The organism is Streptomyces sp. CNB091 (assembly GCF_000377965.1).
The window spans coordinates 1-55694 of record NZ_KB898995.1 but is presented as its reverse complement, the minus strand read 5'-3'; the positions used below and the strand labels follow the sequence as shown (position 1 = coordinate 55694).

The window sequence follows — 55694 nt, the reverse complement described above, 5'->3', positions numbered from 1 at the left end:
ACGACGGTGACCCGGTGGCCCAGCCGGGCCGCGGGCACGGCGAAGTTGCCGGTGCCGCCGCCGGTATCCAGAACATCCAGGGCGTCCCTGCCGGTCGCCTTGACCTGACGGTCCAGAGCGTCCTTGAGGACCTCCCAGACCACGGCGGTACGGAGGGAGGCGCGGGGGCGCGGCTGGTCCGACACAGCAGATGACTCCTCGGCAACGTGCCGCCGGGGACGGCGGAGCGTGAACAGTGCGGGTGGTGCGGTGAGCGGTCACCACCCTATTGCCTCGCCCCGGGTCACCCGCCGCCCGGACGCTCCGGGCGTGGTTGCGGGAGCACCGGCTGGAGGACCAGGAGCCGTTCCACCAGGCGCAGGAACATGGCAGCGTCGCGCAGCAGGTCGTCGGCGTCGCGCCCGCTGGCGGCTCCCGGCATACCGGCCTCCGCACGGGCCCGGCGCAGGGCTCCCGAGGCGAAGAGGGCGCTCCATTCGGTCAGTTCCGGTGCTGTCTCCGGGAGGACCTCCCAGGCGCTGCGGATGCGTTCGCGGCGGCGCTTGTTCGTCTCGGGGCGGCCTCGGGCGGCCAGCACGGCCGCCGCGGTGCGCAGGGCGGCGAGGTGCGCGGTGGCGTACCGCTCGTTCGGCTCGTGGAGCACGGCGGCCTCGTCGAGGCCGGAGCGGGCCTTGGCGAGCAGTTCGAGAGCGGCGGGCGGCGCCGTGCTGCGGCGCAGCACGGGGTGGACATCGCCGGCCGGACCGGTCAGTGAGGGGGCAGGGCTGCCTGCGCGGCGCCGCGGGGCGGCGGCTGCGGACGAGCTGGCCATGACGAACCTCCTGTCGTCGTGTGACGGCTTCGTGGCCGTCTGTGTCCATGGTGGCGGGCCCCACTGACAATCGACCTCAGTACGCCCCTGAGCTGCCGTTTTGCTTCGAGCGCGCGTTCGGACTACCTTTTTGCACTGACTGGTCAGTTCAAAAGGGGAGGGTCTGTGGAGAGCCCGCACGGCGCGGCTGTCGCCGCCGAGGACTTCGGACTGGAAGGGCCGCGCGGTTGCGTCTTCCGGAACGTGACGTTCAGTGCCGAGCCAGGAACGCTGGTGGCCATCGAGGGACCCTCGGGATCGGGCCGCACCTGCCTGCTGCTCGCCCTGACCGGCCGGATGCGCCCCACCGGGGGCCGCGCCGAGACCGGCGGGCTGCGACTGCCCGAGCAGGCCGCCGCCGTCCGCCGGATCGCCGCCCTGGGGCCGGTCCCGGGCGTCAGCGAGCTGGACCCCGCCTTCACCGTCGCCGAGCACCTGGGCGAGCGCGCCCTCCTCCAGGGCCGCTACGGCGCCTCCCTGCGCACCCTGCTGCGCCCGCGCGCCGAACGCCGGGCAGCGGCCCGGGCCCGGGTCGACGGGGCTCTTGAGGCCGCGGGGCTCGACCTCGCCACGCTGCCCAAGGCGGGGCGCACCTCCGTACGGGATCTGGAGCGTCTTGAGGCGCTGCGGCTGTCCATAGCGCTAGCGCTGATCGGCGAGCCGCGGCTGCTCGCCGTCGACGACACCGATCTCAAGCTCCCGGACGCCGAACGCGACCGGGCCTGGGAGCTGCTGCGCGCCGTGGCCGACGCCGGGACGACCGTGCTCGCCGTGTGCAGCGAGGCCCCCGGGGACGCCCAGGTCGTGCGTACCGCGCCCGTCGCCGAGGAACCCACCACCGATGAGGAGACGGCCGATGCGTAGCCCGAAGCTGGCCGCGCTCGAGTTGAAGCGGTTCGGGCGGGGGAGGCTGCCGGCCGCCGCGCTGGTGGCTCTGCTGCTCCTGCCTCTGCTCTACGGCGCCCTGTACCTGTACTCCTTCTGGGACCCGTACGGGAAGCTCGACAAGCTGCCCGTCGCCCTGGTCAACGACGACAGGGGGGCCACCAGCGACGGCAAGCGCGTCGCGGCCGGGGACGAGATCAGCGAGAAGCTGCTCGACTCCAAGGTGTTCGACTGGCACGAGGTCAGCTCCGCCGAGGCCGAGAAGGGCGTCGAGGACGGTACGTACTACCTCTCGCTGACGATGCCGTCGGACTTCAGCAGGAAGATCGCGTCCAGCGGCGGGGACTCCCCCGAGACCGGCGCGCTCCAGGTGCGGACGAACGACGCGAACAACTACATCGTCGGGCAGATCTCCAGGACGGTCTTCGGAGAGGTGCGCAACGCCGCCTCCACGAACGCCTCCCGGTCCTTCCTCGACCGCATCTTCATCAACTTCTCCGATCTGCACGACAAGACCGCCGAGGCGGCCAAGGGGGCCGACGACCTCAAGGGCGGCATCTCGAAGGCGAAGCAGGGTTCCAAGGACCTCGCGGACGGTCTCAAGGACTCCAAGGCGGGCAGCAAGAAGCTCTCCGACGGGATCGTCAAACTGAACCAGGGCTCGCGGGACCTCGCCACGGGCTCCGCCCAGGTGGCCGGCGGCACCCAGGTCCTGGCCGACAAGGTCAACGGGATCGCCGATGACGTGCGCCCCTTCTTCCGGGACAACGGGAAGTCCATCCGCGACACGGCCCGGCTGGTCGCCGACGCCTCCGGGGCCGTACGGCACAACCTGGACCTGCTGGTGAAGAGCGCGCCCACCGCCGCCGCCGGCGCCGAGGAGGCGGCCGACGAGCTGACCGGGATCCACCGCACCCGGTGCGAGGAGGCCGACGAGCCCGACGCCACGGTCTGCCCCCCGCTGGAGCGCGCGAAGGTCACGGCCGACGACGTCGCGAAGATCGCCGCCGATGTGAACACCCTGGTCACGAACCAGAACGGCGACCTGAAGAAGCTGAGCACCCAGCTGACCGCCTTCCAGAAGCAGGCCGACGACCTCGCGAAGCGCGCGCCGACGCTGGACGACGACCTGGCGTCGGCCGTGGCCAAGGTCAATGAGCTGAACACCGGTGCCCAGAAGGTCGCCAAGGGCGCGCGGGCGCTGCACACCGGACTCGGCGGCGCGCAGACCGGCTCCAGCGACCTGGACACCGGCGTCGGCAAGCTGAAGACCGGCGCGGAGAACCTGGACGGCGGACTCTTCCGGCTCGGCGACGGCTCGACCGAGCTGGCCCGGGGCCTCAACGACGGCGTCGACAAGATCCCGGACTACGACAGGAAGGACCGCGACGCGCGGACCGACGTCATGGCCGACCCCGTCCAGCTGGCCTCCAAGTCGCTGCACGAGGCACCCAATTACGGCACCGGCTTCGCCCCGTACTTCATCCCACTGTCCCTGTGGGTCGGCGCGATGGTGGCGTACATGCTGATCCAGCCGCTCAACAGGCGGGCGCTCGCCGCCGGGGCCTCCTCGTGGCGGATCGCGCTCGCCGGCTGGCTCCCGGTCGCCGCCATCGGCACGCTCCAGGTCGGCGCCCTGATGGCCGTCCTGCACTGGGGTCTCGGCCTCCAGATGACCCACGCCGCCGGAACGATCGGTTTCCTGGCTCTGGTGACCTGCTGCTTCGCCGCGATCGTGCAGTGGCTGAACGCCTGCTTCGGGGCGGCCGGGCGGATCCTGGTGCTGGTGGTGCTGATGCTCCAGCTGACCTCGGCCGGGGGCACCTACCCCGTCCAGACCAGCCCCGGCTTCTTCGGCGCGATCCACCCGTACCTCCCCATGACGTACGTCGTCGAGGGGCTGCGCAGGCTGATCACGGGCGGCCCTCTCGGCCCGGTGTGGCTGGGCTGCGCGGTGCTGGGGGCCTTCACCGTCGGCGCGCTGGCCCTGACCGCGTTCACCGCCCGCCGCAAGCAGGTGTGGAGCCTGAGCCGGCTGCACCCGGAGCTGAGCCTGTGAGTGCGGCGGGAGCAGCGCCTGCGAGCGCGGCGGGGCCTGAAAGAATCGGCGTCATGGAAAGCAGTGGCACCACGCGCCGCCAGGCCACCCGGCAGAGGCTCTACGAGGCGGCGGTGACGCTCATCGCCGAGAAGGGGTTCTCGGCGACCACCGTCGACGAGATCGCCGAGCGGGCCGGGGTCGCCAAGGGCACGGTCTATTACAACTTCAAGAGCAAGACCGAGCTGTTCGAGGAGCTGCTCCGGCACGGCGTGGGGCTGCTGACGGCCTCGCTGCGGGCCGCGGCCGAGGAGTCCGAGGAGCGCGGCGGCACCCGGGTCGAGGCGCTGGACGCGATGATCCGGGCCGGGCTCGCCTTCATCGACCGCTACCCGGCCTTCACCCAGCTGTACGTGGCCGAGCTCTGGCGCACCAACCGCGCGTGGCAGTCCACCCTGCTGGTGGTACGTCAGGAGGCCGTCGCGGTCGTCGAGGACGTGCTGCGGGAGGCCGTGGACAGCGGTGAGCTGAGCGAGGAGATCGACATCCCGCTGACGGCCGCCGCGCTGGTCGGAATGGTGCTGGTGGCGGCGCTGGACTGGCAGGCGTTCCAGCCGGAGCGCTCGATCGACGAGGTCCACTCGGCGCTGTCCCTGCTGCTGCACGGGCGGGTCAGCGGGCACTGAGGCCGGCCGGGCGCAGCGGGTCCTGGGCGTTCCGGCCGTCCGGGGCGGGTCGGGTCGGGTCGGGGGCGGGTCCGGGACGGGTCCAGGTCCGGGTCCGGGACGGGTCCAGGTCCGGGTCCGGGACGGGTCCAGGTCCGGGACGGGTCCAGGACGGGTCCGGGACGGGTCCAGGACGGGTCCGGGGCGGGAAACGTACCGGGAAAGCCGAAGACGCCGGCCGCTGACGTTCGCATCCCCCGCGAACCTCACCGGACCGGCGTCTTCCGTGCTTCCGGAAACCCGTTCCCCGTGACCCCGTGTCCCCCGTGGTCCCCGGGTCTCCGTCGTGCACCCCCGTTGCGTCGGGGGAACCGTGCCGTTCCGCCGCCCCGTGCCGGCGGTCCTGGCGCAGCGCCCCTTCCGTGGTCATCACTCTGCCGTCCCCGCAGGTGGGGGCCTATCCGCGTAGCTACTCATCTCCGTCCCTGAGTACGGGTACTCAGGGCCCCGCGCCGAACCCCACCCGGGCCCCGCGCGGGGTCGTTGTGATCGCCTGCGTGTCGGTCATCCCGGATAAAGTCACCGGCATGGCACGAATTTCGGTGATCGGCGCCGGGACGGGCGCGATGGCGGCGGCCGCCCGGCTGGCCGTGGCGGGCGAGACGGTGACGGTCTACGAGCGGTCCGCGAGTTACGGCGGCTCGGTCGGCCGCCATGAGCACGAGGGCTTCGTCTTCGACACCGGGCCCGGGCTGCTGCATCTCCCCGCCGTCCAGCGGGACCTCTTCGTGAAGACCGGCAAGGAGTCGCTGGAGCGGTCCGTGACCCTGACGCAGGTCGATCCGGCGAGCCGCCATCTCTTCGCGGACGGCACGGCCGTGTCCCTGCCCAACGCCTCCCGGGCCGGGGTGGCCACCGCCCTCGACGCCGCCCTCGGTACGGGCGCCGGGGCACGCTGGAGCGGCTTCATGGACCGGGCCCGGGACGCCTGGGACCGGTCGCGGCGGCCGCTCCTGGAGGAGCCCCTGCGGGCGGACCACCAGGTGCTGGGGCGCGATCCGTATCCGGCGGTGCGGCAGCGCCGCCTGCTGCGCGGCTCCCGGCAGGCGGCCACGGTCGCGGAGATCGGCGCGTGGGAGCTGGCGGACGCCCGGCTCGCCGCCCTGCTCGACGGGTACGCGCTGTCCCACGGCCTCGACCCGCGCACCGCCCCCGCGAGCGCCGCGCTGCTGCCGTACATGGAGCAGACCTTCGGCAGCTGGTACGTGATGGGCGGGATGCGCGAGCTGGCGCGGGCGGTGTACGAGCGGTGCGTGGCCCGCAGGGTGCGGTTCGTCTTCGGGGCCGAGGTGGTCCGGGTCGTCGAGAAGGACGGCCGGGCGGCGGGTGTGGAGCTGGCGGACGGTGAGGTGGCCGAGGCGGACCGGGTGGTGCTCGGGGTCCGGCCGCGCCCGGGTCTGGTGCCGGGTCAGCAGGTGTGGGGCGGAGGCGATGTGACGGTCCGGCCGGGCTCCGGTGCGGGCGCGGCGGGCCGGTTCACGGTGCTGCTGTCGCTGCGCGGGGCCCGGGAGGCGGACGCGGTGCACCGGACCGTGGTGCACGGCGCCGACGGGGCGGCGGAGCAGGAGGCGGTGTTCGGGGGGCGGGTCGCCGGGAGCCCCACGGTGACGGTGCTGCGCCCCGACGATCCGGCGACCCGTCCGGACGCGGAGCACGAGGCGGTGACGCTCACCGCGACGGTGGCTCCGCAGGGGCCGGTCGACTGGCGGGACGCCGGGGTGCGGCAGCGGTTCGCCGAGGTCCTGGTGGAGCGGGCGGCGGCGGCCGTTCCCGGGCTGCGGGAGCGGATCCTGCACACCGAGGTCCGCACGCCCGCGGAGACCGAGGACGGGACGGGCGCCGAGGGCGGTGCGGTGCCGCCGCCCGCGCTGGCCGGGGCCGGCGGCGCGTATCTGCACCCGGGCAACCTCACGCGGCTGCCGGGGCTGTACCTCGTCGGCGGCTGGTCGCACCCGGGCGGCGGGCTGGCGCACGCCGGGATGTCGGGGGCGCTGGTGGCCGGGCTGGTCGTGGAGGGCGACGACTTCCGCGGCTCACGCTGAGCGGGAGAGGGCTGCGCGTGTGCCGCTGCCGAGGGGCCTTCCCCCGGCAGCGGCGCGGCTTCAGTAGCGGTACTGCTCGTTCTGGCCGCTGTCGTAGCCGTTGCCGTTGGCGTACGGAGCGGGCGTCGCGGGCTGCTCCGGCGGCATCGGGGGGTACTGCTCGGTGTCGCGCTGCTGCGGGACCCAGACGCCGCCGGGCGGGGTGTCGGCGACGTAGCCCTGGACGTAGGGGTCGGGGTGGCTCTGCTGCCCGCCCTGGCTGTCGTGGCCGTCGCCGCCCTGGCCGTAGGCGTCGTGACCGCCGTAGGAGGAAGCTCCGTTGGTGGTGCCGATGTACGGGTCGGAGTAGGCGGCGTAGCTCTGCGGGCCGGTGCCGTAGTCGTAGGTTCCGGCGTAGGGGTCCTGGGCCGGGGGCTGTTCGTAGCCGGTGTACGGGTCGTACGCGGCGTACTGCGGCTGGGCCGAGGGGTCGGCCTCGTGGCCGTGTCCCTGGCGGGCGCTGCCGTTCGCGTCGTGGCCCGTGTCCCCGTACACGCCGTACTGGCCGGTGTCGTCGGGCAGGGGCTGCGGTGCGTAGACGGACTGGGCGGGCGGGCCGGCCGGGGGCTGGTCGTACCCGGGGCCTGTGACCTCCAGGTCCGAGACCTCCAGCGTGGGCTCCTTCACGGCGGCGCCCTCGCCGCCGCCCCTGCGGCGACGGCTCTCCCCCGGACTGCCGCCTATGGCCCAGCCGGTGGAGAAGCCGCGCCGGAAGGACAGCGTCACAAAGGTCTGGCCGGTGGCGAAGGCCAGCGTCCCGACGACGATGACCGGAACGGAGGCCAGCAGCACCCCGACCACCACGCCGAGGAAGCCGCCGAAGGCGAGGAGCCGCCAGCGCAGTCGTGCCTTGTACTGCAACAGCACCTCGCCGAGCAGCCACAGGGCCACCAGACCGAAAGCGATGTAGAGGACCGTCCAGCCCACGCCCGCCCCCTCCTTCGGCCGTAGCCGCGTCGGCGGCGGGTACGACCGGTCACGACTGCTTGTGCAGTCCGAGTTTTTCGTAGATTTCGAGCGTAGCCGTCGAGTTGTTGAGCGTGATGAAGTGCAGTCCGGGCACACCCTCGGACAGCAGCTTCGCGCAGAACTCCGTTGCGAACTCGATGCCAATGGAGCGTACAGCGGCTGGATCGTCCTTGGCTGCGAGGATGCGCTCTTTCAGCGACGCGGGCACGGTCGCGTTGCTGAGCTGGGAGAACTTTTCCAGTTGCTTCACGCTGGTAAGGGGCATGACCTCGGGGATCACCGGCGTTTCGCAACCCGCGGCGACCACACGGTCACGCATCCGGAGATAGTCCTCCGGACGGAAGAACATCTGGGTGATCGCATAATCCGCGCCCGCCCGGCACTTGTCCACGAAATGGCCGATGTCCGTCTCCCAGTCGGACGACCGGGGGTGCATTTCGGGAAATGCCGCCACGCCGACGCAGAAGTCGCCCGACTCCTTGATGAGACGGACCAGGTCGGCGGCGTACTTCACCCCCTGCGGGTGCTCGACCCACTCGCCCATCGGGTCGCCCGGCGGGTCGCCGCGGACCGCGAGGATGTTCCTGATGCCCGCGTCGGCGTACTGCCCGACCATGTTGCGCAGCTCGGCGACGGAGTGGTTGACCGCGGTGAGGTGGGCGACCGGGGTGAGGGTGGAGTCGGCGGCGATCTGCTGGGTGGCCCGGACCGTCCCGGCGCGGGTGGAACCGCCGGCGCCGTACGTCACGGAGACGAAGCTGGGACGGACCGCCTCGACGCGCCGGAGCGCGTTCCAGAGGTTCCGCTCGCCCTTCTCCGTCTTGGGCGCCCAGAACTCGAAGGAGTACGACGTCTTGCCGGTCGCTAGCTGGTCACGCACGGTGCGCGCGTGATCCGTCCTGGTGGAGGGTGTGCCAAGGGCCATAGGGGGAGGTTAACCAGACGGGGAACGCTCCCCCAACCGGCGCAACCGACTTTGTCTCGTTTTGCCGGACTGTTGTCCATCCCTCGGACAAGTGAGACGGGAGGTTCCGCGCCGGCGCGGAACCTCGACAGATGCGTCGGTACGCGGGCCGGCATGCGGGGGCGGCGCGCTGATCGGCGCACTGATCGGCGCACTGATCGGCGCGCAGAGAATCAGAGCGCGCGGGCCCTGACGCGTCGGGCCAGCTCGGCGGTGGCGGCGGCGGGATCGTCGGCCTCGGTGATGGCCCGGACGACGACGACACGGCGGGCTCCGGCGTCCAGCACCTGGTCCAGATTGCCCGCGTCGATCCCGCCGATCGCGAACCAGGGCCGTGACCCGCCGAGGGAGGCGGTGTAGCGCACGAGGTCGAGGCCGGGGGCGTGGCGGCCGGGCTTGGTGGGGGTGGGCCAGCAGGGGCCGGTGCAGAAGTAGTCCACACCCTCCTGGGCGAGCACCGCGTCGACCTCGGCCTCGGCGTGCGTGGAGCGGCCGATCAGGCGGTCGGCGCCGATGATCGCCCGGGCGGCGGGGACCGGGAGGTCGCCCTGGCCGAGGTGGAGCACGTCGGCGCCGATGGCGTGGGCGACGTCGGCGCGGTCGTTCACCGCGAGGAGCTTGCCGTGCCGGCGGCAGGCGTCGGCGAACACGGCGAGGTGCTCCAGCTCCTCGGCGGCCTCCATGCCCTTGTCCCGGAGCTGGACGATGTCGACGCCGGCGGCGAGCACCGCGTCCAGGAAGGCGGGGAGGTCACCCTGGCGCTTGCGGGCGTCCGTGCACAGGTAGAGCCGGGCATCGGACAGCTGCTCGCGAGGCGTGGACATGGGTGGGCTCCCCCGTGGTCGTGACGGTGCACGGGCCGCGCCGGGCGGCCCGTGCACTGCTTTCCGTTTTCCGTCGTATCGGTTCAGACGGCGAGCGCCTGGGCGCGGCGCTTCACCTCCGTACCGCGATTCTCGCTCAGCGCCTGCGCGGGGGTGCCGGGCAGGGTCGGGTCGGGAGTGAAGAGCCACTCCAGCATCTCTTCGTCGGAGTAGCCGTCGTCCCTCAGGAGGGTCAGGGTGCCGGAGAGGCCCTTGACCACCTTGTCGCCGTCGATGAAGGCGGCGGGCACCTGGAGCGCCCGGTTCTCACCACGGCGTACGGCGATGAGCTGGCCATCCCTGACCAGCTGCCGTACGCGCGTCACCTGGACATCGAGCATTTCCGCGATGTCGGGAAGGTGGAGCCAGGCGGGGACGAGAGCATCGGTCTTTGCGTCAATCTCGGTCACAGGGACAAGCGTGCCATCCCGGACTGACAGCCGGTAGCCGGGCCGACCGTACGGGGGCGGCCCGGCGGGTCACCGGTCCGTCACAGGGCGGCGGACTTCAGCGGTACGGCGGGGTCGGCCACCTTCTCCGGGTCGAGGGCGGCCCCCGACTCGATGAGCCTGCGGCCCTGGGCGAGGTCGCGCGGGCGGCCCACGGCGAGCACCGCCACCAGCGCGCCGTCGCGCAGCCAGCACACCGACCAGGCGGTGTCCGCCCCGTCTCCGCGCCACACCAGGGTGTCGGCGTCCGCGTGGTGGCCGGCGTACTGCACGAAGCGGCCGAACTGCTCGGACCAGAAGTACGGGACGGGGTCGTAGACGGGGAGCGGCTCCCCGGCCTGTACGGCCATGATCGCGGCGGCCGCGGTGCGTGGGCCCTGGAGGGCGTTGTCCCAGTGGTGGACCAGCAGGCGTGTCCCGTAGCGGGCGGAGGGGAAGGAGGCGCAGTCCCCGACCGCGTACACATCGGGCACCGAGGTGCACAGGGCGCTGTCGGCGGTGACCGAGCCGTCCGGGCCGAGCGCGACCCCGGAGCCGGCGAGCCAGCGGGTGGCGGGGCGCGCGCCGATGCCGACGACCACGGCCCCGGCGGGCAGGACCCGGCCGTCGTCGAGGACGACGGCCCCCTCCTCGACGCGGTCGACCCGGGTCCCGGTGAGGAGTTCGGCGCCGCTGTCGGCGTACCAGGCGGTCATCGGGGCGGCCACCTCGGCGGGCAGGGTGCCCGCGAGCGGGCGGGCGGCGGCCTCGACGACGGTGACGGTGCAGCCCGCGGAACGGGCGGCGGTGGCGAACTCCGCGCCGATCCAGCCCGCCCCGACGACGACCACGTCGTGCTGCCGGTCCAGGACGGGCCGCAGCCGGGCGGCGTCGTCGAGGGTGCGCAGCAGGTGGACGCCGGGCACGCCCTCGGCGCCGGGCAGGGTCATGGGCTCCGCGCCGGTCGCGAGGACCAGGGCGTCGTAGGACACCGGCCCGTCGGCGGTGTCCAGCACATGGTCGGCGGCGCGCAGGGCGGTGACGTCCAGGCCGAGGCGCAGGGTGATGTCCAAGGCCTCGAAGTCGACGTCGAAGGCGGAGTCCTCGGCCTTGCCCAGCAGGACGGCCTTGGACAACGGCGGCCGGTCGTAGGGCTGATGGGGTTCGGCGCCGATCAGGGTGACGGGCCCGGTGAAGCCCGCCTCGCGCAGGGCCACGGCGCTCTGCACGCCCGCCATGCCCGCCCCGACGACCACGACGTGCCGTGCCTGCCGCGCCGCCCGCTGTTCCGTCTGCTCGCTCACCCGTCCACCTTAATCACCTGACGGACCATCAGGTAGGGGGGTGGCGGAAAGGAACCCGGGAAGGAACCCGGGAGGGAGCTCAGGAAGGAAGCTGTTCCACCACGCTGGTGCCGCTGCCCTCCTGGGACTCCCAGGCCCACCGCTCCTCCAGCCGCACCCGGCCGTCGGCGAGGTCGACGACCGTGGAGAGGCAGTGCCCGGACGAGGTCGTTCCGTCCTGCTTGAGCTGCACGTAGCGGAAGTCCAGCGCGTCCCCGTCGCGGGTGCCGACGAGATGACCGCGGACCACGTCGCCGCCCGCGTACTCGGCCCAGATCCGGCCGTCCAGCTCGTGGTACGTGAAGCGGGTGCGGGTGCCGACCTGGCCCGGGGCCTGGTCGGCGACGGGTGACAGGACGAGTCCGTCGAGCGAACGGGCCATGGCGGGCGCTCCTCTACTGGCCGGGGGCGGCGGGGTTTAGGGTGGCCAAGGTAGAACACTCGCGGGAGCCCGGACGCACCGGGCTGAGAGGGAGGCTGGCCGGCCTCCGACCGTACGAACCTGCTCCGGGTCATGCCGGCGAAGGGAGGGGCTGGACACCCATGCGCGTCTCGGAGAGAAGCTCCGGATCCGATGCCCTCGTCAAGAGAGGCTCCGGATCCGACGTCCTCGTCATCGGGGGCGGAATCATCGGCCTGGTCACGGCGTGGCGGGCCGCCCAGCGGGGGCTGCGCGTCACGGTCGCGGACCCGGAACCGGGCGGCGGCGCCGCCCAGGTCGCGGCGGGCATGCTGGCCGCCGTCACCGAACTGCACTACGGCGAGCAGATGCTGCTCGGGCTCAACCTCGCCTCCGCCGCCCGCTATCCCTCGTTCGTCGCCGAGCTGGAGGAGGCGAGCGGCCGGGACACCGGCTTCCGGACCTGCGGCACGCTCGCCGTCGCACTGGACTCCGACGACCGGGCGCATCTGCGCGAACTGCACGCCCTCCAGGAGCGTTCGGGCCTGGAGTCGGTCTGGCTGAGCGGCCGTGAGTGCCGCCGCCTGGAGCCGATGCTGGCCCCGGGCGTCCGGGGCGGCCTCCGGGTCGACGGCGACCACCAGGTGGATCCCCGCCGCCTCGCCTCGGCGCTGCTGACCGCGTGCGAACGGGCCGGGGTCGCGTTCCGCCGGGCGACCGCCGAGCGGCTCACGGTTACCGGGGGCCGGGCCGCCGGGGCGCTGCTCGGCGACGGTTCGGAGTTCGCGGCCGATCAGGTCGTGCTCGCCGCCGGTAGTCTCAGCGGCCGGCTCGCCGGGCTCCCGCCGGAGCTCCTGCCGCCGGTCCGCCCGGTCAAGGGCCAGGTGCTCCGGCTCACCGTGCCCCGGGCGTACGCCCCCTTCCTCAGCCGCACCGTGCGCGCCGTGGTCCGGGGCGGCCACCTCTACCTCGTGCCGCGCGAGAACGGCGAGCTGGTCGTCGGCGCCACCAGCGAGGAGATGGGCTGGGACACCACGGTCACCGCCGGCGGGGTGTACGAGCTGCTGCGCGACGCCCACGAGCTGGTACCGGGCATCACCGAGCTGCCGCTCACCGAGACCCGGGCCGGTCTGCGTCCCGCTTCGCCCGACAACGCCCCGCTGCTCGGCCCGACCGCCCTGCCCGGTCTGCTGCTCGCCACCGGCCACCACCGCAACGGCGTTCTGCTGACGCCGGTCACCGGGGACGCGATGGCCGACGTCCTGACCACCGGCGAGCTGCCCGAGACGGCCCGCCCCTTCACCCCCGGCCGTTTCGAGACCGCCGCCCTCGCCGCCCCCGTACTCCAGGAGCAGCCCGTATGACCCAGCAGCACGCCGTACCGGAATCCGGCGCCACCGTCTCCGTCCCGGTGTCCGCCGCCACCGTCTCCGTCTCGGTGAACGGGGACGTCCGTGCCGTTCCCGCCGGGACGGATCTGGGCGCCCTCGTCGCCACGCTGACCCCGGCCCGCTCCGGGGTCGCCGCCGCCGTCAACGAGAGCGTCGTCCCGCGCGGCCAGTGGGCCGCGACGACGCTCGGCGAGGGCGACCGCGTCGAGGTCCTGACCGCGGTACAGGGAGGCTGAGCATGTCGGACGACGTCTTCACGCTGGGGCCCGCCACGTATGGCTCCCGGCTGATCATGGGCACCGGCGGGGCCCCGAGCCTGGAGGTGCTGGAGCGCTCGCTGATCGCGTCCGGCACCGAGCTGACCACGGTCGCGATGCGCCGGCTGGACCCGACCGTGCGGGGTTCCGTGCTCTCGGTGCTGGAGCGGCTCTCCATCCAGGTCCTGCCGAACACCGCCGGCTGCTTCACCGCGGGCGAGGCGGTGCTGACCGCCCGGCTGGCCAGGGAAGCGCTGGGCACCGACTGGGTGAAGCTGGAGGTGGTGGCCGACGAGCGGACCCTCCTGCCCGATCCGATCGAGCTGCTGGACGCGGCCGAGGTCCTGGTCGACGACGGGTTCACCGTGCTGCCCTACACCAACGACGATCCGGTCCTGGCCCGGAAGCTGGAGGACGTGGGGTGTGCGGCGATCATGCCGCTCGGCTCCCCCATCGGCTCCGGGCTGGGCATCCGCAACCCGCACAACTTCGAGCTGATCGTCGAGCGGGCCGGGGTGCCGGTGATCCTCGACGCGGGGGCCGGGACCGCCTCGGACGCGGCGCAGGCGATGGAGCTGGGGTGCGCCGCTGTGATGCTCGCCTCGGCGGTGACCCGGGCCCAGGAGCCGGAGCTGATGGCGGGGGCGATGCGTCACGCGGTGGAGGGCGGGCGGCTCGCGTACCGGGCGGGCCGGATTCCGCGCCGCCACTTCGCCGAGGCGTCCTCGCCGGTGGACGGGCGGGCGGCACTCGACCCGGAGCGCCCGGCGTTCTGAGCGACGGTACGTGGTCGGGGGCGCCGCCCCCGAACCCCCGCTCCTCAATCGCCGGAGGGGCTTGCGTTGCGGGGGTGTCGGTGGCGGCTCGTAGACTCTCGGGGTGGACACGACCCTCCAGGACCCTCTCGTCGGGCAGCTGCTCGACGGCCGGTATCGCGTTGAGGCGCGCATCGCCGTCGGCGGGATGGCCACGGTCTACCGGGCCGTGGACACCCGCCTGGACCGGGTGCTCGCCCTCAAGGTGATGCACCCGGCGCTCGCCGCCGACGTCTCGTTCGTCGAGCGCTTCATCCGGGAGGCCAAGTCGGTGGCCCGCCTGGCGCACCCCAACGTCGTCGCGGTCTTCGACCAGGGCGCCGAGGGCGCGTATGTCTACCTCGCGATGGAGTACGTGGCGGGCTGCACCCTGCGCGACGTGCTGCGCGAGCGCGGGGCCCTCCAGCCCCGGGCGGCGCTGGACATCCTGGAGCCGGTCCTCGCCGCGCTCGGCGCCGCGCACCGGGCCGGGTTCGTGCACCGCGACATGAAGCCGGAGAACGTCCTGATAGGGGACGACGGCCGGGTGAAGGTCGCCGACTTCGGCCTGGTCAGGGCGGTCGGCACGGCCACCGACACGACCGGCTCGCTGCTGGGCACGGTGTCCTACCTGGCCCCCGAGCAGATCGAGCACGGCAGCGCCGACACCCGCAGCGACGTGTACGCCTGCGGGGTCGTGCTCTACGAGATGCTGACCGGCGTCAAGCCGCACACCGGCGAGAACGCCGCCCAGGTCATCTACCGGCACCTCAACTCCGACGTCCCGGCCCCGTCCGCCGTCGTGCCGGGGCTCCCGGTCGCGCTGGACAGCCTGGTGGCGAGCGCGACCGCCCGCAATCCCGAGGTGCGCCCGCACGACGCGGTGCTGCTGCTGGCCGAGGCGCGTGAGGCCCGTGCCACGCTGACCGACGCCGAGCTGGACGCCGTACCGCCGGGGGCTCTGTCGGATGCCCATGACGGCGCGGACGACCGTACGAGCGTGATCCCGCGGGCCCTCCCGGCGGACGGCGACGGAGCCGGAGTGCACCGCACCAGCCGGCTGGTGATGCCGCCCGCGGACCCTGCCGCTCCCCGGCGCGGGACCGGCCGTCGGGGCCCGTTCGGCGGGCCGCACCGCAAGCTGATCATGGCGCTCACCGCCGTCCTGCTGACGCTGGGCATCGGGACGGGCGTCTGGTACATCAACTCCGGGCAGTTCACCCAGGTCCCCTCGCTGCTGGGCCAGACCCAGCAGACCGCCGAGAAGCGGCTCTCCGACGAGGGGCTCGGGCTCAAGGGCGTGGAGCGGGTCTTCAGCGACACCGTCGAACGGGGCTCGGTCGTGAGCAGCGACCCCGCCTCGGGTGACCGGATCCGGGGCAACGGCTCGGTGAGGCTCGTCGTCTCGCGGGGTCCGGAGATCGTGCGGGTGCCCGATGTGGTGGGCCGCTCCCTCGCGGACGCCCGGCGCTCCCTGAAGAAGGTGGGCCTGGTCCCCGGGATGGTGACCAGGGAGTTCAGCCAGGACGTGGCCCGCGGCGAGGTGATCCGCACGGATCCCCGCGCGGGCACCGACCGCACCCCGGACACGGCGGTGGCGCTCGTCGTCAGCAAGGGCGCCCCGATCGACGTCCCGGACGTCACCGGGCTCTCCGCCGAGGAGGCCACCGCCGAGCTGGCGGCCGAGGGGCTGAAGTCCGAGGTGCTGCCGGGCCGGGTCCACTCCGCCGAGGCCGAGGGCGATGTGGCCGAGCAGTCCCCCGGCGGAGGAACCGAGGCCGCGGAGGGCGACACGATCGAGCTGACCGTCTCCAAGGGCCCCCGGATGCTGGACGTCCCGGACGTCACCGGCCGGGACGTCGACGAGGCGCGGAGCACCCTGGAGGAGGCGGGCTTCGACGTGAAGGTCGACCGGCCGTTCCTCTCCTTCAGCGACACGATCGCGAGCCAGTCCGTGGACGGCGGCGAGCAGGCCCCCGAGGGGTCCACGATCACGATCAAGACCAAGGGGTTCTAGAACCAGATGCACGCTCTGCGCAATCCGGTGGGTGGACACGTCCCGGTGGCCGGCGGTCTGGCCAAGGTCGGCCTGGAGTACGCCCGGGAGCTGGCGGCGGAGACCGTGCAGGTCTTCGTGGCCAATCCGCGCGGCTGGGCCACGCCCGCCGGGAACCCGGCGCAGGACGAGCTGTTCCGGGCCGCGTGTGCGGCGGAATCGATCCCGGCGTACGTCCACGCCCCGTATCTGATCAACTTCGGCTCGCACACCGAGGCGACGGTCGAGAAGTCCGTGGAGTCCCTACGCCACTCACTGCGGCGGGCCCGCGAGATCGGCGCGCTGGGCGTGGTGGTGCACACCGGTTCGGCGACCGGCGGACGGCCGCGCGCCGATGCGCTGGCCCAGGTGCGCGAGCACATGCGCCCGCTGCTGGACGAGCTGACCCACGACGACTCCCCGGATCTGCTGCTGGAGTCGACGGCCGGCCAGGGCTTCTCGCTCTGCTCGCGGACCTGGGACTTCGGTCCGTACTTCGAGGCGCTGGACTCCCACCCGAAGCTGGGCGTCTGCCTGGACACCTGCCACATCTACGCCGCCGGGCACGATCTGGCCGGCCCCTCGGGGATGCGGCAGACGCTCGACCTGCTGGTGGACACGGTCGGCGAGGGACGGCTCAAGCTGATCCACGCCAACGACTCCAAGGACGTCGTGGGCGCCCACAAGGACCGGCACGAGAACATCGGCGCCGGTCACATCGGGGTGGAGCCCTTCCGGGAGCTGCTCGCGCATCCGGCGACCGAAGGCGTGCCGCTGGTCATCGAGACGCCCGGCGGCAAGGACGGGCACGCGGCGGACGTGGCCCGGCTGAAAGGGCTACGGGAGACGGGTCAGAGCTCGGGGCCGTCCCCGGGCTCCTCCTGATAGGAGTAGCGCTGCTCGCCCCAGGGGTCGCCGATGTTGTGGTAGCCCCGCTCCTCCCAGAATCCGCGCCGGTCCGCCGTCATGTACTCGATGCCCCGGACCCATTTGGGGCCTTTCCAGGCATACCGATGCGGGACGACGAGGCGGAGCGGGAAGCCGTGCTCGGCGGTGAGGAGTTCGCCGTCCTTGTGGGTGGCGAACAGGGTGCGTTCGGAGGCGAAGTCGTCGAGGCGCAGGTTCGATGAGAAGCCGTACTCCGCCCAGACCATCACATGGGTGGCGTCGGGGGCGGGCGGTGCCAGTTCGAGGACCGTACGGGCGGGGATCCCGCCCCATTCGGCGCCGATCATGCTGAACTTCGTCACGCAGTGCAGATCGGCGACGACCGAGGAGAACGGCAACGCCGAGAACTCCTGGTGGTTCCAGCAGTGCTTGTCACCGTCGGCGGTGGCCCCGAAGACCCGGAACTCCCAGCGGTCGGGCTTGAACTTGGGAACGGGCCCGTAGTGGGTGACCGGCCATCCGCGTTGCAGTCGCTGTCCCGGCGGAAGCTCGGACTGCTCTGCCTCGCGGTTTTCCCGGCTTTCCGGCTGACCCATGCCTCCATGGTGACAGACAGGCAGGGGTGGTCATGACCAGGGGAGTATCCCATCCGGGCAACTCGTACTAAGCGTGCACTTACTGGACGGCCGCCGGGCGCGGTGCGAGGATCTCGCCAACTCGCCAGATCGATCACCGGTTGGAAGGAGCCTTTGCCATGCAGGGCGACCCCGAGGTCCTTGAGTTTCTCAACGAGCAGCTGACCGCCGAATTGACTGCCATCAACCAGTACTTCCTGCACGCCAAGATGCAGGACAACTTCGGGTGGACGAAGCTCGCCAAATACACCCGGGCCGAGTCCTTCGACGAGATGAAGCACGCCGAGATCCTCACCGACCGGATCCTGTTCCTCGAAGGGCTGCCGAACTACCAGCGGCTCTTCCATGTGCGGGTGGGCCAGACGGTCACCGAGATGTTCCAGGCGGACCGCCAGGTCGAGGTGGAGGCGATCGACCGCCTCAAGCGCGGTATCGAGGTGATGCGCGGCAAGGGCGACATCACGTCCGCGAACATCTTCGAGTCGATCCTGGCGGACGAGGAGCACCACATCGACTATCTCGACACCCAGCTGGAGCTGGTCGAGAAGCTCGGTGAGCCGCTCTACATCGCCCAGCTGATCGAGCAGCCGGACAGCTGACCGGGGCCGCACCCGGGCGGAGACTGTTCACGGGGCGCGCGGGGCGCGCGGGGCGGTCAGGCGGCGTCGGAGAGCGTCACGTCGCGGATCGCGCCGATGGCGGCTGCCGCGGCGGCCGATGCCGCGACGGTCGCGGCGACCGGGTGCGCGAGGGAGCCGGTCGCGGGTTCCTGCCGCTGGTCGAGCAGCTCACGACGGGGGCAGTCGCCCCGGCCCAGCAGCGCCTGGATGCGGCGTACACATCCACCGCAGTCCGTCCCGGCCTTGCAGGCCGAGGCGATCTGCCGGGGTGTGCAGGCTCCGGCGTCCGCATGCTTCTTGACCTGTGCTTCCGTGATGCCGAAGCAGGAACAGACGTACATGCGGTTCACCTCCCTGCGGGTCGGTCACGGGCGCCGCTCCGATTTCCACGGTGAGGCTAACCTAACCTTACCCGCCGCTCAACCGGCGTAAAAGCCCGGATACGACTGTGGGGCACGGATCACATGGATCCGTGCCCCACAGGTGCGACTGCCGGGAACCCTCCCGGCCCGCCGGGCTACTGGTCGCGGTACATCTCGGCGACGAGGAAGGCCAGGTCGAGGGATTGGCTGCGGTTGAGCCGGGGGTCGCAGGCCGTCTCGTAGCGCTGGTGCAGGTCGTCCACGAAGATCTCGTGGCCGCCGCCCACGCACTCGGTGACGTCGTCGCCGGTCAGCTCCACGTGGATGCCGCCCGGGTGGGTGCCGAGGCCCTTGTGGACCTCGAAGAAGCCCTTGACCTCGTCCAGGACGTCGTCGAAGCGGCGCGTCTTGTGGCCGGAGGCGGCCTCGAAGGTGTTGCCGTGCATCGGGTCGGTCACCCAGGCGACGGTCGCGCCGGAGGCGGTGACCTTCTCGACCAGCTCGGGGAGCTTGTCGCGGACCTTGTCGGCGCCCATCCGGACGACGAAGGTCAGCCGGCCCGGCTCGCGCTCGGGGTCGAGGCGGTCGACGTAGCCGAGCGCCTCGTCGACCGTGGTCGTCGGGCCGAGCTTGATGCCGATCGGGTTGCGGATCCGGGCGGCGAACTCGATGTGCGCGCCGTCCATCTGGCGGGTGCGCTCACCGATCCAGACCATGTGGCCGGAGGTGTCGTACAGCTCGCCGGTGCGCGAGTCCGTACGGGTCAGCGCCGACTCGTAGTCCAGCAGCAGCGCCTCGTGCGAGGCGTAGAACTCGACCGCCTTGAACTCGGCCGGGTCGGTGCCGCACGCCTTCATGAAGTTCAGCGCGTTGTCGATCTCGCGGGCCAGCGCCTCGTAGCGCTGGCCGGCGGGGGACGACTTCACGAAGTCCTGGTTCCAGGCGTGGACCTGGCGCAGGTCGGCGTAACCGCCGGTGGTGAAGGCGCGCACCAGGTTCAGCGTGGAGGAGGACGCGTGGTACATCTGCTTCAGCCGCGCGGGGTCCGGGATCCGGGCCTCCTCGGTGAAGGCGAAGCCGTTCACCGAGTCGCCGCGGTAGGTCGGCAGGGTCACGCCGTCGCGGGTCTCGGTCGACTTGGAGCGCGGCTTGGAGTACTGGCCCGCGATGCGGCCGACCTTCACCACGGGCACGGAGGCCGCGTAGGTCAGGACGGCGCTCATCTGGAGCAGCGTCTTCAGCTTGGCCCTGATGTGCTCGGCGGACACGGCGTCGAAGGCCTCGGCGCAGTCGCCGCCCTGCAGCAGGAACGCCTCGCCCTTGGCGACGGCTCCCAGGCGGGCGCGCAGCTGGTCGCACTCGCCGGCGAAGACGAGCGGCGGATACGACGCGAGGTCCGCGAGTACATCGCGCAGGGCCTCGGAGTCGGGGTACTCGGGCTGCTGCGCCGCGGGAAGGTCTCGCCAGGTGTTGCCACCGGCGACGGAGGTATTGGCGTTCACGGTCACGAGCACAACATTACGGGGTCGCAAGAGGCGTCCAGCCGTGCGCTCAACAGATGAGACACGCGCTCCGATGCCCTGACCGGTCCGCTAGGGTCGGGGCATGTCGACGCGACTGATCGAGATCTCGATCCAGAACTGGTGGTGGACCGCTCATCCGGCGGCCCGCTGATTCATCGCGCTGACACTTCGCGAAGGCCGCCCGAGGGGCGGCCTTTCTGCGTTGCGGAGCCGTTCCTCCCCTGTGAATCCCGTACGGAACGCCGTACGGGCCGTCCGGAAGGAACCTGCTCCCATGTCGCAGACCGCATCCCGCTCCGCCTCCGGTCTCGTCCGCCGGCTGCTGGCGGAGGACGCCCCGCCGTTCGCCCTGCTGCGCCGGCGCACGCCAGGCCGTGACCACGATCACGTCGAACTGCTGATCGGCGGGGTGCGGGAGGCGGCCCGGCTGGCCGACCTGCCGGTGGGGGCGGCGCCCGCGCTGGCCCTGGTGCCTTTCCGGCAGATCGCCGAGCGCGGCTTCGACGTGCGCGACGACGGCACCCCGCTGAGCGTGCTGGTCGCCGACGAGACGCACGAGCTGGAGCTCGCGGAGCTGCTGGCGGCGCTGCCCGGCCATGACGTGCGGGTGGAGGACCGTGGCTTCGACGTGGAGGACGCGGAGTACGCGGAGATCGTGCGGCGGGTGATCCGGGACGAGATCGGGCAGGGCGAGGGCGCGAACTTCGTGATCCGGCGGACGTTCCGGGGCGAGATCCCCGGGTTCGGGCGGGCGGACGCGCTGGCGCTGTTCCGGCGGCTGCTGGCGGGCGAACGGGGCGCGTACTGGACGTTCGTGGTGCATACCGGGGACAGGACGCTGGTGGGGGCGAGTCCGGAGGTGCAGGTACGGATGTCCGGCGGGACGGTCGTGATGAACCCGATCAGCGGGACGTACCGCTACCCGGCCGATGGGCCCACCGCCGAGAGCTTGCTGGCGTTCCTGGGGGACCGCAAGGAGAGCGAGGAGCTGTCCATGGTGGTCGACGAGGAGCTGAAGATGATGTGCACGGTGGGCGACATGGGCGGGGTGGTGGTCGGGCCCCGGCTCAAGGAGATGGCGCACCTCGCGCACACCGAGTACGAGCTGCGCGGGAAGTCCTCGCTGGATGTGCGGGACGTGCTGCGCGAGACGATGTTCGCGGCGACCGTCACCGGCTCCCCGGTGCAGAACGCGTGCCGGGTCATCGAGCGGTACGAGTCCGGGGGCCGCGGCTACTACGCGGGCGCGCTGGCCCTGCTGGGCACGGACGCGAGCGGGGCGCAGACGCTGGACTCGCCGATCCTGATCCGTACCGCCGACATCGCCCCGGACGGCTCGCTGAAGGTGCCGGTCGGGGCCACCCTCGTACGCCACTCGGACCCGGAGAGCGAGGTCGCCGAGACGCATGCCAAGGCGGCCGGGGTGCTCGCCGCGCTGGGGGTGCGGCCGGGCCGGCCCGGGGCGGAGGCGGACCGCCCGCGGCTGGCGTCCGACCCCCGGGTGCAGGCGGCGCTGGACGACCGGCGCGGAGGGCTCGCGCCGTTCTGGCTGCGGATGCAGGAGCGCACCCGGGATCTTTCGGGGCACGCGCTGGTGGTGGACGGCGAGGACACGTTCACCGCGATGCTGGCCCATCTGCTGCGGGCGTCCGGTCTCGACGTCTCGGTGCGCCGCTATGACGAGCCGGGACTGCGCGAGGTGGTCCGGGCACACGAAGGGCCCGTGGTGCTGGGCCCGGGGCCGGGCGATCCGGGCGATCTCACCGATCCGAAGATGCGGCTGCTGCGGGAGATCACCGCCGAGCTGGTGCGGGACCACCGGCACGGACTGCTGGGGGTCTGCCTCGGGCACGAGCTGATCGCGGCGGAGCTGGGTCTGGAGATCGTGCGCAAGGCCGTGCCGTACCAGGGGGCGCAGACCCGGATCGAGCTGTTCGGCCGGCCGGAGACGGTGGGTTTCTACAACAGCTTCACCGGGCGGTGCGACGGCCCGGCCGCCGTCGAGCTGGCCGCGCACGGGATCGAGGTGAGCCGCGACGAGGCGAGCTGCGAGCTGCACGCGCTGCGCGGTCCCGGCTTCGCCTCCGTGCAGTTCCACCCGGAATCGGTGCTGACGGTGCGGGGCTCGGTGATCGTGACGGAGCTGCTGGCGGGGCTCCCGGTGGTGCGGAGCTGAGAGGCTGCCCGCCCCGAGGTCACCCGACGGCCTCTGAGGGGCGGCATCACGCCCTCGGCACGAGGACGTTCTCGCTGTGGCGGCGGGCCAGGTAGTCGGTGACGTTCTTGACGGTCGCGTCGATGATCTGGCCCACCGCGTCCTCGGTGTAGTACGCCTGGTGGGAGGTGACGACGACGTTGGGGAAGGTCACCAGACGGGCGAGGGTGTCATCGTCGATGCCCTCCAGGGACTTGTCGAGGAAGAACAGCCCGGCCTCCGCCTCGTACACGTCGAGTCCGACGCCGAGGAAGCGGCCCGCGCGCAACTCGGTGACCAGGGCGGCGGTGTCGACGAGGCCGCCGCGGCTGGAGTTGACGAGGATCGCGTCGTCCTTCATCGCCTTGAGGGCGGCCGCGTCCAGGATGTGGTGGGTGCTGGGCAGCAGCGGCACATGCAGGCTGATCAGGTCGGCCTCGGCGAACAGCCGGTCCTTGTCGACGTACTCCATGCCCAGCTCGACGCAGGCCGGGTTCTGGGCCACGTCCCAGCCGAGCAGCTTCATGCCGAAGCCGTGGGCGATCCGGGTGAACGCCTCGCCGATCTTCCCGGTGCCGAGCACCCCGACGGTCCGGCCGCGCATGTCCCGGCCGAGCAGCCCGTCCAGGCGGAAGTCGAAGTCCCGGGTGCGGCTCGCGGCGCGGATGATGCGCCGGTTGACGGCCATGGCGAGCGTCCAGGCGAATTCGGCGACCGAGTACGGCGAGTAGTACGAGACCCGGGCGACGCGCAGGGCGAGGCGCTCGGCGACCTCCAGGTCGATGTTGTTGAAGCCGGTGGAGCGCTGGGCGATCATCTGCGTGCCGCCCGCGGCGAGCGTCTGGAGCACCTGGGGGCCGAGGTCGGCGTTGACGCTGGTGGAGACGATCTCATGGCCGGCCGCGATGGGGGCGGTGTCCCGGTTCAGGAAGACGTCCAGGCAGCGGACCTCGTGCAGCCCCTCGAAGGCCTTCTCGATCAGGGGCTTCTCGTCGGACTGCACACCGAAGGCCAGGATTTCCACCGGTACTCCCTCTGTTTCCGCGGGCGGGCCGCACATCGCGCATGTCCGGACAGCGCGAAGGGGGCCGGACATCGCGAATATACGGCTCCGCCCCCGGCCCCGCCGGTCAGACGTCGTCGAGGCCGCGCTCGATGGCGTACCGCACGAGCTCCACCCGGTTGTGCAGCTGGAGCTTGCCGAGGGTGTTCTGCACATGGTTCTGCACGGTGCGGTGCGAGATGACCAGGCGCTCGGCGATCTGCTTGTACGAGAGCCCCTTGGCGACCAGGCGCAGCACCTCGGTCTCCCGGTCGGTGAGCTGCGGGGCCTTGGGCTCGTTCGACGCCACGGGAACGGGGTCGGAGGCGAGCCGGCGGTACTCGCCGAGGACCAGGCCCGCCAGGCCCGGGGTGAAGACCGGGTCGCCGGCCGCGGTGGAGCGGACCGCGTCGGTCAGCTCCTGGGTGGAGGCGGACTTCAGCAGATAGCCGGTGGCCCCGGACTTCACCGCCTCCAGGACGTCGGCGTGCTCACCGCTCGCGGAGAGGACCAGGACCCGCAGGCCCGGGTGGGAGCCGACGAGCTCCTTGCAGACCTGGACGCCGGGCATGCCGGGGAGGTTCAGGTCGAGGACCAGGACGTCCGGGCTCACGGCCTTGGCCCGGCGGACCGCCTGCGGGCCGTCCCCGGCGGTCGCGACGACGTCGAAGCCGGACTCGGCCAGATCGCGGGCGACCGCGTCGCGCCACATGGGGTGGTCGTCGACGACCATGACCCTGATGGGCCGGTCCCCGGCCCCCTGCTCGTCCTGCGCCGTGCTCTGTGTACTCATCGGGCCGATCCTGCCTTCCCCCGGGAAACCTTCGGTGCTTTGGGAACCTTCAACTCGACCTCGCAGCCCTGTCCGGGCACCGAGATCAGCTCTGCCGTGCCGCCCAGGTCGCGCAGCCGGCCCCGGATGGACAGCGCGACGCCGAGCCGCCCCTCCCCCTCCGCCTGGGCGAGCCGCCCCTCCGGAATGCCGGGGCCGTCGTCCCGGACGGTGACGATCACCTCGTCCGGCTCGTCCTCGACCAGGATCCACGCCTGGGCGTCCGGACCGGCGTGCACGGTCACGTTGTCCAGGGCGGCGCTGACGGCGGCGGCCAGCTCACGGGCCGACTCGGCGGGGAGCAGAACCGGGGCGCCCGGCTCCGCGAAGCTCGTGCGGGATCCCGCGTGCGGGGCGAGCAGGGCGCGCAGGTCGCACGCGGCCCCGGCGCCGGAGCCTTCGTCGTCGTCCACGTCGACCGTGCGGACGACGGCCCCCTCGGCGGCGTCCTCGGAGACCCGGGTCAGTGGGACCAGGCCGCTGGAGACCAGGGTGCGCAGGGCGACCTCCTGCTCCCCCGCCATCCGGCCCAACTCGGCCGCCTCGCCGCCGATGGCGGTGCCCCGGCGCTGGACCATGGCGAGGACCTGGAGCACGCTGTCGTGGATGTCGCGGGCGAGCCGTTCGCGTTCGCGGGTGGTGGCCTCGATCTCCAAAGCGCGGGCCAGGGTGCGTTCACTGGCCCGGGCGACCTCGACGACGTACCCGATGGCGATGGAGGCGACCCAGACCAGCAGGACGTTGTGGTAGGTGTCCCGGCTGGGCTCGCCGCGCTGGATGATGTTGGCGGCGGCGACGAACGTGGAGGCGAAGGCCGCCCACCGCCAGCCGCCCTTGATCGCGAAGGCGAGGACCGCGCCGGCCGTCCAGATCGACGGCAGCGTCGGGCCGTCGAACGACTGGGAGTCGAAGTCGGCGAGCGGGGTGAGCAGGATGCCGGTCAGCGCGACGACCAGGTCCGCGACGAGGAAGCGTTTGGTGCAGCTCGCCGCCGAGCGGACCTTCGGCAGCGTGGCGAGCGTCCAGACGAGGAGGAACGCCAGATAGGCGACGGCCACCCAGGGCCGCTCGAACCTCTGCCGGCCGAAGTCGTCCTTCCCGAAGATCGCGAGCAGCACCGCGTAGAGCATCGTCAGGACGCGGTAGCCCGTCAGCGCGCGCCAGAGCGGCAGCTCGACCGACATCCGTACGACCCGCTCACGCTTGGCCATGGCCCCCCACCCCCCGGACGGTGAACGACGCGGTTACGCGCCGGACCGTTCCGTTCCGTTCTCGTCGCTCGCGGCGGTCTGCTGCTGGGCGCGCTTGGCCTCTTCGGCCCTGGCCTTCGCCTCCTGGGCCCGCGCCTTCGCCTCGTCGGCGATCTGACGCTTGGCGGCGGTGGCGTAGACGTCCACGTACTCCTGGCCGGAGAGCTTCATGATCTCGTACATGACCTCGTCGGTCACCGAGCGCAGGATGAAGCGGTCGCCGTCCATGCCCTGGTAGCGGCTGAAGTCCAGCGGCTTGCCGATCTTGATGCCGGGGCGCATCAGCTTGGGCATCACCTGGCCGGGCGGCTGGATCTTCTCGGTGTCGATCATGGCGACCGGGATCACGGGCGCTCCGGTGGCCAGCGCGACCCGGGCCAGACCGCCGGGCTTGCCCCGGTAGAGGCGGCCGTCGGGCGAGCGGGTGCCCTCGGGGTAGATGCCGAAGAGGCCGCCGCTCTCGACGACCTGGATGCCCGCCTTGATCGCCGCCTCGCCCGCGCCGCGCGCTCCGGAGCGGTCGACGGGGAGCTGGCCGACGCCCTTGAAGAAGGCGGCGGTGAGCTTGCCCTTGACCCCGGGGGCGGTGAAGTACTCGGCCTTGGCGATGAAGGTGACCTTGCGGTCCAGCACGGCCGGGAGGAAGAACGAGTCGGAGAACGACAGGTGGTTGCTCGCGAGGATCGCCGGACCGCGCTCGGGGATGTTCTCCAGGCCCTCCACCCACGGCCGGAAGGCGAGCTTCAGGGACCCGCCGATGGAGAACTTCATTGCGCCGTAGATCAACTCTTGTGCCTCCTGTGTGCTGTGGTTGAGACCTTAGCCTGTGAGGTCCTCGCGGCCTGTGCCCGGCATGGGCGGACCGGACTGCCCGCGCGGGCCGTGCGGGGCGGCCCCAGGGGGGCGTGACGGCCCTGGTCGGTGTCGGTCCGGTCGCGTACGGTGAAGTCATCCGTCAAGCACTCCCCCAGGTGCCCGCCCGCCCCGTCCCACGAACAGGAGACCCTGGTGCCGGTCCTCCCTGGAGCCGAGCCGTTCCGCCACGAGGGCGGAGAGGTCGGCGTCCTCCTCTGTCATGGCTTCACCGGATCGCCGCAGTCGCTGCGCCCCTGGGCGGACTATCTCGCCGAGCGCGGGCTGACGGTCTCGCTGCCGCTGCTGCCGGGCCACGGCACCCGCTGGGAGGACATGGCGGTCACCGGCTGGCAGGACTGGTACGCGGAGGTGGACCGGGAGCTGCGGGTCCTCGGAGAGAAGTGCGAGCGGGTCTTCGTCTTCGGTCTGTCCATGGGCGGCGCGCTGAGCCTGCGGCTCGCGGCCAAGCACGGGGACGCGATCAGCGGTCTGGTGTTGGTCAACCCGGCCAACAAGGTGCACGGCCTCTCGGCGTACGCCCTGCCGGTGGCCCGTCATCTGGTGCGGACGACCAAGGGCCTGGCCGGCGACATCGCGCTCCCGGGCTCGCACGAGGTGGGCTACGCCAAGGTGCCGCTGCACGCCGCGCACTCGGTGCGGAAGTTCTTCCGGCTGGTCGACGGGGAGCTGCCGCAGGTGACCCAGCCCGTGGTGGTGCTGCACAGCGCGCAGGACCATGTCGTGCCGCCCGCGGACAGCGCGCGGATCCTGAGCCGGATCTCCTCGACGGACGTCTCGGAGATCCTGTTGGAACAGAGCTACCACGTGGCGACGTTGGACCATGACGCGGAGCGGATCTTCGATGAGAGCTACCGGTTCATCGGCCGTCTCGCACCGAGCGTCGGGATGAAGGGGAGCACGTCCGGTGGCTGAGCACGACGCGGAACGCACAGGCAGCGACGAGGAGCGCGAGCCGCGCCCCACGGAGCCCGCGGCCGTCCCCGAGGGGACGACGCCGGAGGGGGCGCAGGGAGCGGAGCAGGATCGGGCGATCGACGAGGACGCGGCGTGGGCCGCGATCGTCGAGGGGTACGGGGAGGAGCCGCCGGACCCGCCGGGCGCCAAGCCGTTCAAGGCTGTCGAGGACCTGGCGCTGCTGGAGGACGATCAGCGCAATGTGCTGGGGCCGAAGGACGGCTCCGCCGGTGATCAGGCGGACAAGGGGTCGGGCAAGACGCCCCCGAAGCCGCCGGAGAAGAAGCCGCTCGGCAGCTCCGTGGTCTTCGCGCCCGGTGTGGCCGGCCCCCGCGACTACGAGCTGCCCGAGTCCAAGGACGACGGCGTCGGCGAGCCGGACGACGGGGACGAGGGCCATTTCGTGCCCCCGGAGCCGCCGCCGCTGCCGGAGGCCGACGTCACGGCGAAGTTCGCCTGGCTCGCGGTGATCGGCGGGCCGGTCCTGATGCTGATCGCGGTGATGCTCCGCTGGGAGATGACGTGGTGGCTCACCACGCTCTGCGTCGGCGGTTTCCTCGGCGGCTTCGCCACCCTGGTGGCCAGGATGCCGCACGACGACGATGACGACACCTACGGCGACCCGGGGCGCGGCGCGGTGGTGTGAGGGCTTTCCCGCAGCCCTTGGCCCGCGGGAATCCTGAGGGCGGCCAGGACCGGCAGGTGGTCCGTGGCCGCCCTCAGGTCGTGTCCGCTCACCCCGTCCAGCCCGCTCGGCACACCGCAGCCGAGCACCTCGATGCCCGGGGTCGCGAAGACGGCGTCGATGCGCTTACGGGGTTCGGCGGGCGGGAACGTCAGCTCGCCGCCCCACGGAGCGACGGCCCGGCCGTCCTGGAGGGGCCCGGCCAGGTGCCGGAACGCCTTGCCGGCCGGTACGTCGTTGAGGTCGCCGCCCGCCACGGCGTGGTCCACGCCCATCGCTGCCAGCCGTTCCAGCAACAGGCCGGCCTGGGCGAGGCGTTCGTCGCGCTGGAGGCTCAGATGGCAGCTCAGCACCCCGAGCCTGGCCCCGGCGATCCGCACCACGGCGGTGGCGAAGCCCCTGCGGTGCAGGCCGGGGGTGAGCGGCAGCAGGACGTCCTCGGTGCGCTCGACGGCCACCCGGAGCGAGCACAGCAGCAGCGGCCCGGCGGCGGTGGCCCCGCCGCTCAGCACCACCAGGCCGCTGCTCTTGGCGAGCCGGGCCGCGGCCTTGCGCCAGCGGAAGAAGCGCGGGGCCTCCTGGACGAGGACCAGGTCGGGCGCGCACGCGCGGATGACGCGGGCCAGCGCGGCGGTGTCGTCGTGCATCGACCGGACGTTGTAGCTCAGCACTCTGATGACGGCTGAACCGTCCGGCTCGGTACGGGAGACGGGCAGGGGCGTCAGGACCATGCGGGTCACGATACGACGGACGCCCGCCGTGGCCCGGGAGGGCGACGACGGGCGTCCGGTGGGTCGGGTGAAGCCGTTCTCAGCCCTGGCGGGCCAGGTCGGCCGCGCCCACGAGCCCTGCCTTGCCGCCGAGTTGGGCGGCCAGCACCTGGGCGTGCGGGCGCCATTCGCCGCCGATCAGCCAGCGCCGGAACGACTTGCGGATCGGGTCGAGGACGAGCTCGCCCTCGTCCGACACACCGCCGCCGACGATGAACGCGGACGGGTCGAACAGCGAGGCGAGGTCCGCCAGTCCGGCGCCGGCCCAGCGGGCCAGCTCGCGGAACGAGTCGACGGCCACCGGGTCGCCCTGGCGGGCGGCCTCGCTGATGTGCTTGCCCTCGATGCCGTCCACCGAGCCGTCGCCGAGGCCGAGCAGCACGGCGGCGTTCTCGGGGGTGGCGTTGGCGCGCTGCTTCGCGTATCGGACGAGCGCGCGGCCGGAGGCGTACTGCTCCCAGCAGCCCTGGCTGCCGCAGCCGCAGAGCAGTCCGTCCGGGACGACCCGGATGTGGCCGAACTCGGCGGCCACACCGAAACGTCCGCGGCGCAGCTTGTTGCCGATGATGATGCCGCCGCCGAGGCCGGTGCCGAGCGTGATGCAGATGACGTCGTCGTGCCCCTGGCCGGCCCCGAAGCGATACTCGCCCCAGGCCGCGGCGTTGGCGTCGTTCTCCACGACGACGGGCAGGCCGACGCGCTGCTCGACCTTGTCCTTGAGCGGCTCGTGACGCCAGTTGATGTTCGGTGCGAAGAGCACGGTGGCGCGCTTGTCGTCGACGTAACCGGCGGCGCCGATGCCGACGGCCTCCACCTCGTGTCCCTCGCTCGCGCCGGCCACCGCCGCGCAGATCGCGTCGACGATGCCTTCGGCCGTCGGCGGGGTCGCCACCTTGAACGTCGAGAGGATCCGGCCCTCTTCGTCGACCACTCCAGCCGCGATCTTCGTGCCGCCGATATCGACGCCGATGGTGAGTCCCATGAATCCCTCAGTTTCGGTCGAGCCCCGCTAGGGGCAACCGTACCCGAGGCGTGGCCCGGCCCGGCCGGGACCGGTCGGTCCCGGCCGATGTGTCCGGTCGGTGACGGCCGGTCGTCCGGTCGGTATCAGCCGGTCGTCCGGCCGGTGGCGGCCGATGTGCCCGGTCAGTCCAGGTCGATGCGCTCGGTGCCGGAGGGGCCTTCGTCCCGGGGGTCGGACGGGTCGTCGGCGGCCTTCTTCGAGGGGTCGGCGGGGCGCGCGGCGCCCGACGCTCCCTCGGTGGTACGGGTCCAGCGGCTCTCCTGGCCCTCGACCGCGGAGCGGTAGGCGGCCAGCAGTTCGCTGCCCGCGGCGGCGAGGTGGTCGAAGAGCTGGGGGTTGCGTTCGATGACCGGTTCGACGGCGGACTTCGCCTGCCGGATGGCCTGCTGGACCGCGCCCTGGGCTGCGGCGCCCAGCAGCGGGGTCTGGAGCGAGGAGACCTTGTCGGCGACCGCGTCGACCAGCTTGCGCAGTTCCTCGGCGGCGGATCCGGGCTGGGGGCCGTACTGGGCCCGGCGGCGGGCCTTCTCGGCCGCGAGGTCCTCGGCGCAGGCGTCGGCCCACGCGTCGCCGTCGACGGGACGATCGGTGGCTTCACTCATGGCGGACTCCTGCTACGCGGGGCGGCCGACGGTCGGCCTGCGGTACACGTACTACCGACGTTACCCGAATGGCCGCAGGCCGTTCAGGAGGTGCGCGGCCACAGGGCCGGATCCGGCGTGAACCGCACGCGCAGCACCCCGTCGGCCAGGGCCGCGCCGGAGACGGTGCAGCGGCGCAGCGCGGAGGCGATCCGCACGACGCGGTGGAAGGGGCCGACGGTCAGGAGCAGTTCGTCGCCCCGGCGGACCAGGCGCAGCTGCTCCTTGGCGGCCCCGGGCAGGGGCAGGCACCAGGTGAGGGTGCGGGTCCCGTCCTCGGCCTCCGGGTCCTCCTCGATCCACCAGGGGTCCTCGGCCCGGCCGGGCGTCCGGTCGTCGGGGGCGGGTATCTCCAGCGCGGCCAGGTCGTCCGGCCCCTGCGGGTCGCGGCCCAGGTGGAGGGCCTCGTGCACGGGGAGGTCCGGGGCCACGTCCTGGTGCCAGTGGTCCAGGCACTTCTCCTGCTGGGCGGCGAGCGCGGCGAACCAGGGGTCGGGCGAGTGCCGGGGCAGCACGCGGGAGGCGACCAGCAGGTCGGCGCTCAGTCCGTGCAGGGCGAGGCCGGTCCGGGCGGCGCGCAGGGCGTCCTCGCCGGCGGGGCCCGGCTCCGCGACCAGGCGGAGCGTGGTGGCCCCGTCCTCGATCAGGGCCTGGACGGCGGCCAGCTCGGCGTCCTTGCGGGCGGCGGCCTCGTACAGCCACTGCGCGGGCATCGGGACCCCGGCGAGCTGGGCGAGGACCGGGCGCAGGGCGCGGGCGGCCTGGCGTTCGGCGGGGAGCAGCCGGCGCAGGTAGCGGCGCAGCTGTTCCGGCAGGGCGAGCAGGGCCAGGGCTTCGGCGAGCGGCGGGAGGTCGACGACGAGGGTGTCGTAGCCGGACCAGTCGCCCTCGGCGGCCCGGCGCAGGGTGTGCAGCAGGGCGAGCTGCGGAGAGCCGGGGAGCTCGGTGAGCTCCTCGCCGGCGAGCCGGCCGGCGCCGAGCAGGTCCAGGACGCCGGAGGCGCGCTTCTGGAGCTCGGTGAGTTCGGCGCGGAAGTGCTCACCGGAGTCGATGCGGGCGTGGTCGAGGCGGTCGGCGGCCCGGGTCGGTTCCGGCGCGGCCGGGAAGCCGGGGGCGGCCTCGGCGGAGACCAGGAGCGTGCGGCTGCCGCTCGCGGCGGCGGCCAGCGCGGTGGCCGCGGCGACGGTGGAGCGGCCGGCGCCGCCGGGGCCGGTGACCAGGACCGTACGCACGGCCCTCAGTTCCCCGGTGCGGACTCGACGCGCTTCTTCAGGCCGGCGAGGGCGCGGTCGATGATGACCTTCTCGGCCTTGCGCTTGATCATGCCGAGCAGCGGGATCTTGACGTCGACGGCGAGCTTGTAGGTGACCTCGGTGCGCTCGCCGCCGCCGAGCGGGGCCAGCGCGTACGTGCCGTCCAGGGAGCGCAGCATCTGGGACTTGACGAGGCTCCAGCTGACCTCGTTCGCGCCGGTCCAGGTGTAGGAGAGGACGTGGTCGTCCTTGATCGCTCCGGCGTCCAGGACGAGGCGGACCTGCTCGGCGCGGCCCTGGTCGTCGGTGGAGAGGACTTCGGCCTCCTTGACCTCGCCGGTCCACTCCGGGTAGCGGGCGAAGTCGGCGATCACGCCCATGACGTCGGCCGGTGCCGCCTCGATCGTGATGCTCGAGCTGGTGTGTTCAGCCATCGCCGTGGCCCTCCAGTGCGGTGTTACCGGTCGCGTTCGGCAGGAGCCTGCCGCTGTGCAGGCTATCGCGTGCCCGGGGCGCCCCGGTCCACGCCCCGGCCGCCCGCGGTCACCAGCTCAGCGCCCAGGGTGTTCCGGTCGAGGCGAAGTGGCCGACGTTGACGCACTCGGTGGTACCGATCCGCATCCGGCGGACCAACGGCTGGTGAACATGGCCGAAAAGCGCGTACCGGGGGCGGGTTGAGCGGATCGCCTCCAGCAGGGCGCGGCTGCCGCGTTCGAAGCGGCGGGCGACGGTGTCGTACGTCAGCTCGGGGACCTCGGGCGGGATGTGCGAGCAGAGGACGTCGACCGGGCCGAGCGCCTCGACCTTGGCGGCGTACTCCTCGTCGCTGATCTCGTACGGGGTGTTCATCGGGGTCTTCAGGCCGCCGCCGACGAAGCCGAAGACCCGGCCGCCGATCTCGACGCGTTCGCCGTCGAGGACGGTGGTGCCGGGGCGGGCGTACTCGGGCCAGAGGTCGGGGACGTCGACGTTGCCGTAGGTGGCGTACGTCGGAGCGGGGAAGGCGGCGAAGAGTTCGGCGTACTGCCTGCGGACCGCGCCGAGGATCTCGGTGTCGCGGTCGCGGCCCGCCCACAGCTCGCGGCCGAAGGCGCGGGCCTCGTCGTAGCGGCGGGCGGTGCGCAGGGCGACGATGCGGTCGGCGTTCTCCCTGCCGAACAGGTCGGGGAAGATGCCGCGCGAGTGGTCGGCGTAGTCGAGGAAGAGCACCAGGTCACCGAGGCAGATCAGGGCGTCCGCGCCGTCCCCGGCGCGGGCCAGGGCCTCGGCGTTCCCGTGTACGTCGCTGACCACGTGGATCCGGGTCGTTTCCCCGGCCCGGTCCCGGCTGTCCGGTTCGCTGCCTCGCATGGGATCACCCTAGGGTGCCGCTTCCGTCGCTGGTAGACCGTCCGGACCTGCGGTTACTTCCACGTCGGGACGGCGGTGGACTACTGTGCGCGAAAGGGCCATTTATATGTGTGATGCATAAGACATCTGGCCGGAACCCCCTATCCGGAACCGAGTACCGGTGGGTAACGTCCGGGCAGTCCAGTCGTGCTCACCCCACTGAGCACCCGCCAGTCTTGGACCGCAGCCGGTGCGTCACACAGAGCCGTGGCACCGGAGCCCGATGAGGAGCAGCAGTCTTGCGCGAGTTCAGCCTTCCGGCCCTGTACGAGGTCCCGACGGACGGCAACCTGACGGATCTCATCCGCCGCAATGCCGCTCAGCATCCCGAAGTCGCGGTGATGAGCCGCAAGGTGGCCGGCGTCTGGACGGACGTCAGTGCCACGCGGTTCCTGGCCGAGGTGAGAGCCGCCGCCAAAGGTCTGATCGCCTCGGGCGTGCAGCCCGGCGACCGGGTCGCCCTGATGTCGCGCACCCGTTTCGAGTGGGTGCTGCTGGACTTCGCGATCTGGAGCGCGGGCGCGGTGACCGTGCCGGTGTACGAGACCAGCTCCGCCGAACAGGTGCAGTGGATCCTCGGTGACTCGGGGGCGGTGGCGGTGCTCGTGGAGAGCGACGCGCACGCCGCCTCCGTGGCGTCCGTACGGGACGCGCTGCCGGAGCTGGAGCACGTCTGGCAGATCGACGCGGGCGCGGTGGACGCGCTGGGCAGGGCGGGGGCCGAGGTCTCGGAGGAGACCATGGACCTGCGCACGCGCAGCGCCAAGGCCGACGACCCGGCGACGATCGTCTACACCTCGGGCACCACGGGCCGCCCCAAGGGCTGTGTGCTCACCCACCGCAGCTTCTTCGCGGAGTGCGGCAACGTGGTGGAGCGGCTGAAGCCCCTCTTCCGTACGGGCGAGTGCTCGGTGCTGCTGTTCCTGCCCGCCGCGCACGTCTTCGGCCGGCTGGTCGAGGTGGCCTCGGTGATGGCCCCGATCAAGCTCGGCTGTGTGCCGGACATCAAGAACCTCACGGACGAGCTGGCCTCGTTCCGGCCGACGCTGATCCTGGGCGTGCCCCGGGTCTTCGAGAAGGTCTACAACGCGGCCCGTGCCAAGGCTCAGGCCGACGGCAAGGGCAGGATCTTCGACCGGGCGGCCGACACGGCGATCGCCTACAGCCGGGCGCTGAGCACCCCGCAGGGCCCGGCGCTGGGGCTGAGGCTCAAGCACAAACTCTTCGACAAGCTGGTCTTCGGCAAGCTCCGCGCCGTCCTCGGCGGCCGGGGCGAGTACGCGATCTCGGGCGGCGCTCCGCTGGGCGAGCGGCTCGGCCACTTCTACCGGGGCATCGGCTTCACGGTCCTGGAGGGCTACGGCCTGACCGAGACCTGCGCGGCGACCGCGTTCAACCCGTGGGACCGGCCGAAGATCGGCACGGTCGGCCAGCCGCTGCCCGGTTCGGTCGTGCGGATCGCGGACGACGGGGAGGTGCTGCTGCACGGCGAGCACCTGTTCACCGGTTACTGGAACAACGAGTCGGCCTCGGCCGAGGCGCTGGCCGACGGCTGGTTCCACACCGGGGACATCGGTACGCTCGACGAGGACGGCTACCTCGCGATCACCGGCCGCAAGAAGGAGATCATCGTGACGGCGGGCGGCAAGAACGTCGCCCCCGCGGTGATCGAGGACCGCATCCGCGCGCACGCCCTGGTCGCGGAGTGCATGGTGGTCGGCGACGGCCGTCCGTTCGTCGGCGCGCTGGTCACGCTGGACGAGGAGTTCCTGAGCCGCTGGGCCGAGGAGAACGGCAAGCCGGCCGGTTCGACGGCCCTGTCGCTGCGCGAGGACGCGGAGCTGCTGGCCGAGGTGCAGCGGGCGGTGGACGACGGCAACGCGGCGGTCTCCAAGGCCGAGTCGGTGCGCAAGTTCCGTATCCTGCCCGCTCAGTTCACCGAGGAGGCGGGCCACATCACGCCGTCGCTGAAGCTGAAGCGGAACGTGGTGGCGAAGGACTTCGCGGACGAGGTGGAGTCGATCTACCGCTCCTGAGGGGTAGGCCGCGCCTGGGGGGTGTACCGCGCCTGAGCGGTGCGACGTGTACGGAGGGGCCCCCGCCTGGTGACCAGGCGCGGGCTCCTCCGTCGTACGGCGTGGTCACAGCAGGGTCTTGAGCTTCTCCGCCAGCAGGTCCCAGCGCCACTTCTCCTCGACCCAGGCCCGGCCCCGCTCCCCCATCCGCTGCCGCAGCTCCGGGTCGCCGAGCAGCGTCACGATCCGGTCCGCCGACTCCTCGGCGCTGCCGCCGCGCACCACCCACCCGGTCTCGCCGTCGAGCACCGCGTCCGGGGCGCCGCCCGAGTCGCCGGCCACCACGGGCAGCCCGGTCGCGGACGCCTCCAGGTAGACGATCCCGAGGCCCTCCACGTCGAGCCCCCGCCGCCGGGTGCGGCAGGGCATCGCGAAGACGTCTCCGGCCCCGTAGTGCGCGGGCAGCTCGGCCCAGGGCACCGGGCCGGTGAAGCGCACCGAGTCCTGGACACCGGTCTGGGCCGCGAGCCGCTCCAGGTCCTTGGCGTACGGTCCGCCGCCGACGATCAGCAGCACCGCGTCCGGGATCCGCGCGAGGATCGCGGGCATGGCCAGGATCAGCGTGTCCTGGCCCTTGCGCGGCACCAGACGGGAGACGCAGACGACCACGGGGCGGTCCGAGAGCCCGAGGCGGGCCCGGACGCGGTCCCCGCCGGACGCCGGGTGGAAGGTCTTCTCGTCGACGCCGGGCGGCAGTTGGACCATGCGCCCGGCGGCCTCGGGGGTGAGGGCCCCGGCGATCCGGGAGCGGGTGTACTCACCGAGATAGGTGATCGTGTCCGTGGCGTCGCCGATCCGGCGCAGCAGCTGTCGGGAGGCGGGCAGCTGCGCCCAGCCGGCCTCGTGGCCGTGGGTGGTGGCGACGAGCCGCCGGGCGCCCGCGCGGCGCAGCGCGGGGGCCATCAGGCCTAGCGGGGCGGCGGCGCCGAACCAGACGGAGGTGCAGCCGTGCTCGCGCAGCAGACCGGTGGCCCGGTCGGTGACGCGCGGGGTCGGCAGCAGCATCGTCGTCCGGTCGCGGACCACGGGGAACGGCTGCTCGGCGTCGAAGGCGGCGGTGGCCGCCGCGCCCTCCTCGCCGCGCTTCCAGGTGGAGGCGTAGACGACGACCCGGTCGGGGTCCAGGCGCAGCGCCATGTTGTGCAGGAACGCCTGGATGCCACCGGGGCGGGGCGGGAAGTCATTGGTCACGATCAAGGTCTTGTCCATCGTCGCCGACAGTACCGAACGGCCGCGCTTCACCGCTGACGCGCTCTGCCGACGGCATCATGAGCCGCCGGGAACCCGGCCGGACACGAGCGACGAAGAGGCGGCCATGACGGCGACGACGGCGACGGGACGAGAACCCATTGGTGCCGGGCCGTGGCCGTACGCGCTGTGGGCGCTGACCCGGGCCTGGCTGCTGGCCTGTGTGTTCCAGGTGGTCACGGTGCCCGGCCCGGACGTCACGGTGGACGTGTCGGTGATCTACCGGAGCTGGTACGAGACGCTGCTGACCGGCACGTATCCGCTGTCCGACGTCACCTGGCAGTACCCGCCCGGGGCCGCCCTGGCGATCCTCTCCCCCGCCCTGCTGCCGTTCCTGGAGTACGCGACCGCGTTCTTCGTGCTGGTACTGCTCTGCGACGCGCTGGTGCTGGGGCTGCTGCTGTACGCGGGCCGACGGCCGGGGTTAAGGGAGGCGGGCGCCTGGGTGTGGGTCGCGGGGGTGCCGCTGCTGGGTCCGACGGTCTACGCCCGCTACGACCTGATGGTGACGGCGGTCGCGGTGGCGGCGCTGCTGGCAGGGGTGCGCCGGCCCCGTGCGCTGGGGGCGCTGGCGGCGTTCGGGGCGCTGCTGAAGGGCTGGCCCGCGCTGCTGCTGGCCGGGGTGCGCAAGGGGTCTCCGACGCGGGCCGCGTGGACGTCGGCGGCGCTGACCGCGGCGGGGCTCGCGGCGGCGTTCGCGCTGTGGATGCCGGGGGCGTTCGCGTTCCTGGCCTTCCAGCGGGACCGGGGCACCGAGGTCGAGTCCCTGGGGGCGCTGGTCTTCCACGTGGCGCGGCACTTCGGCTGGGAGGGGCGGGTGGAGCTGCGCTACGGCTCGCTGGAGTTCGTCGGCCCGCACGTGGAGCTGGTGTCGACGCTGGCGTTGGGGCTCGGCGTCCTGGCGCTGGGCTGGCTGCTGCTGTGGCGGCTGCGGGCCCGGACGTTCGCCGCCCGCACCCCGGCCGAGGCGGCGTTCACCGCGGTGCTGCTGTTCACGGTCACCAGCCGGGTGATCAGCCCGCAGTACGTGGTGTGGCTGGTCGGGCTCGCGGCGGTGTGCCTGGTGTTCCGGGGGGCGGCGATGACGCTTCCGGCGGTGCTGGTGCTGGTGGCGGCGGGGGTGACGCTGCTGGAGTTCCCGGTCGGCTTCGGCCATGTGGTGGCGAGCGACGTGTGGGGGGTGGCGCTCCTTCTCGTACGGAACGGGCTGCTGGTGGCCGCCTCGCTGGTCGCGGCGCGGCGGCTGTGGCGGTCGACGGTGCCGGGGAGGCCGCGTGCCCGGGGCGCTCTTCTCGCGGGCGGGGGTCAGCCGAGCCGGGTGGCGAGGTAGTCGCGCCAGTCGGCGGTGAACTGCCCGGGGGTGGTGTCGAGCACCGCGTTCAGCGCCTGCTCCACCGCCCCCTCGCGCCCGTCGTGCGCGCCGACGGCCTCGTAGAAGGCGATCAGCTTCTCCTTGCCCCACCGCTCCGCGATCAGCTCGCAGGCCAGCCAGCCGCCCTCGTAGGCTCCCGCGAGTCTCGCCGGGTCTCCGTCGAAGCCGAAGTCCGGGTCGGCGGGGAGTTCGGCGGGGGTCCGGCCGCTGCGGACGGCTTCGGCCAGTTCGGGGGCGATGGTGTCGGCGGCGCGGTCCTCGCCCCGGTAGGCGGTCCAGTCGGCGAAGCCCTCGGAGAGCCAGACCGGGGTGGCGGTGGAGGTGCTGGTCCGGGTGGCGACATGGGTCGTCTCGTGGGTCAGGACGATCCGCTGCCCGAAGCTGCCCAGGGTGGCGTACGCCTGTGGGTTGACGATCACCCGGTCGGCGATGGCCGGGCGCTCGCCGGTGCCGCCGACCTCGCCGGTGGTGACGGCGGCGATGCCCCGGTAGTCGGACTCCGGCGAGCCCAGCAACCCGGCCATGGACTCGACGGAGTCCGGGACGAGGACGACCACCCGGCGGGTCCAGGGCCTCGGCCAGGCGTCCGAGACGGCCGGCACGGCGAGGTCCACGGTGTCGGCGACCTGGCGCAGCTCGCCCTTGGACTGGCCGACGCCCAGGACGATGCTGTGGGCGCCCTCGACGACCTCGACGTCCCCCTGCTGCCACAGCTGCCCGGAGGCTCCCTCGGCGGGCCGGTCGGCGGTGATGTACCAGCGCTCGCCGTCGCGCATCAGCTCCAGGACGCGGCGGGTGGCGACCGGGGCGGTGTCGTACCCGTCGATGCGGTAGCGCAGCTCCACGTCGGCGGTGGCCCACTGCCCGTCCTGCTGGGTGATGTCCTTGACGTCGTAGGTCCAGGACTTCAGGGGCACGTCGGCGAGCCGGTCCAGCTCGGTGCGCTGGGCGGCCCGCAGCTTCGCGGCGTCCGGCGCGAGGCCGTCGACGTACCCCGCCGGGTCGTGGGCGAGGACGGCCGCCGCGCGGCGTTCCAGGGTGGCGTCGAGGGCGCCGGTGGTGAGGTGGGTGTCCGTGTCGGCGGGGGCCGTGCAGGCGGCCGCGGTCAGGAGCACGGCGAGCAGCGGGCCCGCCGCCCGCCGTCGTCCCCGGGGGCGTCCCCCTCGCGCGTCACGTCCTCGTACGGCCACCCTGCCGATCGTACGGTCAGATCCTGTCGTACGGTCAGATCCGGGTCACCGAGGAGACGGGCATCATGCCGACGGGATCGTAGCGGACCGGGGCGCCCGGGTAGGGGGCGTGGATGACCTGCCCGTTGCCGACGTACATGCCGATGTGGCTGGCGTCCGCGCGGTAGGCGACCAGGTCCCCCGGCCGCGCCTGGGAGAGGGGCACCATGCGGCCCGCGTGGCGCTGGGCCTGGGAGGTGCGGGGCAGGCTCACCCCGGCCTGGGCGTAGGCCCACTGCATCAGGCCGGAACAGTCGAATCCCGAGGGCCCGTTGGCGCCCCAGACGTAGGGTCTCCCGAGCGCCTGGTGGGCGGCGGCCACGGCGGACATCGCGCGGCCCGAGCCGGGTGCGACGCCGGAGAGGTCGGGCGGTCCCTCGCGGCCGGAGCGGGAGGCCCGGTCGAAGGTGGCGCGTTCCTCGGGCGGCAGCGAGTCCAGCAGCCGGCGGGCCTCGCGGAGCTTGGACTCGACGGCGCGCTTGTGGCGGGTGACGGCGGCCCGGTTGCGCTCCAGCTCCGTCAGGGCGCGGGTGGTCTCCGCGCGGGTCTGGGCGAGCTTGCGCTGCGCGTGCCGCAGCTTGTCCAGGGTCATCGCCTGGCGGGCGCCGGCCCGGTCGAGGGCGGCGGCCCGCTCCAGGTAGGTGTCCGGGTCGGCGGAGAGCAGCAGGGCGAGCGCCGGGTCGATGGAGCCGGTGCGGTACTGCGCGCCCGCCATCGCGCCCAGCGCGTCGCGCATCCGGTTGACGCGTTCCTGGCCCCGGGCCGTGGCGTCCTGGGAGCGGTCCGCCTCGCCGCGCAGCCGGTCCACGCGTTCCCCGGCCTCGTTGTAGCGCTCGGTGGCCTGCTCGGCCTCCCCGTAGAGGCGGTCGACGGCTGCCTTGGCGCTCTCGCGGGTCTCCTTCGGGTCGGCGCTCGCCGGGGCCCCGGTCAGCGTCGCGGCCGCGGTGGCGGCGGCCGCCGAGACGACCGTGATCCGGACGCCTCTGGTGAAGCCGGACGGTGTGGAACGGCGATGGGACACCACAGGTAGCCGCACTCCCTTCCGCTGACGCGGTAGTGCGCAGCCCCTGCCGCCCGGGACGGGCGGACGGAGACCGGGAGCTGCGCGGCAGCCAGACAGTAATCGCGCGACTACGCACCGGCAAAAGACCGCGCCGGTGGCGGCGGAGGGGTACAACGCCGCCGCCCCGCCGGTGACCTTGGTCTCCGGCGGGGCGGTGCGTCAGTGTGGTGCCCGACGATTCCCTCGTTCGGGCGTGCCGCGGGCATGCCGTGACGTCAGATGCGGACGCCGAACTGGAAGGTTCCCATGTAGTCCATGGACTCGTAGCGGACGTTGGTGCCCGGCTTCGGGGCGTGCAGGACCTGGTTGTTGCCGGCGTAGAAGCCGACGTGCGCCAGATTGTTGAAGAAGACCAGGTCGCCCGGCTTGAGCTGGCTGCGGCCGATCTTCGTGCCGTCGTTGTGCTGGGTGAACGTGGTCCGGGTGATGGAGACGCCGGCCTGGGCGAAGGCCCACTGGGTCAGCCCGGAGCAGTCGTACGAGTTGGGGCCCGAGCCGCCGGAGACGTACGGCTTGCCGATCTGCGTGGCGGCGGCGGCCAGGGCGGCGGCTCCACGGCCGGACGCGGGGGACTCGTTGCCGAGTTCGACCCGGTCTCCGGCGGCGCGGCTGGCGCGCTGCTCGTCCTTCTTGATCTTGGCGCGCTCTGCCTGGGTCAGCGTGTTGAGCAGCCGCTGGGCGTCGGCCAGTTTGCCCTGGTACTTCTTCTTGTTCTCGCCGAGCGCCTTGCGGACGTCTGCGAGGTCGCCGAGCTTGTCCTGGGCTTCCTTGCGCTGCTGGGCGAGGGTGCGCTGCTTGGACTGGATCTTCTGCAGCGACTCCGTCTGCTTGACCGTCAGCTGGTCGAGCGCGGAGGCCTGGTCGAGGAAGCTGTCCGGGTCCGAGGCGAGGAAGAGGGCCACGGAGGGGTCGATGCCACCGGAGCGGTACTGCGCGGTGGCGATCGAACCGAGTTCGGTGCGCAGCGTGTTGAGCTCGGCCTGGCCGCGGGCGACCTTGTCCTGGAGCGCGTCGACTTCCTTCTTCAGGTTGTCCTGCTGCTCCTTGGCCCCGTTGTACTTCTCGGTGGCCGCCTCGGCCTCGTGGTAGAGATCGTCGACCTTCGCCTTGACTTCGCTCTTGCTCGGCTTGGGGTCGGCGTGGGCGGCCTGGGAGGTCAGGGCCACGGCCGCGGCGGCGGTCGCGGTGAGCACGGTCACGCGGGTGCGGCTCGGCTGCTTGGGACGACGGTGGGACGCCACGAAGGCGAGCTCCTTCTTCCTCAGAGCCGCCTACCGGGCTGTGGGGGAAAGATTCCCCGGCTCCGTGCACATGACGGACTCGGCGGTTCCTTCGCCGCCACCCCCGATGGGTGATCAACCGTGCGAAGGTTCGAGGCCTGACCCTAGTGACCATCTTGTGATCAGTTCAAATCCTCACAGGATTTTTCTCGTCACACCAGGCACTTCTTTACTCTCAACCCCACCGCGCGTAGCGGCGACTTGACGGTACGTTCCCAGAAATCCGGCATGCCACACATGTCACGCATGTTCCGCTAGACGCGCGAAAGGCGCTTGAGGAGCAAGACGGACGCGACCGGCCGCGCGCCGGCCTTGGCCACGCCGTCCGCCACCTCCCGGTCGGTGGAGACGACCACCACGGGCCGCCCCGGCGGTTCCGCGCGCGCCAGTTGACGGATCAGCTCGTCCGCCGTGACCCCGGCCTTGCTGAACAGCACCCGTACGCCCCGGGGCGGGGCCAGCAGCACCGGGGCGGCCAGTTCGGCCCCGTCGAAGACGCAGGTCATCTCGGCGCCGGTCTGCGCCGCGAGCACCGAGAGCCCGCCCAGCAGCCGCAACCGCTGCTTCTCCAGCGGCATCTGGGGATAGCCGGTCTTGGTGACGTTGTAGCCGTCCACGATGAGGTGGGCCTGCGGCAGCGCCAGCAGCTGGTCGAGCAGCGCCGGATCGGTCTCCGAAAGGGCCCTGGCAGCGATGTCCTTGGGTGACATCCGGCCGGGCTCCACCGCGTCCACGGTGTCGGCGGGACGTGTCGTCGCCGGGGGAAGCGCCAGCTCCCGCCGCAGCCCCGAGGCCGCGTCCAGCACGGTGTCCAGGAGCAGCCGCAGCCGCATGTCCTCCACCGAGCGGCCCTCACGCGCGGCCCGGCGGCTCGCCTCCAGGGCCGCCTCGGCCTCCCCCAGCCGCCCCTTGAGCCGACGCGACTCGCTCTCCGCGGCGGAGAGCTGGGCGGCCGACTCGGCGCGTACGGTGTCGGCCTCGGCGGCGCCGCGGCGCAGGGCGGCCTCGCCGCGCTTCACCTCGCTCAGGGCGCTGCGCAGCTTGCGGTGCAGCGACTCGGCCTCCTTGCGGGCCGCCTCCAGCTCAGTGCGCAGCCGCTCGGTCTCGGCGCGGGTGTGGGCGCGGGCCCGCTCCAGCTCCTCGCGCAGGTGCTCCAGTTCGCGCCGGGTCTCCTCGTCGGCCCGTTCCGCGTCGGCGCGCTGGACCTCCTCGCCGGCCGATTCGACCAGCTTGACCCAGCCGACCGGGCGCAGCACGTAGGCGGCCGCGGCCACATCGAGGGGATCGGCGGCGGCGGGCGGCGAACCGGCCTCCAGCGCGCCGGTCAGCTCCGGCTGGGACTGGCCCAGCCGCTCCCCGATGCGCTGACGGAAGAGGGCGTCGCTCTCCAGGGCGGCGGCCATCGCGTTCCCCGCGAACTTCGCCCGCCGGGTCGGGGTGAACCGGGCGTACTGTCGTAGCTGGGCGGGCAGTTCGGAGACGGTCAGGCCACCGAAGGCGTCCGAGACCAGCGCGATCACCCGCCGCCGGACACCCTCGGGCAGCGGACGGCCGAGCACCTCCGCACCGCCGTCGGCCTCATCGGCCGGTCCGGCGCCGCTGGTCGGCTGATCCACCGTCCGTCACCCCATAGATATGTCGAAGGGTGCGCTCCCTCAGGAAGCGGCACCCGGCCTGTCCACCAGTTCGATCTGGTCCACCGCGTTGCACCAACGACAGCGGACCGACTCGATGGTCTCACTGACGACCTCCCGCTCCTCGACACTCGACTCACCGGCCAGGTCGAGATGCACGTACTCCACGACCTTGGAGGAGCGGGTCACGTCGAAGCGCGTGAGATTGCCGCACAACGTGCAGCGCCAGCGGGTCCCGTCGGTCGGCAGGGGAACCGTCGTCATCGTTGCGTCCTCTTTCGTCGTCGCCAGGAGCCCGCGCCGGGCGCGCCGCCGCGTCTCCACCTGTCTACGTCAAGGATCTCGCGGTGCGCCGTCGAACTGCGGAATTCCTGGCGTAACCCTACGGCCTCGCGTATAGGCATCGGCACGGCGAGGCGCTTCATCCGGTTCTCCACCGGTACGTCATGCTCTGTCCATGATCGATGGGCGGCAGACCGACCGGCGGACCACGGCGGGGAGGATCCGGGACGCGGCGGCGTCGAGCGGCGCCCCGGTCACCTACGGGCTGATCGCCGTCTGCGGTGTGATCTTCCTGATCAGCCCGCTCTCCGGGTTCGGCGGCGCCGGCCACGGGAGCGAGGACGCGCTTCTCGCCGCGCAGGCCGGGTACTTCGAGCGGTGGGGGGTGATCCCCGCCGAGCTGTGGGCGGGGTCCACGCATGCGCTGATCACACCGTTCACCGCGCTGTTCGTGCACGGCAGCTGGCTGCACCTGCTGGGGAACCTGCTGTTCCTGTACGTGTTCGGCGCGATGGCCGAGGAGCGCATGGGCCGGTTGCGGTTCGCCCTGTTCTACGTGGGCTGTGGCTATGTGGCCCTGGTCTGCTACGCGGCGGCGCACGCGGACTCCGGGCAGACGCTGGTCGGTGCGTCGGGGGCGATCTCCGCGGTGCTCGGCGCGTTCCTCTACCTCTTCCCCCGGACCCGGGTGACCAGCCTGTTCCCGTTCCTCTTCTTCCTGCCGCTGCGCTTCCCCGCCTGGATGGTGCTGGTCTTCTGGTTCGGGCTCCAGTGGGCGGCGGCCCAGGGGGCGGGCAGCGGGCCCGGGGTGGCGTACCTGGCGCATGTGGCGGGCTTCGCGGCCGGGTTCCTGTGCGCCTGGGTGAGTTATGGACGGAGAGCTAGAGTGAAGGTTCCAGCCACCGAGGGAGACAGCCAGCCGTGATCACCGCGATCGTGCTCATCAAGACCAGCGTGGACCGGATTCCGGAGATCGCCGAGGCCATCGCCGCGCTGGACAGTGTCAGCGAGGTCTTCTCCGTCACCGGCACCTACGACCTGATCGCCATGGTCCGGGTCGCCCGGCACGACGACCTCGCCGACGTCATCCCCGGCCGGATCAGCAAGATCCCGGGCGTCGAGGGCACCGACACGCACGTGGCGTTCCGTACGTACTCCCAGCACGACCTGGAAGCGGCCTTCGCCATCGGCCTCGACGCGTAGGGCCTGACGACGGGCCCTGGGGAACACCGGCGACGCACCTCGGCCGGGGACAGGCGGCGCGCCTGTCCCCGGCCGAGGTGTTTCATCAGAACGTGTCAGACCTGGGCGGCTTCGCCCCGGTCCGGGACGCAGCGGCCGTCCTCGGTGCGGTAGTTCCACCGGGCGCCCTCACGGACCAGCTCGGAGACCGCCCGCAGGAACCGGTCGATGTGCTCGTCGGGCGTACCGGCTCCGAAGCTGACGCGGATCGCGTTGAGCGAGCGCTCGCCCGGCTCCGCCTCCGGCGCCCCGCACTCGCCCGGGTCCTGCGGGTCGCTGCCGAGCAGGGTACGCACCAGCGGGTGGGCGCAGAAGAGGCCGTCGCGGACGCCGATGCCGTACTCGGCGGAGAGGGCGGCGGCGAAGTGCGAGCTGTTCCAGCCGCGCACCACGAAGGAGATGACGCCGACCCGGGGGGCGTCGTCGCCGAACAGCGAGAGCACTTGCACCTCGGGCACCTCGGCGAGCCCCTCGCGGACCCGGCCCACGAGCTGCTGCTCCCGGGCGACCAGGCCCTCGAAGCCGGCCTCGGTCAGGGCCTTGCAGGCGGAGGCGATGGAGTAGACGCCGATGACGTTGGGCGAACCGGCCTCGTGGCGGGCGGCCGTGGTGTGCCAGTCGACGTCCACGCCGCCGTCGGCGCGCCGGGCGACCTTGCGGGACGCGCCGCCGCCGGCGAGGTACGGCTCGGCGGCCTGGAGCCAGTCGGCGCGGCCGGCCAGGACGCCGGAGCCGAAGGGCGCGTAGAGCTTGTGGCCGGAGAACGCGACCCAGTCGACGTCCAGTTCGGCGATGTCCACGGGGTGGTGCGGGGCGAGCTGCGCGGCGTCCAGGACGATCCGGGCGCCGTGTGCGTGGGCGGCGGCGGCCAGTTCCCTCACGGGCCACAGCTCGCCGGTCACGTTGGACGCGCCGGTGACGCAGACGAGAGCGGGGCCGTAGGGGTCGCGGTCGGCGAGCGCGTGCTCCAGGGTCTCGACGGCCTGCGCCGGGGTGCGGGGCGCGTTGAGGTAGGTGACCTGGGCGTCGCGCCAGGGCAGCAGGGACGCGTGGTGCTCGGTCTCGTAGACGAAGACCTGGCAGTCGGCGGGGATCGCGGCGGCCAGCAGGTTGAGGGAGTCGGTCGTGGAGCGGGTGAAGACCACCTGGTCGTCCGCGCGGCAGCCGAGGAACTCCGCGACCGTACGGCGGCTGTTCTCGAAGAGGTCGGTGGAGAGCTGCGAGAGGTAGCCGGCGCCGCGGTGGACGCTGCCGTAGTACGGGGCGTACGCGGCGACGTCGTCCCAGACCCGCTGGAGGGCCGGGGCGCTGGCGGCGTAGTCGAGCGCGGCGTAGGTCACCTCACCGCCGGTGACGAGCGGGACCGTGACGTTCTGCCCCAGAACGGGCAGGGGGGCACAAACCGACGAGTCGGGGGCAGCGGTGGGGACAGACATGACGAACTCCCGTAACAGGCAGGCGAAATCCATGCGCCGGCAGTACGCGGCAGCGCAGGGGGGAAGAGAAAGGGTGCGCGGAAGGAGGGCGGTCAGCCCTGGGCCCGCCGTTCGGGTCAGGCCGGATCAGGGAGCGGGATCCGGTGCGTGCAGCTGCAAGGCGGAGGATTGAGGCAACGCGGATGGGGTCTCCCCTGCTCAAGCGAAGCCGAGAGCTTGGGGAAGTTGGTGATTGACGACAACGCCGCAGATGTGCGTGCCGGATCCCGCGAGCCCGGCCTGACCCGAACGGCGGGCCCTAGCGCATTCGCTTGCTCACAGAAGACTCCCTAGGGACCAGGACCCCGGGGGCTGGCATCCGCTGGATGCCGAGGGGCCCGCGCTTGCCACAGACCTCGCTGCCTGCGGCCTGGTCTTCACCCGGGGCACCCCGCCACGGACGGAGGGTTGCCGGACAGCGGGCCGGGGCCGTAGTCGCTGTCACTCATGACCTGCGCAGCATCTTGCCATACGTGTGCACACACGCAAGGGCGCAGTCCGGCATCCGGACTGCGCCCTGTGTCACACCGTGGGGGCCGCGGGCGGCTCCGTCGCGCGTTCAGGCGTTACTGGCCACCACCCAGCGCTCCAGGGCCCGCTTGGCGGCCCCGGAGTCGATGGCCTCGGCCGCGACGAGGATCTTCGCCGCGAGCTGTTCGGCCAGCGTGCCGGGGCCCGGGTCCAGGGCGACCAGGGCAGCCGCCGAGTTGAGCAGCACCGCTTCTCGTACCGCGCCGCCCTCCCCGTCCAGCAGCCGGCGGGCCACATCGGCGTTGTACGAGGCGTCGGCGCCGCGCAGCGCCTCGACGGGGACGATGGGCAGCCCGACCTCGCGCGGGTCGAAGGGCTCCTCGCGGACCGCGCCGTCGCGCACCACCCAGACCCGGGAGGTGGCGGTGGTGGTGAGCTCGTCGAGACCGTCGTCACCGCGGAAGACCAGGGCCGAGTTGCCCCGGTCGGCCAGCACGCCCGCGACGATGGGCGCCATCCGGGCGTCGGCGACGCCGACGGCCTGGGCGCGGACCTGGGCCGGGTTGGTGAGGGGGCCCAGGATGTTGAACGTGGTCTGCGCGCCGAGTTCCTTGCGGGCCTTGGCGGCGTACCGCAGCGCGGGGTGGAACTTCACGGCGAAGCAGAAGGTGATGCCCGCCGCTTCGGCGACCTCGACGACCCGCTGCGGGGTCAGCTCCAGGTTGACGCCGAGCTTCTCCAGCACGTCGGAGGAGCCGCTGGCGGAGGAGGCGGCCCGGTTGCCGTGCTTGACGACCTTGGCGCCGGTGCCGGCGATGACGATCGCGGACATGGTCGAGATGTTGACCGTCCTGGCGAGGTCGCCGCCGGTGCCGACGATGTCGACGGTACGGCCCGGCACGTGGATGGTGTTGGCGTGGGCGTACATCGCGCGGACCAGTCCGGTGACCTCGTCGACGGTCTCGCCCTTGGCCCGCAGCGCGACGGCGAACCCGGCGATCTGCGCGTCGGTGGCCTCGCCGCTCATGATGCGGTCCATGGCCCAGGCGGTCTCCTCGGAGCTGAGGTTCTCGCCGCGCAGGAGGGGGTTCAGGAGGCCGGGCCAGGAACGGTCCGCCACGCTGTCGCCGCCGTTCGGGGTCACAACGTTCATGGTCCGCTCCAGGGTCCACAGCCGGTCAGGAAAGATGGCTCCACCCTATCCAGCCGGGGAGACCGCGAAGAGCCCCGTCCATCGAATGGACGGGGCTCTCACGGTGGCGATCAGTTCAGGTGATCAGTGGTGGCCGTGGCCCTCGCTGATCTCCTTGTACTCCTCGGGGGTCGCCTTGGGGATCTGGTTCCCGTCGGCGAAGTACCCCTTGCTGAGCTTGGCGCGCAGCTTCTGCACCGGGGAGATCTTGCGCTTGACGCCGTTCTCGTCGACCGCGGGGCCGAGGTCGAGCGGCTGGTACTGCTCGTGCGCCGTGAGCGTGTGCAGCTGCCCGGGGCTGAGCGGCTCGTGGATCTCGACGAACTCACCGTGCGGCAGGCGCTTGATGATGCCGGACTCGCGACCGTGCAGCACCTTCTCCCGGTCGCGGCGCTGGAGGCCGAGACAGATCCGCTTGGTGACGATGAACGCGATGACCGGTCCGACGAAGAAGAAGATCCGGACGAACCAGGTGATGGCGTTGATCGACAGGTGGAAGTGCGTGGCCCACAGGTCGTTTCCACCGCCGACGAGGCCGATGAAGTACGCCGTGATCCAGGCGACGCCGAAGCCCGTACGGGTCGGGGCGTTGCGCGGACGGTCCAGGATGTGGTGCTCGCGCTTGTCGCCGGTGACCCAGGACTCGATGAACGGGTACACCGCGATCGCGGTGAGGACCACGCCGAAGCCGACCAGCGGGATGAACACGCCCAGGGCGAGCGTGTGGCCCCACAGGTTGATCTCCCAGCCCGGCATCACACGGACCAGACCCTCGGCGAAGCCCATGTACCAGTCGGGCTGGGCACCGGTGGACACCTGGTCGACCCGGTACGGACCGAGCGCCCAGATCGGGTTGATCGTGGCGATGGCCGAGATGGCCGCGATGACGCCGAAGACGAGGAAGAAGAACCCTCCGGCCTTCGCCATGTACACGGGCAGCAGCGGCATGCCGACGACGTTCTTGTTGGTCCGGCCGGGACCCGCGAACTGCGTGTGCTTGTGGTAGAAGACCAGGATCAGGTGCGCCACCAGCAGGCCGAGCATGATGCCCGGCAGCAGCAGGATGTGGATCGAGTAGAACCGGGCCACGAAGTCGTGGCCGGGGAACTCGCCGCCGAACAGGAACATCGAGATGTACGTGCCGACGATCGGCACGGACAGGATCGCGCCCTGGGTGAAGCGGACACCCGTACCGGAGAGCAGGTCGTCCGGGAGGGAGTAGCCGGTGAACCCGGTGAACATGCCGAGCACGAACAGCAGGAAGCCGAAGAGCCAGTTGATCTCGCGCGGCTTGCGGAACGCGCCCGTGAAGAAGACGCGCATCATGTGCACGAACATCGCGGCCAGGAAGATCAGCGCGGCCCAGTGGTGGATCTGCCGGACGAGCAGACCGCCGCGGACCTCGAAGCTGATCTTCAGGGTCGAGGCGTAGGCCTCGGACATCCGGATGCCCTGCATGGGCTCGTACGGACCGTGGTAGACGATCTCGCCCATGCTCGGCTGGAAGAACAGCGTCAGATACACACCCGTGAGGATGATGATGATGAAGCTGTAGAGCGCGACCTCACCGAGCATGAAGGACCAGTGGTCCGGGAAGATCTTGCGCATGTTGGCCTTGGCGAGGCCGTAGATGCCCAGCCGGCCGTCCGCCCAGTCGGCCACCCGCTCGCCGGCCGGAGCCTTGCGCTCGCTCGCCGGACCGGCGGCGGAGGGGTTCTTTGTCGGAGTACTCATCCGCGCTCCCAGAAGGCAGCACCGACGGGCTCGTCGAAGTCGCCGAGCGCCTCGAGGTTGCCCTCGCTGTTGACACCGATCCGCAGCTGCGGAAGGGGGTGGCCGGCCGGACCGAAGATGACGCGAGCGCCGTCGGAGAGGTCGAAGGTGGACTGGTGGCACGGGCAGAGCACGTGGTGCGTCTGCTGCTCGTACAGGCTGATCGGGCAGCCGACGTGGGTGCAGATCTTGGAGAACGCGACGATGCCCTCGTGGGCCCAGGCCAGTTGGCGCTTGTCCTTGATGTCGGCCGGCTCGATGCGGACGATCATCAGGGCCGCCTTGCCCATCTGCGTCTGGAAGTCGTGCGACTCCGGGTCGAGCCCCTCGGGCATGGCGAAGGCCAGCGACCCGACGGTGATGTGCTCGGGGCGCAGCGGCTTCATCGTGTTCATGTTGATGAGCTGCTTGCCCTCGGCCCACAGAGTGGTGCGGAGCTTCTTCTCCGGCAGCGGACCGAGGTCGCGCAGCAGGACCACGCCGGAGAGCGGCACCAGGGCCAGCGCACCGAACATGGTGTTGCGGATCAGCTTGCGCCGACCGATCGCGGACTCCTCGGCGCCGGCCTTGAAGTCGGCCAGGACCTGCGCCTTGACCTCGGGCGGGGCCTCGATCGGGTGTCGGTCGGCGGCGACCTCGACGTCGGACATCAGGGTGCGCGCCCAGTGGACGGCTCCCGCGCCGATGAAGAAGAGCGCCGCGCCCAGGGTGAGCCCCAGGGAGAAGTTGAGCGCGCTCACATGGCCGAAGGGCCAGATGTAGACGATCTTGTCCACCGGGAAGATGACGTAGGAGGCGATGAAGCCCACCGTCGCCAGCATCGAGAGGGTGAACATGAACGCGACGGCGCGTTCCGAGCGGTTCGCGGCGCGTTCGTCGAGGTCCTGGATGCGCGGCTGGTGGGCCGGCAGCCCCGGGTCGGCGAACGGGTCGTCGTGACGCTCCACCGCGCCGTGCGCGGTCTCCTGCACCACAGGCAGGTTGTCTTCTGGAATCTGTTGGCTACTCATGACTTCTTGGCCTTAGCGGTGTGGGCCGCGACCCAAACGGCGACTGCGACGAGCGCGCCGAGTCCGAAGATCCACGCGAAGAGACCTTCGCTGACCGGACCGAGACCGCCGAGGGCCAGGCCGCCGGGGCTCTCCGTCTCGTCACCGTTCACGGTCTCGATGTACGCGATGATGTCCTTCTTCTCCTGCTCCGGCATCGTCGTGTCGGGGAAGGAGGGCATGCTCTGCGGGCCGGTCTGCATGGCCTCGTAGATGTGCTTCGGGCTCACGCCTTCGAGGTCGGGGGCGTACTTGCCCTCCGTCAGGGCTCCGCCCTTACCGGTGAAGTTGTGGCACTGGGCGCAGTTGGTGCGGAACAGTTCGCCACCGTTGGCGACGTCCGCGCCGGCGGGGTCGACCTGCTTGTCGGTCGGCGTGATGGGACCGGCGCCGAGCGACGCGACGTACGCCGCGAGCTGGTCGATCTCCGCCTGGGTGTAGATGACCTTCTTCTTCGGTACCTGGGCGCCCGGCTGCTGCGCGGGCATACGGCCCGTACCGACCTGGAAGTCGACGGCGGCGGAGCCCACGCCCACGAGGGACGGCCCGTCGGTGGTGCCCTGACCGCCGGTTCCGTGGCAGCTGGCGCAGCCTACGGAGTAGAGCTTCTTGCCCTCTTCGATGGCGAGGGACTGGGCGGTTTCATCGGCCTGCGCCTTGCCCGCAGGCGCGAACGCGGCGTACAGCCCCCCGGTAGCCGCCAGCGCGAGGAGTAGTACGACGACCGCCGCCAGCGGATGGCGTCGTCGTGCGGAGAGCTTTTTCACGGATTACCCCGGTGTCAGGATCTTCTGCGTCGATGGTGGGCGGGTGCGAGCCCGGTTACTTGATCATGTAGATCGTTGCGAACAGGCCGATCCATACGACATCGACGAAGTGCCAGTAATAGGACACGACGATGGCTGCGGTGGCCTGGTCGTGGGTGAACCTCTTGGCCGCGTACGTTCTGCCGAGGACCAGCAGGAAGGCGATGAGGCCGCCCGCCACGTGCAGGCCGTGGAAGCCGGTGGTCAGGTAGAACACCGATCCGTACGGGTCGGACGAGAGGGAGAGCCCCGCGTCCTTGACCAGCTCCACGTACTCGAGGACCTGGCCGCCGATGAAGATCGCACCCATCACGAACGTGATGATGAACCAGGTGCGGAGCTTCTTCACATCGCCCCGCTCGGCTGCGAAAACGCCGAGCTGGCAGGTGAGTGAGGAGAGCACCAGGATCGTGGTGTTCGTCGCCGAGAACGGGAAGTTCAGATGATCGGACATCTCCTTCCAGTAATCGGGTCCCATCACCGATCGCAGGGTGAAGTACATCGCGAAGAGGGCCGCGAAGAACATCAGCTCGGAACTCAACCAGATGATGGTTCCGACGCTGGTGAGGTTCGGCCGATTGACCGACGGGTGCGCGTGCCCGGTTTCTACTGTCGTTGCTGTCGCCACGACCGACATTATGTCGGTCGCTTATCCCGCCCTCACCCCGGGGGGTGCCGTTCGGTGTGTCCGTACCGTCTGCAGGGGTCGCACCCTGCGCCGAACGGCCCATCGGAAGGTCGTCATTACCGGTGCTGACGGCCGGTCGGGCGGAGTACGATCCGCGCATCGGTTCATGCCCCGAGAGCCCCGACGACGTCGATGTCACGGAGGAACAATGCAGGCGACCGCCACGGTCCTGGTCTACAGCGACGACGCCAACATCCGCGAGCAGGTGAGGCTGGCAGCCGGTCGCAGGCCTGCCGCGGACGTGCCACCGGTGGAGTTCCTGGAGTGCGCGACGCTCCCGGCCGTCCTCAAGGCGCTCGACGCCGGCGGCGTCGACGTCTGCGTGCTGGACGGGGAGACGGCTCCCATCGGCGGGATGGGCGTCTGCCGCCAGATCAAGGACGAGATCTTCCGCTGCCCGCCGGTGCTCCTGCTGATCGGCCGCCCGCAGGACGCGTGGCTGGCCACCTGGAGCCGGGCCGAGGCCGCCGTGACGCTCCCGGTGGACCCGGTGGAGTTCGCCGACGCGCTGGCGGCGCTGCTGCGCCGTCGGCTCGCCGTGGACGCCTGAGGGGCCCCTGTGGCCCGCTGAGGGACGTTCCGCGCCGTCGGGGACTCCTGGGCCCGGGGTCAGACGTGGGGACGCAGCCGGGCGGCCTGGAGTGTCTGCGGGCTGTCCGGCGCCCCTTCGTGGAGGGCGCTGCCCTTCTGCCACTTCTCCCAGGAGAGGTTCCAGTCGCCGAACCCGTTGCCGAACGGGTCCATGTCCTCGCCCTCGCTGCCGACGACCTTGACGATGTCGCCCTCGCGCACGGTGTCGAAGAACCATTCGGCGTTGTCGGTGCTCATGCCGGTGCAGCCGTGGCTGACGTTGGCGTTGCCCTGGGAGCCGGTGGACCAGGGGGCGGCGTGGACGTACTCGCCGCTCCAGGTCACCCGGGTGGCCCAGTAGACCGGCAGGTCGTACGACTCCGAGGAGCCGGCGGCGATGCCGATGCTCTCGCCGCGCATGCGGACGAACTGCTCCTTGGCGAGCACCACCTTGACCCCGTTGCGGGTGGAGAAGCCGGGCTTGCCGGTGGTGACCGGAATGGTGTTGATCACTTCTCCGTTCCGGAGCACCGTCAGGGTGTGGTCCGCGGCGTCGGTGACGGCCTCGATCCGGTCGCCGGTGGCGAGCTTCAGGGGCTTGGCCTCGGCTCCGTAGAGCGCGTTGGTCACCTTGATGCCCGCCAGGTTGGAGCGGACCTCGATGGTGGCGTTCGCGGGCCAGTACTCCTTCGGGCGGTAGTGCAGCTTCTTGTCGTCGACCCAGTACCAGGAGCCGGTGACCGCCGGGGTGGAGCGGACCTTCAGGGCGCGTTCGACGGTGGCCCTGGCCGCCTTGTCGGTGATCGGAGCGCTGAGTTCCGCCGTGATGGGCTGTCCGACGCCGTAGGTGCCCGCCTCCGGGCCGAAGGCGACCTTGAGCAGCTTCTTGGGCGATGAGGTGTCGAAGGAGAGCGTACGGACGCCTGGGGCGCCGTCGCCGTTCTCCGTGGCGACCCTGACGGTGTATCCGGTGCCGGCCGCGAGCGGGGCGGTGGATCGCCAGCGCCTCCCGTCGGCGGAGAGCTCTCCCGCGAGGTGGCGGCCGCCGGTGTCCACGGCGCTGACGTCGGTGATGCGCCCGTCGTCGCCGTCGACGGTGACTTCCAGGGGCTTGTCGGGGTCGGCCTTCTCCTTGTCGGAGGGGCCGTTGAAGGAGACCTGGTCACCCGCGTCGTAAGGCTTCGTGGAGAGCGGGTGGCCGTCGGGCGAGCCACAGGCGGTCGCACCCGCGGCGAGGGTCACGACCAGCAGGGTGCAGCTCACTACGGTGCGAATGCGCGGCGTGTGGTTCATGCCGTCCACGCTAAGAAGATTCATCCGTTCCAGCGCGTTCTGTGACTGCAAACGAGCGAAGGACCCGCGTCGCTGTCGGCGATGCGGGCCCTTCGTGGTGTAGCGCGTGTCACCGGCGGTGCGGTGTCACGGGATGCGGTGTCACTGGGTGCGGTTCTCGCCCCGGTAGTACTCGAAGACCCAGCCGAAGAGGCCGATCAGGAGCAGGGGGGCGGAGAAGTACATCAGCCACCAGCCGAAGACGACGCCCATGAAGGCGAAGGCTCCGCCGACCGCCAGGGAGAGCGGCTGCCAGCTGTGCGGGGAGAAGAACCCCAGCTCGCCCGCCTCGTCGGCGACGTCCGCTTCCTTGTTGTCCTGGGCCATGGCGTCGACCCGGTTGGCCGTGAAGGCCAGGTAGAAGCCGATCATGACGGACAGCCCGAAGGCCAGGAAGAGGGCCGTGGTGCCGACCGGCTCCTTGGACCACACGCCGTACACGATGGCCATGGCGAGGATGAAGACGCTCAGCCAGATGAACATCTGTCCCTGGATCTTCACTTGCCTGCCTCCTTGGAGCCGGCGAGGGCCTTGTCCGACTCGGAGAGGTGGTCGAGCTGTTCGAGCGCCGTGATCTCCGGGTGGTGCAGGTCGAACGCCGGGGATTCGGAACGGATCCGCGGCAGCGTGAGGAAGTTGTGCCGCGGCGGCGGGCAGGAGGTCGCCCACTCCAGCGAACGGCCGTAACCCCACGGGTCGTCGACCTCGATCTTCTTGCCGTACTTCGCGGTCTTCCAGACGTTGTAGAAGAACGGCAGCATCGACAGGCCGAGGAGGAAGGAGGAGATCGTCGAGATCGTGTTCAGCGCGGTGAAGCCGTCGGCGTCGAGGTAGTCCGCGTAACGACGCGGCATGCCCTCGGCACCGAGCCAGTGCTGCACCAGGAACGTGCCGTGGAAGCCCACGAACAGCGTCCAGAACGTGATCTTGCCGAGCCGCTCGTCCAGCATCTTGCCGGTGAACTTCGGCCACCAGAAGTGGAATCCGGAGAACATCGCGAAGACCACGGTGCCGAAGATGACGTAGTGGAAGTGCGCGACGACGAAGTACGAGTCCGAGACGTGGAAGTCCATCGGGGGCGAGGCGAGGATGACGCCGGTCAGACCACCGAAGGTGAAGGTGATCAGGAAGCCGACGGCCCAGAGCATCGGTGTCTCGAAGGACAACGAGCCCTTCCACATCGTGCCGATCCAGTTGAAGAACTTCACGCCTGTCGGCACGGCGATGAGGAACGTCATGAAGGAGAAGAACGGCAGCAGCACACCGCCCGTGACGTACATGTGGTGCGCCCACACCGTCACGGAAAGGCCGGCGATGGCGATCGTCGCGGAGATCAGACCGATGTAGCCGAACATCGGCTTGCGGCTGAATACCGGGATGACCTCGGAAATGATTCCGAAGAATGGCAACGCGATGATGTACACCTCTGGATGGCCGAAGAACCAGAAGAGGTGTTGCCAGAGCAGTGCGCCGCCATTGGCGGAGTCGAAGATATGCGCACCGAATTTTCGGTCCGCCTCCAGCGCGAAGAGCGCGGCGGCGAGGACCGGGAAGGCCAGCAGGACCAGGACACCGGTCAGCAGGACGTTCCAGGTGAAGATCGGCATGCGGAACATCGTCATGCCGGGTGCGCGCATGCAGATGATCGTGGTGATGAAGTTGACCGAGCCGAGGATCGTGCCGAAGCCGGAGAAGGCCAGACCCATGATCCACATGTCGGCGCCGATCCCCGGCGAACGGACCGCGTCGTTGAGCGGGGCGTAGGCGAACCAGCCGAAGTCGGCCGCGCCCTGCGGGGTGAGGAAGCCGGCCACCGCGATGAGCGAGCCGAAGAGGTACAGCCAGTACGCGAACATGTTCAGCCGCGGGAACGCCACGTCGGGCGCGCCGATCTGCAGCGGCATGATCCAGTTCGCGAATCCGGCGAACAGCGGCGTCGCGAACATCAGCAG

The 55694-nt window shown here is 71.7% G+C and carries 55 protein-coding genes and 2 riboswitches (1 of these 57 running past the window's edge); of the genes, 19 read left to right on the top strand and 36 right to left on the bottom strand.

Annotated elements, in window-relative coordinates:
• Positions 1-185, bottom strand: the 5' portion of a protein-coding gene (locus D581_RS0112035; RefSeq protein WP_018957469.1) for a methyltransferase. 574 nt of this gene lie to the left of the window's left edge; only the first 185 of its 759 coding nucleotides appear in the window; the start codon lies at positions 183-185; the stop codon falls past the left edge of the window.
• Between the two features lie 98 nt (positions 186-283).
• Positions 284-811 carry an SAV_6107 family HEPN domain-containing protein gene (locus D581_RS0112030; protein ID WP_018957468.1) on the bottom strand — a complete coding sequence of 176 codons (528 nt, stop codon included), beginning with the start codon at positions 809-811 and terminating at the stop codon, positions 284-286.
• A gap of 165 nt (positions 812-976) precedes the next feature.
• On the opposite strand from D581_RS0112030, the gene D581_RS0112025 reads away from it, so the two are divergent.
• From D581_RS0112025 to D581_RS0112005, 4 genes are all read left to right on the top strand, one after another.
• On the top strand, positions 977-1714 hold the full coding sequence (locus tag D581_RS0112025) for an ATP-binding cassette domain-containing protein (RefSeq protein WP_018957467.1): 738 nt from the start codon (positions 977-979) through the stop codon (positions 1712-1714).
• Positions 1707-3794 carry a YhgE/Pip domain-containing protein gene (locus tag D581_RS0112020; protein WP_018957466.1) on the top strand — a complete coding sequence of 696 codons (2088 nt, stop codon included), beginning with the start codon at positions 1707-1709 and terminating at the stop codon, positions 3792-3794. The genes D581_RS0112025 and D581_RS0112020 overlap by 8 nt, the downstream gene beginning before the upstream one ends.
• Before the next feature lie 53 nt (positions 3795-3847).
• Positions 3848-4459, top strand: a complete 612-nt coding sequence (locus tag D581_RS0112015; protein WP_018957465.1) for a TetR/AcrR family transcriptional regulator — start codon at positions 3848-3850, stop codon at positions 4457-4459.
• A 566-nt stretch (positions 4460-5025) separates the two neighbouring features.
• Entirely contained in the window at positions 5026-6540 is a 1515-nt protein-coding gene (locus D581_RS0112005; protein WP_032752696.1) for a phytoene desaturase family protein, read from the top strand.
• 60 nt (positions 6541-6600) lie between these two features.
• Here D581_RS0112005 and D581_RS0112000 read toward each other — a convergent pair whose 3' ends face one another.
• From D581_RS0112000 to D581_RS0111975, 6 genes are all read right to left on the bottom strand, one after another.
• Positions 6601-7506 carry a hypothetical protein gene (locus D581_RS0112000; protein ID WP_018957463.1) on the bottom strand — a complete coding sequence of 302 codons (906 nt, stop codon included), beginning with the start codon at positions 7504-7506 and terminating at the stop codon, positions 6601-6603.
• A 49-nt stretch (positions 7507-7555) separates the two neighbouring features.
• The gene (gene metF / locus D581_RS0111995) at positions 7556-8473 is read right to left on the bottom strand and encodes a methylenetetrahydrofolate reductase [NAD(P)H] (RefSeq protein ID WP_026290439.1); all 918 of its coding nucleotides are present in this window, start codon (positions 8471-8473) and stop codon (positions 7556-7558) included.
• A gap of 212 nt (positions 8474-8685) precedes the next feature.
• Positions 8686-9336 (bottom strand): thiamine phosphate synthase, encoded by a 651-nt coding sequence (gene thiE, locus D581_RS0111990; RefSeq protein WP_018957461.1) that lies wholly within the window; start codon positions 9334-9336, stop codon positions 8686-8688.
• Positions 9337-9419: 83 nt separating this feature from the next.
• Positions 9420-9785, bottom strand: a complete 366-nt coding sequence (locus D581_RS0111985) for an Rv2175c family DNA-binding protein (protein WP_007451303.1) — start codon at positions 9783-9785, stop codon at positions 9420-9422.
• 80 nt (positions 9786-9865) lie between these two features.
• The gene (locus D581_RS0111980) at positions 9866-11107 is read right to left on the bottom strand and encodes an FAD-dependent oxidoreductase (protein ID WP_018957460.1); all 1242 of its coding nucleotides are present in this window, start codon (positions 11105-11107) and stop codon (positions 9866-9868) included.
• A gap of 79 nt (positions 11108-11186) precedes the next feature.
• Positions 11187-11528: an avidin-fold protein gene (locus D581_RS0111975; protein WP_007451299.1), complete on the bottom strand. Its 342-nt coding sequence runs from the start codon at positions 11526-11528 to the stop codon at positions 11187-11189.
• A 51-nt stretch (positions 11529-11579) separates the two neighbouring features.
• Positions 11580-11692, top strand: a riboswitch (TPP riboswitch).
• Here D581_RS0111975 and thiO point away from each other — a divergent pair.
• The 5 genes from thiO to D581_RS0111950 all read left to right on the top strand — a co-directional run bounded on the left by thiO (position 11690) and on the right by D581_RS0111950 (position 16908).
• The gene (thiO, locus tag D581_RS0111970) at positions 11690-12910 is read left to right on the top strand and encodes a glycine oxidase ThiO (RefSeq protein ID WP_018957459.1); all 1221 of its coding nucleotides are present in this window, start codon (positions 11690-11692) and stop codon (positions 12908-12910) included. It overlaps the preceding riboswitch by 3 nt.
• On the top strand, positions 12907-13173 hold the full coding sequence (gene thiS, locus D581_RS0111965) for a sulfur carrier protein ThiS (protein ID WP_018957458.1): 267 nt from the start codon (positions 12907-12909) through the stop codon (positions 13171-13173). The genes thiO and thiS overlap by 4 nt, the downstream gene beginning before the upstream one ends.
• 2 nt (positions 13174-13175) lie before the next feature.
• Entirely contained in the window at positions 13176-13970 is a 795-nt protein-coding gene (locus D581_RS0111960; RefSeq protein ID WP_018957457.1) for a thiazole synthase, read from the top strand.
• A gap of 103 nt (positions 13971-14073) precedes the next feature.
• Positions 14074-16005 (top strand): Stk1 family PASTA domain-containing Ser/Thr kinase, encoded by a 1932-nt coding sequence (pknB, locus tag D581_RS0111955; protein WP_018957456.1) that lies wholly within the window; start codon positions 14074-14076, stop codon positions 16003-16005.
• Positions 16006-16011: 6 nt separating this feature from the next.
• Positions 16012-16908: a deoxyribonuclease IV gene (locus tag D581_RS0111950; RefSeq protein WP_018957455.1), complete on the top strand. Its 897-nt coding sequence runs from the start codon at positions 16012-16014 to the stop codon at positions 16906-16908.
• Here D581_RS0111950 and D581_RS0111945 read toward each other — a convergent pair.
• On the bottom strand, positions 16875-17507 hold the full coding sequence (locus tag D581_RS0111945) for a sulfite oxidase-like oxidoreductase (RefSeq protein WP_018957454.1): 633 nt from the start codon (positions 17505-17507) through the stop codon (positions 16875-16877). The genes D581_RS0111950 and D581_RS0111945 overlap by 34 nt on opposite strands.
• Positions 17508-17665: 158 nt before the next feature.
• On the opposite strand from D581_RS0111945, the gene bfr reads away from it, so the two are divergent.
• On the top strand, positions 17666-18145 hold the full coding sequence (gene bfr / locus D581_RS0111940; protein WP_018957453.1) for a bacterioferritin: 480 nt from the start codon (positions 17666-17668) through the stop codon (positions 18143-18145).
• A 56-nt stretch (positions 18146-18201) separates the two neighbouring features.
• Here the strand turns inward: bfr and D581_RS0111935 are convergent, their stop codons facing one another.
• Both D581_RS0111935 and D581_RS0111930 read right to left on the bottom strand, forming a co-directional pair.
• The gene (locus D581_RS0111935) at positions 18202-18507 is read right to left on the bottom strand and encodes a (2Fe-2S)-binding protein (protein WP_018957452.1); all 306 of its coding nucleotides are present in this window, start codon (positions 18505-18507) and stop codon (positions 18202-18204) included.
• A 176-nt stretch (positions 18508-18683) separates the two neighbouring features.
• Positions 18684-20030 (bottom strand): class II 3-deoxy-7-phosphoheptulonate synthase, encoded by a 1347-nt coding sequence (locus D581_RS0111930; protein WP_032752694.1) that lies wholly within the window; start codon positions 20028-20030, stop codon positions 18684-18686.
• A 103-nt stretch (positions 20031-20133) separates the two neighbouring features.
• Here D581_RS0111930 and D581_RS1000000140685 point away from each other — a divergent pair, with 103 nt between their 5' ends.
• Both D581_RS1000000140685 and D581_RS0111925 read left to right on the top strand, forming a co-directional pair.
• Positions 20134-20202, top strand: coding sequence for a trp operon leader peptide (locus tag D581_RS1000000140685; RefSeq protein WP_106431529.1), 69 nt, complete (start codon positions 20134-20136; stop codon positions 20200-20202).
• Positions 20203-20325: 123 nt separating this feature from the next.
• On the top strand, positions 20326-22227 hold the full coding sequence (locus D581_RS0111925) for a phenazine-specific anthranilate synthase component I (protein ID WP_018957450.1): 1902 nt from the start codon (positions 20326-20328) through the stop codon (positions 22225-22227).
• A 46-nt stretch (positions 22228-22273) separates the two neighbouring features.
• On the opposite strand, the gene D581_RS0111920 is transcribed toward D581_RS0111925, so the two are convergent.
• From D581_RS0111920 to D581_RS0111905, 4 genes are all read right to left on the bottom strand, one after another.
• Complete coding sequence (locus tag D581_RS0111920; protein WP_018957449.1) at positions 22274-23269, bottom strand: 2-hydroxyacid dehydrogenase; 996 nt, start codon at positions 23267-23269, stop codon at positions 22274-22276.
• A gap of 106 nt (positions 23270-23375) precedes the next feature.
• Entirely contained in the window at positions 23376-24080 is a 705-nt protein-coding gene (locus D581_RS0111915) for a response regulator transcription factor (protein ID WP_018957448.1), read from the bottom strand.
• Positions 24077-25330 carry a MacS family sensor histidine kinase gene (gene macS / locus D581_RS0111910; RefSeq protein ID WP_018957447.1) on the bottom strand — a complete coding sequence of 418 codons (1254 nt, stop codon included), beginning with the start codon at positions 25328-25330 and terminating at the stop codon, positions 24077-24079. The genes D581_RS0111915 and macS overlap by 4 nt, the downstream gene beginning before the upstream one ends.
• A gap of 33 nt (positions 25331-25363) precedes the next feature.
• Positions 25364-26155 carry a lysophospholipid acyltransferase family protein gene (locus D581_RS0111905; protein ID WP_026290436.1) on the bottom strand — a complete coding sequence of 264 codons (792 nt, stop codon included), beginning with the start codon at positions 26153-26155 and terminating at the stop codon, positions 25364-25366.
• Between the two features lie 222 nt (positions 26156-26377).
• On the opposite strand from D581_RS0111905, the gene D581_RS0111900 reads away from it, so the two are divergent.
• A complete protein-coding gene (locus D581_RS0111900) occupies positions 26378-27157 on the top strand; it encodes an alpha/beta fold hydrolase (protein WP_018957445.1) in 780 nt (259 codons plus the stop codon).
• Positions 27150-27845, top strand: a complete 696-nt coding sequence (locus D581_RS0111895; protein ID WP_018957444.1) for a hypothetical protein — start codon at positions 27150-27152, stop codon at positions 27843-27845. The genes D581_RS0111900 and D581_RS0111895 overlap by 8 nt, the downstream gene beginning before the upstream one ends.
• Here D581_RS0111895 and D581_RS0111890 read toward each other — a convergent pair.
• From D581_RS0111890 to D581_RS0111865, 6 genes are all read right to left on the bottom strand, one after another.
• On the bottom strand, positions 27812-28615 hold the full coding sequence (locus D581_RS0111890; RefSeq protein ID WP_018957443.1) for an endonuclease/exonuclease/phosphatase family protein: 804 nt from the start codon (positions 28613-28615) through the stop codon (positions 27812-27814). The two genes, D581_RS0111895 and D581_RS0111890, sit on opposite strands and share 34 nt — an antisense overlap.
• A 79-nt stretch (positions 28616-28694) precedes the next feature.
• The gene (locus tag D581_RS0111885) at positions 28695-29636 is read right to left on the bottom strand and encodes an ROK family glucokinase (protein ID WP_018957442.1); all 942 of its coding nucleotides are present in this window, start codon (positions 29634-29636) and stop codon (positions 28695-28697) included.
• Between the two features lie 164 nt (positions 29637-29800).
• Positions 29801-30280 carry a DUF5304 domain-containing protein gene (locus D581_RS0111880; protein WP_018957441.1) on the bottom strand — a complete coding sequence of 160 codons (480 nt, stop codon included), beginning with the start codon at positions 30278-30280 and terminating at the stop codon, positions 29801-29803.
• A gap of 83 nt (positions 30281-30363) precedes the next feature.
• Positions 30364-31551 carry an ArsA family ATPase gene (locus D581_RS0111875; protein ID WP_018957440.1) on the bottom strand — a complete coding sequence of 396 codons (1188 nt, stop codon included), beginning with the start codon at positions 31549-31551 and terminating at the stop codon, positions 30364-30366.
• Positions 31552-31556: 5 nt separating this feature from the next.
• Positions 31557-32006, bottom strand: coding sequence for an SRPBCC family protein (locus D581_RS0111870; RefSeq protein ID WP_018957439.1), 450 nt, complete (start codon positions 32004-32006; stop codon positions 31557-31559).
• 109 nt (positions 32007-32115) lie between these two features.
• Positions 32116-32922: a metallophosphoesterase family protein gene (locus tag D581_RS0111865; protein ID WP_018957438.1), complete on the bottom strand. Its 807-nt coding sequence runs from the start codon at positions 32920-32922 to the stop codon at positions 32116-32118.
• 278 nt (positions 32923-33200) lie between these two features.
• On the opposite strand from D581_RS0111865, the gene D581_RS0111860 reads away from it, so the two are divergent.
• Positions 33201-34997, top strand: coding sequence for an AMP-dependent synthetase/ligase (locus D581_RS0111860; RefSeq protein WP_018957437.1), 1797 nt, complete (start codon positions 33201-33203; stop codon positions 34995-34997).
• Positions 34998-35102: 105 nt separating this feature from the next.
• Here D581_RS0111860 and D581_RS0111855 read toward each other — a convergent pair whose 3' ends face one another.
• A complete protein-coding gene (locus D581_RS0111855) occupies positions 35103-36245 on the bottom strand; it encodes a glycosyltransferase family 4 protein (protein ID WP_026290434.1) in 1143 nt (380 codons plus the stop codon).
• A gap of 106 nt (positions 36246-36351) precedes the next feature.
• Here D581_RS0111855 and D581_RS0111850 point away from each other — a divergent pair, with 106 nt between their 5' ends.
• Positions 36352-37614 (top strand): glycosyltransferase 87 family protein, encoded by a 1263-nt coding sequence (locus D581_RS0111850; RefSeq protein ID WP_018957435.1) that lies wholly within the window; start codon positions 36352-36354, stop codon positions 37612-37614.
• On the opposite strand, the gene D581_RS0111845 is transcribed toward D581_RS0111850, so the two are convergent.
• The 5 genes from D581_RS0111845 to D581_RS0111825 all read right to left on the bottom strand — a co-directional run bounded on the left by D581_RS0111845 (position 37590) and on the right by D581_RS0111825 (position 43126).
• A complete protein-coding gene (locus D581_RS0111845) occupies positions 37590-38846 on the bottom strand; it encodes a hypothetical protein (protein WP_199787794.1) in 1257 nt (418 codons plus the stop codon). The genes D581_RS0111850 and D581_RS0111845 overlap by 25 nt on opposite strands.
• 34 nt (positions 38847-38880) lie before the next feature.
• Positions 38881-39909, bottom strand: coding sequence for a C40 family peptidase (locus D581_RS0111840; RefSeq protein ID WP_018957433.1), 1029 nt, complete (start codon positions 39907-39909; stop codon positions 38881-38883).
• Positions 39910-40163: 254 nt separating this feature from the next.
• On the bottom strand, positions 40164-41189 hold the full coding sequence (locus D581_RS0111835; RefSeq protein ID WP_018957432.1) for a C40 family peptidase: 1026 nt from the start codon (positions 41187-41189) through the stop codon (positions 40164-40166).
• Positions 41190-41482: 293 nt separating this feature from the next.
• Positions 41483-42844 carry an NYN domain-containing protein gene (locus D581_RS0111830; protein WP_018957431.1) on the bottom strand — a complete coding sequence of 454 codons (1362 nt, stop codon included), beginning with the start codon at positions 42842-42844 and terminating at the stop codon, positions 41483-41485.
• Between the two features lie 39 nt (positions 42845-42883).
• Positions 42884-43126, bottom strand: coding sequence for a hypothetical protein (locus D581_RS0111825; protein WP_015608051.1), 243 nt, complete (start codon positions 43124-43126; stop codon positions 42884-42886).
• A gap of 193 nt (positions 43127-43319) precedes the next feature.
• Between D581_RS0111825 and D581_RS0111820 the strand changes: the two genes are divergently transcribed.
• Both D581_RS0111820 and D581_RS0111815 read left to right on the top strand, forming a co-directional pair.
• A complete protein-coding gene (locus D581_RS0111820; protein ID WP_018957430.1) occupies positions 43320-44069 on the top strand; it encodes a rhomboid family intramembrane serine protease in 750 nt (249 codons plus the stop codon).
• Complete coding sequence (locus tag D581_RS0111815; protein WP_003969641.1) at positions 44066-44347, top strand: Lrp/AsnC family transcriptional regulator; 282 nt, start codon at positions 44066-44068, stop codon at positions 44345-44347. The genes D581_RS0111820 and D581_RS0111815 overlap by 4 nt, the downstream gene beginning before the upstream one ends.
• A gap of 95 nt (positions 44348-44442) precedes the next feature.
• Here D581_RS0111815 and D581_RS0111810 read toward each other — a convergent pair whose 3' ends face one another.
• From D581_RS0111810 to ctaE, 6 genes are all read right to left on the bottom strand, one after another.
• On the bottom strand, positions 44443-45822 hold the full coding sequence (locus tag D581_RS0111810) for an aminotransferase class V-fold PLP-dependent enzyme (protein WP_018957429.1): 1380 nt from the start codon (positions 45820-45822) through the stop codon (positions 44443-44445).
• 374 nt (positions 45823-46196) lie between these two features.
• Positions 46197-46314, bottom strand: a riboswitch (SAM riboswitch).
• 106 nt (positions 46315-46420) lie between these two features.
• Entirely contained in the window at positions 46421-47485 is a 1065-nt protein-coding gene (gene trpD, locus D581_RS0111805) for an anthranilate phosphoribosyltransferase (RefSeq protein ID WP_026290432.1), read from the bottom strand.
• Positions 47486-47608: 123 nt separating this feature from the next.
• On the bottom strand, positions 47609-49258 hold the full coding sequence (gene qcrB / locus D581_RS0111800; protein WP_018957427.1) for a cytochrome bc1 complex cytochrome b subunit: 1650 nt from the start codon (positions 49256-49258) through the stop codon (positions 47609-47611).
• A complete protein-coding gene (gene qcrA / locus D581_RS0111795; RefSeq protein ID WP_026290431.1) occupies positions 49255-50307 on the bottom strand; it encodes a cytochrome bc1 complex Rieske iron-sulfur subunit in 1053 nt (350 codons plus the stop codon). The genes qcrB and qcrA overlap by 4 nt, the downstream gene beginning before the upstream one ends.
• Entirely contained in the window at positions 50304-51113 is an 810-nt protein-coding gene (gene qcrC, locus D581_RS0111790) for a cytochrome bc1 complex diheme cytochrome c subunit (protein WP_018957425.1), read from the bottom strand. Before qcrC ends, qcrA begins: the two co-directional genes overlap by 4 nt.
• Before the next feature lie 55 nt (positions 51114-51168).
• Positions 51169-51789, bottom strand: coding sequence for an aa3-type cytochrome oxidase subunit III (gene ctaE / locus D581_RS0111785; protein WP_026290430.1), 621 nt, complete (start codon positions 51787-51789; stop codon positions 51169-51171).
• Positions 51790-51988: 199 nt separating this feature from the next.
• Here ctaE and D581_RS0111780 point away from each other — a divergent pair, with 199 nt between their 5' ends.
• A complete protein-coding gene (locus tag D581_RS0111780) occupies positions 51989-52390 on the top strand; it encodes a DNA-binding transcriptional response regulator (RefSeq protein ID WP_018957423.1) in 402 nt (133 codons plus the stop codon).
• 59 nt (positions 52391-52449) lie between these two features.
• On the opposite strand, the gene D581_RS0111775 is transcribed toward D581_RS0111780, so the two are convergent.
• The 3 genes from D581_RS0111775 to ctaD form a co-directional block, all read right to left on the bottom strand.
• A complete protein-coding gene (locus D581_RS0111775) occupies positions 52450-53703 on the bottom strand; it encodes a L,D-transpeptidase (RefSeq protein ID WP_026290429.1) in 1254 nt (417 codons plus the stop codon).
• Between the two features lie 141 nt (positions 53704-53844).
• Positions 53845-54243, bottom strand: a complete 399-nt coding sequence (locus D581_RS0111770; protein WP_018957421.1) for a cytochrome c oxidase subunit 4 — start codon at positions 54241-54243, stop codon at positions 53845-53847.
• Positions 54240-55694 (bottom strand): aa3-type cytochrome oxidase subunit I (gene ctaD, locus D581_RS0111765; protein ID WP_018957420.1); only part of this gene is annotated, 1455 nt, incomplete at its 5' end. The genes D581_RS0111770 and ctaD, both read right to left, overlap by 4 nt.

What these genes read in the sequence shown, in the direction of transcription:
- D581_RS0112030 (WP_018957468.1), bottom strand. Translation starts at nt 811, where the DNA reads ATGGCCAGCTCGTCCGCAGCCGCCGCCCCGCGGCGCCGCGCAGGCAGC.
- D581_RS0112020 (WP_018957466.1), top strand. Translation starts at nt 1,707, where the DNA reads ATGCGTAGCCCGAAGCTGGCCGCGCTCGAGTTGAAGCGGTTCGGGCGG.
- D581_RS0112015 (WP_018957465.1), top strand. Translation starts at nt 3,848, where the DNA reads ATGGAAAGCAGTGGCACCACGCGCCGCCAGGCCACCCGGCAGAGGCTC.
- D581_RS0112005 (WP_032752696.1), top strand. Translation starts at nt 5,026, where the DNA reads ATGGCACGAATTTCGGTGATCGGCGCCGGGACGGGCGCGATGGCGGCG.
- metF (WP_026290439.1), bottom strand. Translation starts at nt 8,473, where the DNA reads ATGGCCCTTGGCACACCCTCCACCAGGACGGATCACGCGCGCACCGTG.
- thiE (WP_018957461.1), bottom strand. Translation starts at nt 9,336, where the DNA reads ATGTCCACGCCTCGCGAGCAGCTGTCCGATGCCCGGCTCTACCTGTGC.
- D581_RS0111975 (WP_007451299.1), bottom strand. Translation starts at nt 11,528, where the DNA reads ATGGCCCGTTCGCTCGACGGACTCGTCCTGTCACCCGTCGCCGACCAG.
- thiO (WP_018957459.1), top strand. Translation starts at nt 11,690, where the DNA reads ATGCGCGTCTCGGAGAGAAGCTCCGGATCCGATGCCCTCGTCAAGAGA.
- thiS (WP_018957458.1), top strand. Translation starts at nt 12,907, where the DNA reads ATGACCCAGCAGCACGCCGTACCGGAATCCGGCGCCACCGTCTCCGTC.
- D581_RS0111960 (WP_018957457.1), top strand. Translation starts at nt 13,176, where the DNA reads ATGTCGGACGACGTCTTCACGCTGGGGCCCGCCACGTATGGCTCCCGG.
- D581_RS0111950 (WP_018957455.1), top strand. Translation starts at nt 16,012, where the DNA reads ATGCACGCTCTGCGCAATCCGGTGGGTGGACACGTCCCGGTGGCCGGC.
- D581_RS0111945 (WP_018957454.1), bottom strand. Translation starts at nt 17,507, where the DNA reads ATGGGTCAGCCGGAAAGCCGGGAAAACCGCGAGGCAGAGCAGTCCGAG.
- bfr (WP_018957453.1), top strand. Translation starts at nt 17,666, where the DNA reads ATGCAGGGCGACCCCGAGGTCCTTGAGTTTCTCAACGAGCAGCTGACC.
- D581_RS0111935 (WP_018957452.1), bottom strand. Translation starts at nt 18,507, where the DNA reads ATGTACGTCTGTTCCTGCTTCGGCATCACGGAAGCACAGGTCAAGAAG.
- D581_RS0111925 (WP_018957450.1), top strand. Translation starts at nt 20,326, where the DNA reads ATGTCGCAGACCGCATCCCGCTCCGCCTCCGGTCTCGTCCGCCGGCTG.
- D581_RS0111915 (WP_018957448.1), bottom strand. Translation starts at nt 24,080, where the DNA reads ATGAGTACACAGAGCACGGCGCAGGACGAGCAGGGGGCCGGGGACCGG.
- macS (WP_018957447.1), bottom strand. Translation starts at nt 25,330, where the DNA reads ATGGCCAAGCGTGAGCGGGTCGTACGGATGTCGGTCGAGCTGCCGCTC.
- D581_RS0111890 (WP_018957443.1), bottom strand. Translation starts at nt 28,615, where the DNA reads ATGGTCCTGACGCCCCTGCCCGTCTCCCGTACCGAGCCGGACGGTTCA.
- D581_RS0111885 (WP_018957442.1), bottom strand. Translation starts at nt 29,636, where the DNA reads ATGGGACTCACCATCGGCGTCGATATCGGCGGCACGAAGATCGCGGCT.
- D581_RS0111880 (WP_018957441.1), bottom strand. Translation starts at nt 30,280, where the DNA reads ATGAGTGAAGCCACCGATCGTCCCGTCGACGGCGACGCGTGGGCCGAC.
- D581_RS0111870 (WP_018957439.1), bottom strand. Translation starts at nt 32,006, where the DNA reads ATGGCTGAACACACCAGCTCGAGCATCACGATCGAGGCGGCACCGGCC.
- D581_RS0111865 (WP_018957438.1), bottom strand. Translation starts at nt 32,922, where the DNA reads ATGCGAGGCAGCGAACCGGACAGCCGGGACCGGGCCGGGGAAACGACC.
- D581_RS0111855 (WP_026290434.1), bottom strand. Translation starts at nt 36,245, where the DNA reads ATGGACAAGACCTTGATCGTGACCAATGACTTCCCGCCCCGCCCCGGT.
- D581_RS0111850 (WP_018957435.1), top strand. Translation starts at nt 36,352, where the DNA reads ATGACGGCGACGACGGCGACGGGACGAGAACCCATTGGTGCCGGGCCG.
- D581_RS0111825 (WP_015608051.1), bottom strand. Translation starts at nt 43,126, where the DNA reads ATGACGACGGTTCCCCTGCCGACCGACGGGACCCGCTGGCGCTGCACG.
- D581_RS0111820 (WP_018957430.1), top strand. Translation starts at nt 43,320, where the DNA reads ATGATCGATGGGCGGCAGACCGACCGGCGGACCACGGCGGGGAGGATC.
- D581_RS0111810 (WP_018957429.1), bottom strand. Translation starts at nt 45,822, where the DNA reads ATGTCTGTCCCCACCGCTGCCCCCGACTCGTCGGTTTGTGCCCCCCTG.
- trpD (WP_026290432.1), bottom strand. Translation starts at nt 47,485, where the DNA reads ATGAACGTTGTGACCCCGAACGGCGGCGACAGCGTGGCGGACCGTTCC.
- qcrB (WP_018957427.1), bottom strand. Translation starts at nt 49,258, where the DNA reads ATGAGTACTCCGACAAAGAACCCCTCCGCCGCCGGTCCGGCGAGCGAG.
- qcrA (WP_026290431.1), bottom strand. Translation starts at nt 50,307, where the DNA reads ATGAGTAGCCAACAGATTCCAGAAGACAACCTGCCTGTGGTGCAGGAG.
- ctaE (WP_026290430.1), bottom strand. Translation starts at nt 51,789, where the DNA reads ATGTCGGTCGTGGCGACAGCAACGACAGTAGAAACCGGGCACGCGCAC.
- D581_RS0111780 (WP_018957423.1), top strand. Translation starts at nt 51,989, where the DNA reads ATGCAGGCGACCGCCACGGTCCTGGTCTACAGCGACGACGCCAACATC.
- D581_RS0111775 (WP_026290429.1), bottom strand. Translation starts at nt 53,703, where the DNA reads ATGAACCACACGCCGCGCATTCGCACCGTAGTGAGCTGCACCCTGCTG.